Source organism: Lacipirellula sp. (assembly GCF_965279485.1).
Taxonomy (GTDB): domain Bacteria; phylum Planctomycetota; class Planctomycetia; order Pirellulales; family Lacipirellulaceae; genus Lacipirellula.
In genome coordinates this window covers 917454-975124 of record NZ_CBDIIC010000002.1, presented here as the reverse complement: position 1 = coordinate 975124, position 57671 = coordinate 917454, and the positions used below count along the sequence as shown (strand labels likewise).

General features: G+C 60.7%; 42 protein-coding genes (2 of these 42 cut by a window edge). 24 read left to right on the top strand and 18 right to left on the bottom strand.

Annotated elements, in window-relative coordinates; all coding sequences use genetic code 11:
* The 3 genes from ACQY7R_RS11475 to ACQY7R_RS11465 form a co-directional block, all read right to left on the bottom strand.
* Positions 1-397: the 5' end (the start) of a DUF1501 domain-containing protein gene (locus ACQY7R_RS11475; RefSeq protein ID WP_428305738.1), read on the bottom strand. It extends 1040 nt beyond the left edge of the window; the window shows 397 of its 1437 coding nt (coding positions 1-397); its start codon is at positions 395-397; its stop codon lies beyond the left edge, outside the window.
* 107 nt (positions 398-504) lie between these two features.
* Positions 505-2982, bottom strand: a complete 2478-nt coding sequence (locus ACQY7R_RS11470; protein WP_428305737.1) for a DUF1549 domain-containing protein — start codon at positions 2980-2982, stop codon at positions 505-507.
* Complete coding sequence (locus ACQY7R_RS11465; protein ID WP_152100192.1) at positions 2979-4211, bottom strand: XylR family transcriptional regulator; 1233 nt, start codon at positions 4209-4211, stop codon at positions 2979-2981. Before ACQY7R_RS11465 ends, ACQY7R_RS11470 begins: the two co-directional genes overlap by 4 nt.
* Before the next feature lie 541 nt (positions 4212-4752).
* Between ACQY7R_RS11465 and ACQY7R_RS11460 the strand changes: the two genes are divergently transcribed.
* From ACQY7R_RS11460 to ACQY7R_RS11415, 10 genes are all read left to right on the top strand, one after another.
* Entirely contained in the window at positions 4753-6291 is a 1539-nt protein-coding gene (locus ACQY7R_RS11460; RefSeq protein ID WP_428305736.1) for a hypothetical protein, read from the top strand.
* Positions 6292-6498: 207 nt separating this feature from the next.
* Complete coding sequence (locus tag ACQY7R_RS11455) at positions 6499-8517, top strand: PQQ-dependent sugar dehydrogenase (protein WP_428305735.1); 2019 nt, start codon at positions 6499-6501, stop codon at positions 8515-8517.
* Between the two features lie 102 nt (positions 8518-8619).
* Positions 8620-10131: a LamG domain-containing protein gene (locus tag ACQY7R_RS11450; RefSeq protein WP_428305734.1), complete on the top strand. Its 1512-nt coding sequence runs from the start codon at positions 8620-8622 to the stop codon at positions 10129-10131.
* A 66-nt stretch (positions 10132-10197) separates the two neighbouring features.
* Complete coding sequence (locus ACQY7R_RS11445; RefSeq protein WP_428305733.1) at positions 10198-11670, top strand: LamG domain-containing protein; 1473 nt, start codon at positions 10198-10200, stop codon at positions 11668-11670.
* A 339-nt stretch (positions 11671-12009) separates the two neighbouring features.
* Positions 12010-13047, top strand: coding sequence for a DUF1559 domain-containing protein (locus ACQY7R_RS11440; protein WP_428305732.1), 1038 nt, complete (start codon positions 12010-12012; stop codon positions 13045-13047).
* A 47-nt stretch (positions 13048-13094) separates the two neighbouring features.
* Positions 13095-13532 carry a hypothetical protein gene (locus tag ACQY7R_RS11435; protein ID WP_428305731.1) on the top strand — a complete coding sequence of 146 codons (438 nt, stop codon included), beginning with the start codon at positions 13095-13097 and terminating at the stop codon, positions 13530-13532.
* Between the two features lie 180 nt (positions 13533-13712).
* Positions 13713-14156: a hypothetical protein gene (locus ACQY7R_RS11430; RefSeq protein ID WP_428305730.1), complete on the top strand. Its 444-nt coding sequence runs from the start codon at positions 13713-13715 to the stop codon at positions 14154-14156.
* Positions 14157-14528: 372 nt separating this feature from the next.
* On the top strand, positions 14529-15515 hold the full coding sequence (locus ACQY7R_RS11425; RefSeq protein WP_428305729.1) for a hypothetical protein: 987 nt from the start codon (positions 14529-14531) through the stop codon (positions 15513-15515).
* 88 nt (positions 15516-15603) lie between these two features.
* The gene (locus tag ACQY7R_RS11420; protein WP_428305728.1) at positions 15604-16668 is read left to right on the top strand and encodes a DUF1559 domain-containing protein; all 1065 of its coding nucleotides are present in this window, start codon (positions 15604-15606) and stop codon (positions 16666-16668) included.
* A 52-nt stretch (positions 16669-16720) separates the two neighbouring features.
* Positions 16721-18064, top strand: a complete 1344-nt coding sequence (locus ACQY7R_RS11415) for a PhoPQ-activated pathogenicity-related family protein (protein WP_428305727.1) — start codon at positions 16721-16723, stop codon at positions 18062-18064.
* A 42-nt stretch (positions 18065-18106) separates the two neighbouring features.
* On the opposite strand, the gene ACQY7R_RS11410 is transcribed toward ACQY7R_RS11415, so the two are convergent.
* The 3 genes from ACQY7R_RS11410 to ACQY7R_RS11400 form a co-directional block, all read right to left on the bottom strand.
* The gene (locus ACQY7R_RS11410; protein ID WP_428305726.1) at positions 18107-19549 is read right to left on the bottom strand and encodes a PhoPQ-activated pathogenicity-related family protein; all 1443 of its coding nucleotides are present in this window, start codon (positions 19547-19549) and stop codon (positions 18107-18109) included.
* 151 nt (positions 19550-19700) lie between these two features.
* Positions 19701-21404 carry an AMP-dependent synthetase/ligase gene (locus ACQY7R_RS11405; protein WP_428305725.1) on the bottom strand — a complete coding sequence of 568 codons (1704 nt, stop codon included), beginning with the start codon at positions 21402-21404 and terminating at the stop codon, positions 19701-19703.
* A gap of 234 nt (positions 21405-21638) precedes the next feature.
* Entirely contained in the window at positions 21639-22409 is a 771-nt protein-coding gene (locus ACQY7R_RS11400; RefSeq protein ID WP_428305724.1) for a hypothetical protein, read from the bottom strand.
* A gap of 310 nt (positions 22410-22719) precedes the next feature.
* Between ACQY7R_RS11400 and ACQY7R_RS11395 the strand changes: the two genes are divergently transcribed.
* The 6 genes from ACQY7R_RS11395 (at position 22720) to ACQY7R_RS11370 (ending at position 32149) form a co-directional block, all read left to right on the top strand.
* Complete coding sequence (locus ACQY7R_RS11395; protein ID WP_428305723.1) at positions 22720-24450, top strand: DcaP family trimeric outer membrane transporter; 1731 nt, start codon at positions 22720-22722, stop codon at positions 24448-24450.
* Positions 24451-24641: 191 nt separating this feature from the next.
* Entirely contained in the window at positions 24642-26459 is a 1818-nt protein-coding gene (locus ACQY7R_RS11390; RefSeq protein ID WP_428305722.1) for an SLC13 family permease, read from the top strand.
* Between the two features lie 73 nt (positions 26460-26532).
* Positions 26533-28149: an AbgT family transporter gene (locus tag ACQY7R_RS11385; protein ID WP_428305721.1), complete on the top strand. Its 1617-nt coding sequence runs from the start codon at positions 26533-26535 to the stop codon at positions 28147-28149.
* Between the two features lie 83 nt (positions 28150-28232).
* Positions 28233-29435: a M20/M25/M40 family metallo-hydrolase gene (locus ACQY7R_RS11380; protein ID WP_428305720.1), complete on the top strand. Its 1203-nt coding sequence runs from the start codon at positions 28233-28235 to the stop codon at positions 29433-29435.
* Between the two features lie 34 nt (positions 29436-29469).
* Entirely contained in the window at positions 29470-30474 is a 1005-nt protein-coding gene (glsA, locus tag ACQY7R_RS11375) for a glutaminase A (RefSeq protein WP_428305719.1), read from the top strand.
* Positions 30475-30520: 46 nt separating this feature from the next.
* The gene (locus ACQY7R_RS11370; RefSeq protein WP_428305718.1) at positions 30521-32149 is read left to right on the top strand and encodes an MFS transporter; all 1629 of its coding nucleotides are present in this window, start codon (positions 30521-30523) and stop codon (positions 32147-32149) included.
* Between the two features lie 49 nt (positions 32150-32198).
* Here ACQY7R_RS11370 and ACQY7R_RS11365 read toward each other — a convergent pair whose 3' ends face one another.
* The 5 genes from ACQY7R_RS11365 to ACQY7R_RS11345 form a co-directional block, all read right to left on the bottom strand.
* The gene (locus tag ACQY7R_RS11365; RefSeq protein ID WP_428305717.1) at positions 32199-33290 is read right to left on the bottom strand and encodes a PfkB family carbohydrate kinase; all 1092 of its coding nucleotides are present in this window, start codon (positions 33288-33290) and stop codon (positions 32199-32201) included.
* 55 nt (positions 33291-33345) lie between these two features.
* Positions 33346-33540: a hypothetical protein gene (locus tag ACQY7R_RS11360; protein WP_428305716.1), complete on the bottom strand. Its 195-nt coding sequence runs from the start codon at positions 33538-33540 to the stop codon at positions 33346-33348.
* Positions 33541-33631: 91 nt separating this feature from the next.
* Positions 33632-36112: a family 16 glycoside hydrolase gene (locus tag ACQY7R_RS11355; protein WP_428305715.1), complete on the bottom strand. Its 2481-nt coding sequence runs from the start codon at positions 36110-36112 to the stop codon at positions 33632-33634.
* Positions 36113-36285: 173 nt separating this feature from the next.
* On the bottom strand, positions 36286-38835 hold the full coding sequence (locus tag ACQY7R_RS11350) for a sodium:solute symporter family transporter (protein WP_428305714.1): 2550 nt from the start codon (positions 38833-38835) through the stop codon (positions 36286-36288).
* A 192-nt stretch (positions 38836-39027) separates the two neighbouring features.
* Entirely contained in the window at positions 39028-39999 is a 972-nt protein-coding gene (locus ACQY7R_RS11345) for a dihydrodipicolinate synthase family protein (protein WP_428305713.1), read from the bottom strand.
* 356 nt (positions 40000-40355) lie between these two features.
* Here ACQY7R_RS11345 and ACQY7R_RS11340 point away from each other — a divergent pair, with 356 nt between their 5' ends.
* The 8 genes from ACQY7R_RS11340 to ACQY7R_RS11305 all read left to right on the top strand — a co-directional run bounded on the left by ACQY7R_RS11340 (position 40356) and on the right by ACQY7R_RS11305 (position 52078).
* Positions 40356-41465, top strand: coding sequence for a substrate-binding domain-containing protein (locus ACQY7R_RS11340; RefSeq protein ID WP_428305712.1), 1110 nt, complete (start codon positions 40356-40358; stop codon positions 41463-41465).
* 89 nt (positions 41466-41554) lie between these two features.
* Positions 41555-43063 (top strand): exo-alpha-sialidase, encoded by a 1509-nt coding sequence (locus ACQY7R_RS11335; RefSeq protein WP_428305711.1) that lies wholly within the window; start codon positions 41555-41557, stop codon positions 43061-43063.
* A 135-nt stretch (positions 43064-43198) separates the two neighbouring features.
* Positions 43199-47308: a LamG-like jellyroll fold domain-containing protein gene (locus ACQY7R_RS11330; protein WP_428305710.1), complete on the top strand. Its 4110-nt coding sequence runs from the start codon at positions 43199-43201 to the stop codon at positions 47306-47308.
* Positions 47309-47371: 63 nt separating this feature from the next.
* Positions 47372-48493 carry a DUF1559 domain-containing protein gene (locus ACQY7R_RS11325; protein ID WP_428305709.1) on the top strand — a complete coding sequence of 374 codons (1122 nt, stop codon included), beginning with the start codon at positions 47372-47374 and terminating at the stop codon, positions 48491-48493.
* A 52-nt stretch (positions 48494-48545) separates the two neighbouring features.
* Positions 48546-48986, top strand: coding sequence for a hypothetical protein (locus tag ACQY7R_RS11320; protein WP_428305708.1), 441 nt, complete (start codon positions 48546-48548; stop codon positions 48984-48986).
* A 56-nt stretch (positions 48987-49042) separates the two neighbouring features.
* Positions 49043-49843 (top strand): hypothetical protein, encoded by an 801-nt coding sequence (locus tag ACQY7R_RS11315; protein WP_428305707.1) that lies wholly within the window; start codon positions 49043-49045, stop codon positions 49841-49843.
* 5 nt (positions 49844-49848) lie between these two features.
* Positions 49849-50808, top strand: coding sequence for a dihydrodipicolinate synthase family protein (locus ACQY7R_RS11310; RefSeq protein ID WP_428305706.1), 960 nt, complete (start codon positions 49849-49851; stop codon positions 50806-50808).
* 34 nt (positions 50809-50842) lie between these two features.
* On the top strand, positions 50843-52078 hold the full coding sequence (locus ACQY7R_RS11305; RefSeq protein ID WP_428305705.1) for a sialidase family protein: 1236 nt from the start codon (positions 50843-50845) through the stop codon (positions 52076-52078).
* Positions 52079-52121: 43 nt separating this feature from the next.
* On the opposite strand, the gene ACQY7R_RS11300 is transcribed toward ACQY7R_RS11305, so the two are convergent.
* The 7 genes from ACQY7R_RS11300 to ACQY7R_RS11270 form a co-directional block, all read right to left on the bottom strand.
* A complete protein-coding gene (locus ACQY7R_RS11300; protein ID WP_428305704.1) occupies positions 52122-53150 on the bottom strand; it encodes an arabinan endo-1,5-alpha-L-arabinosidase in 1029 nt (342 codons plus the stop codon).
* A 179-nt stretch (positions 53151-53329) separates the two neighbouring features.
* Entirely contained in the window at positions 53330-54070 is a 741-nt protein-coding gene (locus tag ACQY7R_RS11295; protein ID WP_428305703.1) for a methyltransferase family protein, read from the bottom strand.
* Positions 54071-54121: 51 nt separating this feature from the next.
* Positions 54122-54691 (bottom strand): methyltransferase family protein, encoded by a 570-nt coding sequence (locus tag ACQY7R_RS11290; protein WP_428305702.1) that lies wholly within the window; start codon positions 54689-54691, stop codon positions 54122-54124.
* Positions 54692-54797: 106 nt separating this feature from the next.
* Positions 54798-55406 (bottom strand): glycosyltransferase family 2 protein, encoded by a 609-nt coding sequence (locus ACQY7R_RS11285; protein ID WP_428305701.1) that lies wholly within the window; start codon positions 55404-55406, stop codon positions 54798-54800.
* A 103-nt stretch (positions 55407-55509) separates the two neighbouring features.
* Positions 55510-56604: a M56 family metallopeptidase gene (locus ACQY7R_RS11280; RefSeq protein ID WP_428305700.1), complete on the bottom strand. Its 1095-nt coding sequence runs from the start codon at positions 56602-56604 to the stop codon at positions 55510-55512.
* A complete protein-coding gene (locus tag ACQY7R_RS11275; protein ID WP_428305699.1) occupies positions 56601-56987 on the bottom strand; it encodes a BlaI/MecI/CopY family transcriptional regulator in 387 nt (128 codons plus the stop codon). Before ACQY7R_RS11275 ends, ACQY7R_RS11280 begins: the two co-directional genes overlap by 4 nt.
* An 11-nt stretch (positions 56988-56998) precedes the next feature.
* Positions 56999-57671, bottom strand: partial view of a DUF1559 domain-containing protein gene (locus ACQY7R_RS11270; protein WP_428305698.1) — the 3' portion only. It continues 251 nt past the right edge of the window; only the last 673 of its 924 coding nucleotides appear in the window; the start codon falls outside the window, past its right edge; its stop codon occupies positions 56999-57001.

Sequence of the window (57671 nt, the reverse complement as noted above, 5' to 3'; positions counted from 1 at the left end):
CCGAGTGGGCGAGGTTCGGGAAGAGATCGCTCACCCACTTGCCCGATTGGCCGTACTGCTTGAACTTCCAGCGCGGTTCGACGATGCGGCCTTCGTTCTTGTGCCCGCCGCGACCGTGGGTTTTCACGGCGATCGTCTTGCCATCCATACCGACCATCGTCGGTTTGTAGTCGAACGTGTCGATGTGGCTGGGGCCGCCGTACATGAACAAGAAGATGACGCTCTTGGCTTTGGCGGAGCCAGGCGCAGGCTTGGGCGCGAGCGGGTTGGCCGCGGCGCCGAGCGCTCCGTCGGCCGACAGCAGCGACGCTAGCGCCGCCGCGCCGAACCCGCAGCCGCTCTCCCACAAAAACTCCCGCCGCGTTCGACCGCAGAAGTTGTGCATGTGATTGGTCATCGTCTGGCTCTTTGATTCTTCCTCTGCGCCTTTGCGCCTCTGCGAGAGATCTTTCCGAAGTAGTTTCTCGCAGAGGCGCGGAGACGCAGAGGGAAGATGGAGTGTTTTTAGTCGAGGTAGAGGAATTCGTTTTGGTTGAGCGCGACTAGGCACCAGTAGCGCAGTGCTTCTTGGGGGTCGCGGTTGTGGTCTTTCGTTAGTTGATTTAATAGGTCGAGGCCGTCGGTGATTTCTTCCTTCGTCGCTTCGCGGCCGAGGGTGATTTCGATCGCGCGGGCGACTTGGTCTTTCGGATCGTCGCCCGCTTCGGTACGGACGCGGTCGGCGAGATAGCCCGCTTGTTCGTTGGCGAATTGGCCGTTGAGCATTGACAGCGCTTGGCCCGGCTGCGTTGTGTTGAACCGCGCTTCGCAGCTCGCGTCGACGTCGGGGAAGTCGAACGCCGTGAGCAGCGGCGTTAGCAGCGAGCGTTTCACGTAGATGTAAACGCTGCGGCGGGACTGTTCCTTGGCCGACGACTTGCCCCAGCCTTGGCCTGGCATCGACTGCGTGGCGAGGACTTCGGGCGACATCTCGGGGTAGAAGCTTGGGCCGTACATGTCGAGGTTGAGCTTGCCGCTGGCAGCGAGCGTCGCGTCGCGGAGCTCTTCGGCGCCGAGCCGACGGAGGTCGAATCGCCACAGGTTGTCGTTCAGCGGATCGGCGGCGAGCGCGGCCGCGTCGGCCTGGCTCGACATCTGGTAGGCGCTACTGGTCATGATCAAGCGGTGGAGCGGCTTCAGCTTCCACTCGTGCTCGGTGAGCCAGATCGCCAGCCAGTCGAGCAGTTCCGGATGCGTCGGCACGTCGCCGAGTTCGCCAAAGTTGTTCGCCGAGCGGACGAGGCCGCGGCCAAAATGGTGCTGCCAGACACGGTTGGCGATCACCCGTGACGTGAGCATGTTGTCGTCGGACGCGATCCAGTCGGCGAGCACCTTGCGACGCCCGGCTGAACGAGCGCCCTCGGGCGCTGCGGGAATCGTCGGCTGTTCGACGCCGAAGAGCTGCGGGAAGCGAGGTTCGACCACGTCGCCCGGGACGTGAGGGTTGCCGCGAACATTGAGGTGCGTCGGCTCCGGGTGCGCGTTGCAGCGGGCGAGCGCGAGAGCCGACTCCGGCTCGCCGAGCTCGCGCAATTCGGCGTGCGCCGCGTCGAGCCGCTGCCGTGTCGCTTGGTACTGCTCCCACTCCGACGCGTTGAGGTACTTTTTTAGCTTGCGTTTTAGCAGCCGCTCGCGATCGTGCGTTTCGCTGCGGCGTTGGTCGGGGGCCTCCATCCGTTTGACGCCGACCTCTTCCATCGAGACCACTTCGCGATTCACCAAGTCGGCCTGCTCGCGCAGCTCACGACGGCGAGCCGCCGTTTCTGGCGGGCTCAGATCCCACTGATTGCATGAGGTCTGATCGCCGCGATCGCCGTAGGAGGTGACGTCGCCGAAGAACGCCGCCATCCCGTAGTAATCCTTCTGCGGGATCGGATCGATCTTGTGATCATGGCAGCGGGCGCAACCGACGGTCAGGCCGAGAAAGGCTTGGCTCGTCGTCGCGATGAGGTCGTCCATTTCATCCGAGCGCGACTGCACGGCGTCGGCCGGCTCGTCGTCCCAGATACCGAGCCGATAGTAGCCGGTGGCGATGATCGAATCGCGCGTCACCTCGTCGAGTTCATCGCCCGCGAGCTGTTCTTTGACGAACTGGTCATACGGCTTGTCATCATTAAAGCTGCGGATGACATAGTCGCGGTACTTCCAGGCGTTTGGTTTCTCGCCGTCCCGCTCGAAGCTATTGGTCTCGGCAAAGCGGACGAGGTCGAGCCAATGGCGGCCCCAACGCTCGCCATAGTGAGGCGAGGCGAGCAGCTTGTCGACCAACCGCTCCCAAGCATCGGGCGATTCGTCCGCAAGAAACTTTTCGAGCTGCTGTTCGGTCGGCGGCAAGCCCGTGAGGTCGTAGTAAGCGCGCCGGCAGAGGGTGCGTTTGTCCGCCTGCGGCGCCGGCTGCAGGTTGTTGGCTTCGAGCTGCGCGAGAATGAAGGCGTCGATCGGCGTTTGCACCCACGACTTGTGGGGGCTTGCTTCGAGCGCCGGCGGTTCGTGCTTCACTGGAGCGACGAACGCCCAGTGCTTCTGGTATTCCGCCCCCTCGCCAATCCAGCGGCGGAGCACGTCGATTTCGTGCTCTGTGAGCGGCTTCCCTTCCGGCGGCATGCGGGTGAACTCATCCTCCGACGTGACCCGCGTCAGCAACTCGCTCGAATCAACGTCCTTCGGCACGATCGCCAGTAGGCCCGAATCAAGCTCCGCGAGGGCATGCTCGCGGCTGTCGAGCCGCAGGCCCCCTTCGCCGGAATCGGGGCCGTGGCACGCGAAGCAACGGCGGGCCAAGATCGGTTTTACTTCACGAGAGAAGTTCACCGGCGCCGCGTGGGACGACTCGACGCCGCCGACCAACAACCCGACGAGCGCAATCGCCGACAGTAGACGTGCAGCGGTCGCGGCACGTCGCGGCGTTCTCGGCAAGGCGGCAGTGGTCTGCTCGTCACTCATATCATCATGCCATTTCGCTTCTTTACGTCGATCGCGTTCGCCGCGCTGATCGAGTTTCCTCCCGCCGCGGCAGCGCCGACAGGGGCCGATCCGTTGCTGCGATACTGTCCGGGGGTGCGGCCGGTTTCGCGTTTGAACACCACGCTCATGTATTCAGGATGCTCAAATCCGGCGAGGCCGGCAATCTTTTCGAGCGAGAGGTTCGTCGTCCGCAAGAGTTCCTTGCACCGCTTAATCTGCACCATGCGAATCTCAGCCTGCGGCGAGCGATTGAGCAGCTTGCGGAAGTTGCGTTCGAGCCAGCTACGCGACACCGACAAGTGATTCAGCAGATCGGTGACCGTGGCGCCGTCGCAGGCCCGTTCACGAATGAAGCGGAGCGCCGCGGCGAGCGTCGGATCGGAAACGGCGAACACGTCCGAAGATTGCCGCACGGCGATGCCAAGCGGCGGGATTTCGATGTCGAGCGCGGCCGGCGTTTCGCCTTGCATCATCCGATCGAGCCAGCCGGCCGCTTCGTAACCGATGCGTTCCGGATTGGGGATAATGCTCGACAGCGCGGGGTTGCAGAGATTGCAGACAAGATCATCGTTATCAACGCCGATCACCGCCACCTGTTCGGGGACGGCGAGGTCGAGGCGAGCACAGGCGTCGAGAATGTGTTGCCCGCGCATGTCGTTAGTCGCGAAGACGCCGACGGGGCGCGGCAGCGAATTGATCCACTCGACGAGTCGCTGCTGATCGCGTTTCCAAACTTGCAAGCCGGCGCTCGGCGACTCGTAGACGCTCGTTTGGAAGCCGGCGTGGCCGATCTCGGCGATGAAGCCGTCGCGGCGACGCTGCGACCAATGCTCGCCTTCGAACCCGCAGCAGGCGAAATGCTCGAAGCCGCGCTCCAGCAGATGCTCAGCCGCCATCCGCCCGATCGTGACCTGGGCGGAGCCAATCCGCAGCAAACCAAGATGGGGATGGATGTCGCCGAGATCGATGGCGGCAAGGTGACGCCGCTTAAGGAGCTTGATCGACTCGGGGCTCGCTTGGCGGGTAATGATGCCGTCGCCGTTCCAGCGTTTAAGGAAACCAGGCAGGTCGCTGCCGAGTTCGTGCTGCTCGATGTAGATCGACCAGGGGCGGTTGGCGCGGAGATAGCGCGAGACTCCTTCCAGGAGCCGTCGTCCGTAAACGAGGGACGTTTCAATGTCGAGGGCGACGCGTAGGCGCTCGGACATAGGCCAATATTCCGCAAGGTACACTGGCCTCGCCAGCACAGAGCTTGGCGGCCAGAAACAAGTTTCTCAATAAGGAGCGACAAGATTGGTGCAGGACGGATGAAAAGAGGGCCGCCATCCGTCCGAGGCTCGCGGGCGGTCCGTGCCATGAAGGGCTGGAAACGGCTGCGATCTTCGGTAAATTCTAGTCCGGAACGTGAGCGGAACCAAGAGAAGCGGGGTCGGAATATATCTCAATTTGAATAAGCAATATATCTCAATGACGTAGACGCTCCATCTCATTGTTGGAAATTTCGGTTCCAAGCAGAATGGAAACACTGTCGAGCAGGTAGAGACATTAAGGAACCGCGCTCGCGCGGCCGGCAAGGACGTCTCGCTTTTCATGGATGCGGCGTTGGCTGCAACGCTCGACGGGCGGCACTACTACTTCCAGGCAATTCGCAAACTACTTTTCCCACGCTGGTAGACAGCGGCGCGGCATGATCGTTTTGGTCATGGCGGCTCTCATCTGTCATTTCCAGCCGGCAGCTTTTGAGTTCTTATGGCTCGGCAACTTTCTCGCCGCGATGCGGTGAAGTCGTTGGTCGTTGGCGCGACCGCGGCAACGCTGGCGAGTGCGCGCAACGCGCATGCCGCGGCTGAGAAAGGATCGCTGCTGCAGGTCGATCTGACGCCGCGCTTCGAGTTGTCTCCTTATCTCTATATGCAGTTTATGGAGCCGTTGGGCGTCACCGACAGTTCCGTCGAAGCCTCGTGGGACCATGTGCAAGATCGTTGGCGGCCAGATGTGATCGCCGCTACGCAAGATTTGGCGCCGACGATGATGCGTTGGGGCGGGATCTTCACCGATTTCTACCGCTGGCGCGAGGGGGTTGGGCCGCGGGGAAAACGTCCCACGATGGTCAACCTCATGTGGGGCGGATTGGAATCAAATCAGATCGGAACAGCCGAGTTCATCGACTTCTGCCGGCAGGTAAAGTCTGAACCGCTGATGTGCGTCAATTTCGCTGGCGACGGTCGCAAGCAATATCGCGAAGCGAAGGGGAGCATGCGGTGGGGCGATGCCCAGGAAGCGGCCGACTGGGTCGCTTACTGCAATGATCCCGATAACGCCGAACGCCGGGGCCACGGATTCGCCGACCCGCTGCCGATTCGCTACTGGCAGCTGGGGAATGAAACCTCGTACGACAACGGCGGATTTAACAAGAGCGAGGCGATTGCCAAGACCATCGAGTTTTCGAAGGCGATGCGAAAGGTCGATCCGTCGATCCAACTGATCGCGTGGGGTGATTCGGGTTGGGCGGCCGACATGCACGAGCAAGCCGGCGAGCACGTCGACATGCTGGCGTTCCACCAAATGTTCAACCCGGATAGCGATGAGCGACCAGTCCTGCGGGGCGAACTTTACCGTCGCGATCCGGCGGCGACGTGGGATTGCCTGATGAACGCTTGGCAGATCAACGACCGCAAGATTCGGGAGACGCGCGACGGGCTGAAGGGCCGCGACGTGCCGCTGGCGATGACGGAGTGCCACTTTGCGATTCCAGGGCGCGATCGCTGCGATGTTCTTTCCACCTGGGCGACGGGGGTTTCCTACGGGCGGATTTTGAACAACCACCAGCGGCACGGCGACGTGCTGAAGATCGCCACCGCGGCCGACTTTTGCGGCACGCGGTGGCAGGTGAATGCGGTGATGATTCCGGTGCCGCACGGCAAGTCGTATCTGATGCCGGTGGCGCGGGTGATGAAGCTCTACCGACGTCATATCGGCGAGCAGGCGGTGGAAGTGACTGATGTACCAGATGGCTTGGACGTTGTCGCAAGCCGGACGGGCGACAAACTTTTCTTGCACGTCGTGAACACGAATCGCGATCGGGCGGCGTCTGCGGAGCTCAGCCTCGCGGGGGCGACGATCAGGAGTGCGACGGCGTTTGAAATCGCGGACGACCCGATGGTAGAGGTCTCCGATTTGAACAGCGACGACGTGATGCAGATCGCCGAACGGACGCTCTCGAACGACGGGAAGTGGGAATTCCCGGCGGCCTCGGTGAGCGCGGTGGAGATTGAGCTCACGGGATAGCGAAGCATTGGGGCCGCTGTCGATCCGCAGCCTGCCTGCCTGGGGGGCAGCCAGGAAGGTGCGGTCGACAGCGGCGCCCATTAAATCGAAGGCTCAAGCAACCGAGCCGACAACGACATTAAGAACGCGTGAAACTAGAACTGCAGAACGAAACGTATCAAGCCTAGCGAACCGAACTGCGATCCAGTTCTTATCTACGGCAACAACATGCATCAACGATTGCTGATAACCGCCTTGCTCGTTGCCTGCTGGCTAGTCGCCGGCTGGGGCGAGTCGGCGCGCGCCGCCTATACGGTGGAACGCGTCGTCGGCGGGCTGAATCAGCCTGTCGGCATGGTACAGGCGCCCGGTGACAACAATTCTCTCTACATCGTCGAACGGAGCGATACAGGCAACCAGCTTGGTCGCATTCGTAAGTTCGATATGCAGACTCAAACATTCAGCACTTTTCTCGACGTTGCCGGATCGATCAATTCCGATGGCGGACTTCTCGGCCTGACTTTTAACCCCGACTACCAAACCAACGGCCTCTTTTACACAACCAGCAACAACAACGGTACGAACGCCCTCGACGAATATAAAGTTGTCTCGGGCGCGCCTGTCCTCCAGCGGCGGCTTCTTCAGTATCAGAACCTCAACAACGTCTTCCACACGATCAACCAGGTCCATTTCCGTCCCAACGGCAACAACAACGAGTTGTTCGTCACGATGGGCGACGGCGGCACCCAGGCCGATGAAGCGGGATTCAACCCCGCACTTATCGAAAGCCCATCGTCGGTTTATGGAAAGATGCTGCGGTTCGATCTGACTGCTAGCTTCCCCACCCCGGCTACTGACGCGACGCATGCCGGCGTCAGCGTTGCGTTGACGGGGCTTCGCAATCCGTTCCGCTCGGGCTTCGATCGCCAAACCGGCGACTTCTACATCGGCGACGTCGGATTTAACACCGCCGAAGAGGTGAACTACGTCCCCAGCAGTTTCTTCGCCAATCCTGCGAACCCGCCCCTCAACTTCGGTTGGACGTCGCGCGAAGGAACCATCGCGACGACTCAACCCGGCGTTGGGGGCCCCGGCTCGCCCGGCGATCTCAATCCCATCTTCGACTACGCCCATTACAGCAACCCCCTGCCCCACCCGACGCAACTCATTGGCAGCTCGATTACCGGCGGCTACGTGTACCGCGGCCCTGTCGCAGAACTTCAAGGCCGCTACTTCTTCTCAGATTTCTCCAACGGCAACGTTTACTCGGGCAATTTTGACACCTCGACTCCCACGGCCAACTACAACGGGACGAATCTCACTGGCCTGACGAACCACACGACGGCATTCGAAACCGCTATCGGCGGCGGAGCAAACATTCAGTTCGTGACGTCGTTCGGCGAAGACAATGCCGGCAATCTGTACATCGTGAAGTTCGGCAACGCCTTCTTCCCGGCGCTGGGGCAAGGCGAGATTTTCCGCATCGTGCCGGCGGCAGCCATCAACGTGACGGTCAATCGCGATACGGGCGCGATCACGTTGACGAACAATACGACGGCAGCCGTCAATCTCACGTCCCTTACCATCAACTCGCCGTTCGGAGCGATCAATCCAACGGCTCTGACGCCGATCACCGGCCACTACGACTCGACCGGCAACGGTTCGGTCGATGGCAACAACCCCTGGCAGATCACATCAGCCGCCGGGAATAACCTGACGTTCACCGAAGTCACCACTGGCGACGCCGGCACGCTTGGCGTCGGGCAGCAGATCGTCCTGTCAGCCGGCGGCGGCTGGTTGAAATCGCCGATGCAAGACTTGGCGATCAGCCTGGTGGTGAACGGTTCGCCGCTGGCGACCACGGTCGCCTACGCGGGCAACGGTGGTCACGCCTTTAACCGCAGCGATCTCAACTTCAACGGCACGCTGACTGCAGCCGATTGGGCCGTCTTCCTCACCGGGGCCTACACCAATCTTTCGGGACTCAGCAAAGCCGAGTCGTACGCCTTCGGCGATTTGGATGGCGACGGGGACAGCGATTTCGTCGATTTCCGGTTATTCAAGCAAGACTACGATGCCGTCAACGGCGTTGGTGCTTTCGTCGTCATGTCGGGCATCGTGCCCGAACCGAGTGCGACGGTTTTGATTTGCGTCGCCTGTATGGCGGCCACGCTTTTCGTTCGATCCTCTCACACTTCCGCAACGCAGCGATGGGTAACCGTCGCTGCCACTCGTCAACTCTGTTAGGACGCATCTCCTTTGAAAGGAACCTTCATGAGCCCTCGCGGCCCGCAGCAGTCAACATCCGCTTCTCGCAGCCTCTCCCGAACTCTCTTTGGAGGACGTTTGATGAACACCGTGGGACATTCAAAGAAATCGGCGGCCCGCCGGCTTTTGCTAGCCGCTGGGACGCTCGCCGTGTTCGCAGCGTCGGCTGAAGCCGGGCTGGTGCACAAGTACACCTTCAACAACGGCAATGCCAACGACTCGGTTGGCACCGCGAACGGCGAGGTCATCGATCGGACGGGTATCTCCAGCTACACCGGCGGTGCGCTCGACCTGACGCGTAACAACAACGCCAACTCGAACCAGGACTTCTCGTTGCCGACGACGGTCGGGGCCTACGTTGATTTGCCGAATGGCGTGTTTTCGTCGGCGATGACCTCCGGCGCTGGCGCGGCCACCCTAGAAATTTGGGCCACACCGCAAGAGAACCGCAACTGGGCGCGCCTCGTCGACTTCGGCACCAGCAATGGCGGCGAGAATACTTCCGGTGGCGCTGGCGCGTCAGCCTACGTGCTGATGACCGCCCAGCAGAGCATTAACGGCCAAGCGTCGGCGTCAGTCCACTCGTCCGGCGGCGTCGAGAACTTCGCCCACAGCGGAGCGCCGCTTGCCACGGGCGTGAAAAGCCACATGGTCGCAGTGTTCGACCATACGAACATCACTGCGGGGCCGAACGGGACGCTGACGTTGTACGTCAACAACGGCACCCCAGTCACCGCGGCGATTCCCACAGGAATTGACCTCACTCAGTTGAATGACAACAACAACTGGCTGGGCCGCGCTCAGTGGCCTGATCCGTTGTTCGATGGACTCATCGACGAGTTCCGGATTTACGATAACGCGCTGACAGCCGCGCAAGTGGCCGCTTCTTTCGCCGCCGGGCCTGAACCCGCGCCGGTGCCGGTGCTCACCGTGAACCGGTCGACAGGCGTGATCTCGTTGAGCAACCAGTCTGGCGGCGGCATCAACGTGACAGGCTACTCGATTGGCTCCGTCGGCGGCGGTTTGAACCCCGCGACTTGGACGTCGATCGACGCCGGCAACACGTTCGACCCGAACGGAACGTGGACGAGCAGCTCCTCCACGAATTTGAGCATTGCCGAATCGGTCACCGGCGGAACGCTCGATGGCGGAACGATCGCTGGCAACGGATCAGCCTCGATCGGCGCCGCTTGGAAGAAGACTCCGATTGAAGATCTGACCTTCACCTACACGATGAATGGCGGCGCTACCGGAGCGGGGCAAATCGTCTACACCGGCACGGCTGCGAAGCGCAGCGATTTGAATGGCGATGGGTTGGTGAACGCCGCCGATTGGGCGGTATTCGTCCCGAATTCCTCGACCGCGTTCGCTGCAGACCCCGCGGTCACCGCCTACCTCAAGGGGGACCTGGACGGCGATAAGGATAACGATTACGCCGACTTCAAGCTTTTCAAGGCCGATTTCATCGCCGCCAATGGCGAGGCTGCCTTTGCCGCACTCGGCGCTGCTGTGCCCGAGCCGGCGACGCTTGGTCTCGCTGGGCTTGCCTCCGTCGCGCTCGTCGCCGCTCGGCGCCGCGCCGCCGGAAAGTAAGCGGCTAGGTCTAACCCAAACACTTCTCTCAACGATCAAAACTTGACTTCAATCTGGAGTTTCAACATGCAACGGCGACAACTCATCCCTGGGGCCATGCTCCTCTTGACGGGCGCCATGTCGGCCGCCAGTCTCCAAGAGGCCGGCGCAGCCATTACTAACCGCTATAGTTTCACGACCAACGCCAACGATTCGGTCGGCACAGCTAACGGCACGGTGGTCGACGCCGGCGTTCCGACCGCCGTTTTTGCCGGCGGTCAGTTGGATCTTTCGGCCAACACCGGGCAAGGATCGAACAGCGGCATTTCAGAAGATGCCTACGTCGATTTTCCGAACGGCATCATCTCGGCTGCGGCCAATGGCGGCACGCCTGGGCAACTGACGATCGAAACCTGGGCCACCTCCTCGACGAATCGGGGCTGGGCTGCCTTATTCTCGGCCGGTACGAGCAACGGTGGCGAAGGCGTTTCTGACGGCGGCAACGCCGCCGACTACATTCAGATTATCCCGCAGAATGGCGCCACCAACGTCATCCGCACAACGACGCATACGAAGAACGTCAACGACGAAGGGTTCGTCGACTTCAACGTTCCGATGTCGACGACCGATCAGACGCACTTGGTGACGGTCTACGATCAGAGCGGAGGGCTGCCGGGGACGATTACCTTGTACGTCAACGGCAAGCTCGCTGGCTCCAACCCCATGGCCGCTGGATTTAATCTGTCGACTCTCCTCGATAACAACATCTGGCTTGGCCGGTCGCAATGGCCCGACTCGATCTTCGACGGGAAGGTCAATGAGCTGCGCGTCTACAACACCGCCATGACGGCGAGCGATGCGCTGTCGCATGCGGTTTTCGGTCCAGACGTGCTGAATCCGGGCGGCAACGTGGTCCTCGAGGTCAACAAGAATTCGGGAGCGGTAAACCTCAAGAATACCGCCTCGGCTCCGTTGGCTATCGACTTCCTGCGGATCAGCAGCGTTGGCGGCGCGCTCAGCACCGCCAATTGGAATAGCCTCGATACGCAGAACTTCGGCGCGGTCGACGGTCCGGATGCCGGCTCGGTTGCCGGCGACTCCGCTGGCGAAGGCTGGGACAAGGCTACCGCCGGCTCGAACGCCAACCAACTCGTTGAGCAATTCCTGGGCGCTGCGGGTTCAACGCTCGCGGCTAACTCTTCGATCAGCCTGGGCAATGCGTTCAACACGTCGATCTTCGGCAGCGGCGTCGACGGCGACCTAGTGTTGGAGTTCGGTCTAAACGGCGGCGCGCTGATCACCAGCACGGTTTCCTACGTTGGCGTCGCGGGCCTGCCCGGCGATTTCAACAACAGCGGCAAGGTCGATGGAGCCGACTTCCTGTTGTGGCAACGCAACTTTGGTCAACCAGGCTACGACGCCGCGTCGCTGGCAACGTGGAAGGCCAACTTTGGCGCGGGCGCCGCGGAAGCCGCTGCGGCGGCAGTTCCTGAGCCAGCCGCGCTCGGTCTGATCGTGATGGCGGGAGTCGCGCTCGCCGCGACGCGCCGCCAGCGGTAAATCGCAATCGACTACGGCAGACCGAAGCGGCATGACGTTGCTTCGGTCTGCCCATGTCGTCGACTGCTCGGGCAGGGTGTGGGCGGCACACCGAAGCCGTGCTGACGACGCGAGATCGTTGCGGTTTTGAGTGACTTAGACATCCGTAGACGAACAACCAGCAAGAACGCATGGCTGCCGTAAACGCTCAAATGTCTCTTGAGACCACTTAGCGATGTGCGGCGGCAAATCGCAGAAAAATGACAATCCGCTAGCGACCAGCACTGGACGCCTCGCCCTGCTAATTAGCCGGGCCTAGAATGCAAAAGTTAGTTCTTCTCGGAAAGGAATGAGCTTGTCATGAAACGTCTTTGCCCCCCCAGGCGTGTTTCCGGATTTACCCTTGTTGAACTGTTGGTCGTCATCGCGATTATCGGCGTGCTGGTTGCGCTGTTGTTGCCGGCCGTACAAGCGGCGCGCGAAGCGGCACGGCGTACTTCGTGCCTGAACAACTTAAAAAACCTTTCGTTGGGCGCGATGAACCATGAGGCGTCAAAAAAGATGCTTCCGCCTGGCCGTAAATTCGACCGGTGGGACACCTATACTTGGACGCAGTTCGTTCTCCCTTATATCGAACAGCAGGCGGTCTATCAGGCTTACTGGACGATCACCGATCCTGTGTACTCCGGCACTATTCCTGGTTCGAATGGTCCGATTGGCAACGATGTGCGTTTGCGGCAAGCAAGGCATTCACAGATTCCGCTCTTCTATTGCCCCAGCGACATTACTCCTGCGGCTAACGAGATGGATACTCTGGAGTATGGCTTCTGGCGCGGCTCGTATCGTGGCTGTGTCGGAGCAGGCGATATGTATGGAAACAAAATGGCTTTTGCCGATGGGACAGTCCCTGAATTTGGATGGAAAGGGGCAATGGGCGTCGTGTCAACGCCCGGCTCCAATGTGACTTTGAATCCCGGAGTCCGTTTGAAGGGAATTTCCGACGGCACTTCTCGCACGATCCTTTTCTCCGAAGGAATTGTTCCCGTCACCTCAGGTTGGGGCGGCGCAATGGGAGAGACGATCTATGGAAACATGGGTGGCGCATTGTTTTCCAACTACAAGACTCCCAATTCGTCTGACAAAGATGAAATTTTCGGCGCATGCCCTCCCGCTGATGCCGGTTACTTGCCGCCATGTGACTGTGGAAGTAGGTGTGGTTCCCAGGGGGGGAGCCAAGGCGGGGCAGTGGCTCACGCCGCTGCACGCGGCGTTCATCCGGGCGGCGTTAACACGTCCATGGTCGATGGTTCCATTAAATTTGTCAGTGATGGAGTTGAGCCTTTGGTTTGGCGCGCCGCGGGCACGATCAGCTTCGATGAATCACTCGATCTCCCGTAGCGGTTTACGGCAATTTCCATTGCAGCACGGCTCATAAGAGCCTTGTCTTGTTTGTTTCGCGAGAATTTGAAATGTTGCACATTGGTCGTCTCGGCTGGCTGCTTTCACTGATGTCTTTCGCGCTAGTTGGATGCGGTGGAGATGGAGCGAATTCAGCCTTAACCGGCAGCGTCACCTACAACGGAACACCCGTTGAGTCAGGTTTCGTGAGTTTTAGACCGCAGGGAACACAACCTTCATTTGGCGGCAAGATTGTCGCGGGTGCTTATACCGCGGAGAAAGCTAAGCCTGGCAAGTACACCGCTCTAATCACCGCCGACGCCGGTAGCGCTGCTCCTCGCACTCGGGAGGAGGCGGAACAGTGGAAAAGCACTAAATCGCCGAACTACATTGCTGAAAAGGCGGAAGGCAATTCGCAGAGCGTTGACGTGACCGGCGGGGGACAGGTGCTCGATTTCGCGATTAAAGGACCGCCGCGGCCTTAGGCAATAAATTCAGTAGCAAGTACCGCTGGATGAATTGAGCGGCGTCGGTTCTTAGAACCGACGCCGCTTTTTTTTGCCAGCCATGCGAAGGCGGCCCCATGCAGAGGGCGGGCTACCAGCGTAGCTTCCAGATTGGTTACATTCACTCTCCTCAACAGTAGCCAATTGTCGAGGCAATGAATGAACAAAGCTTTCGTCCGCGAGCCGGAATCCGACGGCCGCGCGTTCTGCCCCCGTTGCGGGGCGCTCGGTTCGCCGGTCGAGCACCAGGTGCTCAATCGCTACGTCCGGCCTGAATCGCGCAGCATGCTGGGTGACACGGCATGGTTCTGCGCGTTCCCCCGTTGCGACGTGGCGTACTTCAACCTCTTCGACGCCGTCGTGAGTGCCGCTGAATTGACCGCGCCTGTTTACCCCAAAGATCTCGACGCGCCGATTTGCGCCTGCTTCGGTTTGAACTACGACGACGTCGCGGCCGACGTGGCCGACGGCGTCCCGACGCGGTTGCGGGCGAACATGGATCGCGCGAAAACCGCAGCACGTTGCGAACAACTCGCGGCCGATGGCCGCAGCTGCGCAGGCGCCTTGCAAGAGCTCTATCTGCGGCTGCGTGGCGCGCGCTGATTGACGCTGGCGCTAGCAGAACCTGCGCAAAGTTGACATAAATCTGTCAGTTCGCTATTTTGCCGAACATCCAGCCCCTCATTTGGGGGCGAGCCTCTTTCTTTGACCACTTTTCCGTGAGTCGACAAGTCTCGACGGTGCGGTGACGCCTGCGGGTACGTCATCGCCCGAATGGTTCCGATTGCTTCTCTCCTGGGGCCGTGAGCGCTTAACCACTAATCAAAGCAGCCGACGTGGCGTGTATCGACGCCACGGCTGTCGTTTGCTTGCGCGCTTCGGCGGAGATTCATCTGACTGCGCGGTGGCGTAGCAAGCGACATGATGTGCACTTTTCTAAACGCCGTAGCTGGAGTTCAACGAATGCGAAACAGCATGAGTCGACGGATTGTTCCTGCCTTCTTCCTGGGCGTTGCCGCGCTGACAGCGACGGCGAATCACGTCGCCGCTCAGGTCATCGATAACTTCTCCGATCTGAACGACACGGCCAATCCCGCCTGGACGCATCTGAGCGGATTGGTTGGATCCACAGGACAAACTTGGGACGCCTCCACGGGAAAGTACCATCTCATCGCGCCCAACAACGGCTTGCAAATCAATGCCAACGGGCAACTCGGTTACGTTGCTAGCTACGTGCCGACCAGCTTTACTGATGTCATCGTTTCGGCGGACTTTGTGCAGAACACGACTGGCGCGGCGTACGGAGTCACGGCCCGCATCGATGGCGCAGAGGGCATTAATCTGCTGAAAGGTTATGCGTACGCCTACGAGCCCTTTGCCGGCGTCGCGGGCGAGATGACGCTCTTTCGAATCACGGGAGCCAACCTGACCGATCTCGGGAACACTCCGATCACGCTCGATTTGGTCAACAAGGACTACACGTTCTCGCTGGAAATCGTTGGCGATCAACTGCATGGACGCGTTTACGAGATCGGCGGCGGGCTGGTGACGGAGAAGACCGCCACTGATGCAACCTACACGAGCGGGTTCTCGGGACTTTTTGGTTATAGCGCGGTGGCTACTGGGGTTCAGACGGACTTCACCATCGATAATTTCAGTGCGACCGTGCCGAGCTCGAATGCAATTCCTGGCGACTTCGACAGCGACGACGATGTCGATGGCGACGACTTGGCAATTTGGAAGACCCAGTACGGCGCGGTCAGCAATGGCGCAGACGCCAATGGAGACGGCGTCACCGATGGCGCCGATTTTCTGATTTGGCAACGACAATACACCGGCAGCCTGGGACCAGCGGCGCCAGTGGCGTCCGCCGTGCCAGAGCCTGCGACGTTGCTGGCGACTTCGCCAGCCGTCGTTTTCTTGATGGCGTGCGCGACCCGCCGCCGCCGTGCACAGCGTTGAGTTTGACCACCTTTGTCGCACATTGTGACCAGTTAAGTCGAGGCAGGCGACCGTTCCCAACGGTCGCCTGCACCGCTTGGAGAATGAAATGGCTGCCGAACGGAAGAGAAGGCGCGGCTTTACCCTCGTTGAATTGTTGGTCGTGATCGCCATCATTGGAGTGCTGGTGGCGCTATTGTTGCCGGCCGTTCAGGCGGCGCGTGAGGCGGGACGCAGATCGCAATGCATCAATAATTTGAAGCAATATGGACTGGGGCTTCAAAACTATCACTCGGCGAAGAATGCGTTCCCTCAAGGGTCGAAGATGACCGGCGGACTGATCAACTTCTACGCCAATGCGAACTGCGAGCTCTTGCCGTATTTTGAGCAGGCGTCCCTACATCAACTCTACGATCAGAAACTGCAGTGGGAGAAGCAAACTCCCGAAACGCTTGCTGCCAACATAAGTGCTTTCAAGTGCCCCTCTTCGGGATCGCCGAACCCCATTACCGATCCTCTGTTCGAACCAGTGATACATAGAACAGTGCTAGGCGTTGGCGAATATGCATTTTGCATGGGCTACACCGATGCCTTTTGTCTCCAGAATGGAGGTAAGCCGGGTACTATTCCTGCTAGCCAACAGGGAATTTTCAATGTGGGTTGGGGAGCCTCTATCCGCCAGATTACTGACGGGACCAGCAATACGATCGCGATGGGGGAAGCGAGTGGCGACGAACGCTGGAAGGTTTGTCATGGAGCCAATTGCACGGAGGCAAGTCTCGCTCCGATGCCAGATGGCCAAATTCCGACAGCAGTTACCGGATGGATAATTGGAGAGCCGAACAGTGCCGAACATTTCTCCAAGCTAGGCGCTAGAGCCAGCACTTACGGAAGTACAGTCGAGCGCATCAATAAATATCCCGTGACAGACACATTTGTGGATGTTAACCAGTACTTCACAGATGCATTTCAAATGACATCGAATTCGAGTCACTATTGCAAGCCAAGTTTCGAAGGCGGTGCCCATTCAGCCAGCAATTTCCGTAGTGATCACCCGGGTGGGTGTATTTTCTTGATGGCTGATGCCTCGGCAAGATTGATCAATGAAGATATCGACATGACCGCATATCGTGCTCGGTCAACAATCTCTGGAGACGAAGTTGCTTCCGAGTGATTGGCAAGTGACGGTGTTGGTGCGCGATATACTACTTCGAAAGAGTGTCCAAATGCGTTTTTGTTGGCTGTTGGCGTTCGTTGTCGCGGTGACTTTTCTATCGTCCGATTTTTGCAGCGCGAAGGAGGTCGCCGTTGCGGATCAACCTGCCGCGACCGAAGCGATCCCCACGGCGCTCAAGGACTATGTCGCCGCCCCCGACGATAGCTATGGCTACAAGGTCGTCGGCTCCGAGAAAGTCGACGGCTCCACCGTCCACAAACTGGAGCTTACCTCCCAAACGTGGCACGAGATCCCCTGGAAGCACGCCCTCTACATCTATGTCCCAGACAACGTGCAGCATAAGCAGATGGTGCTCCTCTTCATCACCGGCGGCCGGATTGGCGGCACGCCGAGCATGGAAGACATGAAACTGGGGGCCAGCCTCGCAAAAGCGGCGGCGATGCCGGTCGCCTATCTCCACCAGGTGCCGAACCAGCCGCTGCTCGGCGACAAGGTCGAAGACGATCTCATCTCGGAAACATTCCTCCGCTACGTCGACAGCCGCGACCCCACTTGGCCCCTGCTCTTCCCGATGGTGAAGAGCGCGACGGCGGCAATGACGGCGATTCAAGATTTCGGCAAGAAGCAATATGACGTCGACGTGGAACAGTTCGTCGTCACTGGCGGTTCGAAACGAGGCTGGACGAGCTGGCTCACCGCCGCGGCCGATGATCGCGTCGCCGGCGTTGCGCCGATCGTCATCGACACGCTTAATCTTCCCGCGCAGATGAAGTATCAGCTCGAAACATGGGGCGAGTACAGCGATCAGATCGCCGACTACACGAGCAAGGGGCTCGTGGACGTTATGCAGAACCGTCCCGATATCCCGCTTTGGCAATGGGTCGATCCCTATACGTATCGAAGTGAATTGAAGCTCCCGAAACTGCTGATCAACGCCACGAACGATCCCTACTGGACGGTCGACGCCCTCAACCAGTACTGGGACGGCCTCATCGGCGAGAAGCATATTCGTTACGTGCCGAACGCGGGGCATGGCCTCGATGGCGGCCGCGAGGCGGCGTTGATGACGCTGGCGGCGTTCGCGCAGCATGTGGCCGAAGGCGAGCCGCTACCGCAACTCAAGTGGGAGCACGCTGGCGACGACGGCGAACTGCGGCTGAAGATTAGTTCAGCGCCTGAGCCGGAATCGGTGCGGTTGTGGGTCGCCCGCTCCGATACGAAAGACTTCCGCAACGCCAAGTGGGAAGCGACCGAACTGACAGCCGACGATGGTAAGGAGTATGTCGGCGTCGTGGAGCGCCCGGAGAAGGGGCACATCGCCCTCTTCGGCGAAGCGACTTACAAGCAGGGCGCCCTCCCCTACAACCTCTCAACGACGCTCCGCCGCGAGTAACTAGGCGTTACGGAGAGCCCGCGTCGCAAGTAGTGAGACGCTTTACTTGCCGCCTTTTTGCAGTATCGGTTCGTAAGGAACGTCGTCGAGGTTAATCCCTTCGAACGGTCGGGTCTCCGGCAGGACGCGCACGCTCGTCGTTACTTTGAACGGGAACGAGCCTCCTGAGTCGTACTCCAGCTCCACAAACGACGCGATCCACCCCTTCTTCGGCGTGGCAATCTTCGCCACGTACGACCCGTCGGTCTGGGGCTGAAGGTCGGTGCTTTGGTACGCCTTGCCGATCGTCTCGACGCGGAAGTCGCGGGCGTCGGGATTGACCGCCTGCCACAGCTTCACGGCCCGCGGCTTCTGGTCGGTGGTGACGCGAATGTTGCCGCCGGCTTCAAACGTCCACTTGGTTTCCGGGCGCGGACGATCGGCGAGCAACATTTGGTAGAACGCCACGATGCTCGTGACCGCGTCGATGCTGCCGTCGACCGAGTGATCGGCGTTCGGCACGTACCGCAAATGCTTCTCCCCCTTGAGGTCGTCGAAGTAGAACTGCGACGAATCGGGGCAGAAGAACTGATCGCCGCTGGCGTTGACGATGTACTTCGGCATCGTCAGCCGGTCGAGATAGAAGTAGGGGTCTTCGATCGTGTAGAGCTCGTGCATCCGCGGATGCGTCGAGCGTTGCAGGATCTTGTGCTGATAATAGTTGCCGACCGACGTGGCCCAAAAGCCGTAGACCGCGGCGTGGTGCCGCATCGTCTGCTCGCAGTTCACGACGTCGATGACGATCGGCACGATCGCTTCGACGCGCGGATCGACGGCGCCAATCATCCAAGTCGTCCAACCTCGCTTCGACGCGCCGGCGACGACGAACTTTTCAATCGGCGCACCCTCCCCTTTCGACCACTCCTGCAAGCAATCCATCGCGGCGGCGACGCTCTTCACCATTGGCAGCCGCGGCAGCCACTTCGCGTCGCCCGTTTCGAGGAACTGGGCCCAGCCGTAGCCGATCAGATCGTCTTCCTTCCGCGGCGTGCCGTCGCCGTGAAAGATGAGCGGCTGGTTCGGCACCATTTTCAACTCCGCGACGATGCTACCGGTCGCTTCGGCGATCATCCGCACCGCCATGTTGGCGTCGTCGGGCGCCGGCCGATCGTTGCCGCCGCCGGCCACGATGAGAAACGCTTTGTTCGTCGTGAGTTTTGCCGGCTTCACGACGACGAGGTAATGCTCCCAAACCGTTCGGTCGACTTCATCAGGGCTGCGCCAGCCCTGCGAGGTCAGCTTAATGACCGTCGTTTCGCTCGGATTTCCCTCGATTTTCTTCGCGACTTCCCACTTAAAGTTGGGATCGGCCTGCTGAACGTATTCAATCAGTGGCGATGTTGCGGCAGCCGTCGCGGCTGGCGGGGCCTCCTTTGCTGCACAAAACGGCTGGAGGCAGAAGGACAGAGCAACGCAGGCGAGCAGGCACGTCAACTTGAAACGCATCGAGAGGCTCCGAAGTGAACGCTAATTCGCGGAATAGCTCAGATAATGAATTAAACCCGAAGTGATGAAAGCCGCCGGCTCCGCCGGTGGACGCAGCGAGAGCGACGTAAATTCGCACTTCGTCCACCGGCCGAGCCGGTGGCTTTTACCGTCAGTGCCGGTCGCAGTACTCTACCGCAACGCCTCCGCCAGCATAGAGCGCGGCGACGGCCGGCTGATGCTTCCGTAAAATCATCTCGCGGCGCAAACTCAGTTTGGGCGTGATCAGTCCTTCGGCGACGGTGAACGGTTCGTACAGCAAGCGAAACCGTTTCACCCGCTCGTGCGGTGGTAATCCTTCAAGTTGCTTGCGCACTAGGTCGCAGTAGAGGGCGACGATCACCGGCTCTTCGATCATCTCCGCCGGCGACGAGACGCCGACGCCGTGCGCGGCCGCCCACTGCGCAAGCAAATCGAAATCAGGGACGATCACGGCTGCCAAATAAGGCTGATTGTCGCCGACGACCATCGCCTGAAAAATCAGCGGCTCGCGTCCCAGCACTCCTTCGACATGCGGCGGTACGACTTTCTTACCGGTTGAGAGGGCGATCAACTCTTTCTTCCGGCCTGTGATCGAAATAAATCCGTCTGCGTCGATGGCGCCGAGATCGCCGGTGTAGAGCCAGCCATCACGAATCGTCTGCCGAGTCAGTTCCGGATCTTTCCAATACTCCAGCATCACATGTGGCCCGCGAGTGAGCAGTTCGCCGTCGTCCGCGATGCGAACGTCAACGCCCGGGATTGCGCGGCCGACGCTGCCGCGGCGATATTCTTCGGGCGACGACATCGAGATCACCGGCGAAGACTCGGTGAGTCCGTAGCCCGGCAACAGCAGCAAGCCGCGCTCGTGGTAAAAGTCGAACGTCGCGACCGGCAGCGCCGCCCCGCCGCAAATGCAGGCCCGCAAATTGCCGCCGAACAGTTGCCGCAGCGTCACGGCCGCTCCGCTCTCTTCGGCAGCGGCGACCTTCTGCCCCACGCGTTGGTAGAAGTACGGCACGCCGTTGATCAGCGTCGGTTGCGTCCGCGCACAATCGGCGATGACCGAGTCGCGACTCGCCGCCAGGACAATCTGCGACCCGCCGATGAGCCAAGCGTAGAGATCGCACGTCCGCGCATAGATGTGGCTGAACGGCAGAAAGTTCATCCGCCGTTCGGTTCGAGGCTCCGTCAGCCCGACGATAACGGCGTACGCGTTGGAACTGAGGTTGGCGTGCGTCAGCGCGACCGCCTTTGGCTCGCCGCTCGTCCCCGACGAATAGAGAATCGTGGCGACGGTGGCGGGGTCGAAGATCGCCAGCCGGCTCTCGATGAGTTGCCGGCCATCATCAACCGAGAACTGTTGCAAGCGATCGAGCAGCGCCGGCGCGCCATCGGCTGCATCGATCAGTTCAATGGAATCATGAGCGACAAGCCCCGGCGAATGCTTTTCCAGTTCGCCGGCAAGCGTCGCCGTCGCGATCAACGCCAGCCGCGGTTCGGCGTGCGCGATCTGCGCCGCAGCCGCCGGAGCCGGCAACGACCCATGCAGCGGGATGTTGATCGCGCCGACAAGTTGCATCGCCAAGTCGATGACAATCCACTCATAGCGATTGTCACCCCACAGAATGAGCCGATCGCCCACGCCGATCCCGCGCTGCTGCAGCAGGACGCACATCCGCGCGACGTCGTCGCCAAGTTGTTGCCAGCTGATCTCGCGAACATCGCCCGCGCCGGGCAGCAGAATCGCCGTCACGTCCGGCGTCGTGTCGAGGTGATCAAGCAGCGCGGCCGCTAACGGCCGTTCGGTCACGGGAGCCGATAAGAGCGTCGCCATGCAGGTCTCCTGAAGCTCGCTGCCAGCCAAATTGAAAAGAGAAGCAGAAGAGTCGTCGCCAGCGGGGTTGAGCGAAGGCGGTCTCAGTGTAACACGAAGCGGGAAATTTGCAGCCTGTTGACGCAATTTCAGCGACATCTGGGTGACGTCTGGAGATGGCGTCGTTGCTCAGCCAAGCGTTTAGGAGCGAGATAAATGGAGCGGCTTTCGCTCGATGCCGCTGCGGCCCGGTGTTTAGCGCACGGTCGCGGCTGCGTCTTCGACGACGCGCACAACGAGCGTGAATCCAAACTCTTCTCGCGGAACCGCTCGGAATGTTTTCAGCCCGTCTGCCCAGAACGGATCAAGCTGTGGAGCGGGATCAAAATCGGCGACCGCATACTGCCGGTGCCATACCCCCTTGCCTTGGTTCGCCGAGACGTCGAAGTTGGCAGTTAGTCGATAGCAACCTGCCGCCGCCGCGGCTTCGCAAGGACCGCACTGGTTGTTGATTGCCAGCTTCTGCCCGCAGGCCACGCCCGACGCCGGCACGTCGACGGAGAGCAGCGCATTTTCGCCCGACCACAACGTCGCGGAGGCGGGGCCTTGGTTGGCTCTCCCTTGGGCGTGCTGCCACTTCTCGGCGTTCGTGACGGTGAGCGTGCCGATCAATCTCCCCATCATGCCAATGCGAGGCGGCCGTAAACCCTCGCGCGTGGGGGTGATCTCAAGCTCTTGGTTAAGTGCGAAGTTGATGGCAGCTGTTGAGCAATGAAACGTTGAGCCAGCCGCCGCGGAGCCGCCCATATGGATGACGACGGTATCGGCCGAGGGTTGGTCGATGACGATCGAACCGCCGCCAGTTTGCGATGTTTTCGACTTAACGGGAGTTGCTTGGCTCTCGCGCGAACGCACGACAATTCGATAGGCCGGGCTACCAGCCTCTGCGCCCGACGCCGTCGTTCCGCCCACCGGCGCGAAGCCGGCAGCCAGGAGCAGGTGTGCGAACCAAATGCGAAGCCACACGAGGGCGACTCCTTGCAGGTGAGTGGGCGCAGCGATCGGCGTCTTGCCGAGGCGTGCCGTATGGGTGGTGTCGACAACGTTGAACTGCCGGGTTGCGTATCTTCCGCATCCCCCGCGATTGCTAGCTGACCGCGCTAGGCCGTTCCACTGGCAAACCATGCGCAGACAGTAGTACTTCTCATCCCGGTGTTAAACCTTTCCGATAACGTTGAGTGGAGCGTTGCGCACCTATCGCTCGAGTCATCTTTACGTGCCTATGCCCTAACTTGTCAGCCTCATTCACTGCGGGTTGCAGTCACTCTATTTTCTCGTGCTCCCACTAACAACAACGAGCGTTGCACGCCTACTGAAGCTAGCAGTGCTGGCCTGGGCGGCGTCGTTGAGTTGGGGGACGGAGCAACTCGCATTCGCCCAATCTTCGCTCGCGCTGCAGGAACTTCCGCCGCCTCAACCGCTTCCGGCCGTCGAGGAACTCGTGCCAGGCACTGAAGCACCTGCATCGCTGGTATTCCCGAACGGTTTCCCGACGCAGGAGATCGCCAACTCTACTCCGTCGAGCGAGTATTCGCTCGAATCGTTTGCCAACAACGAAGCGCTGGCGCCACGCGATAGTATTTATCCGCAGTTGAGCGACGATCCCGAGACGGTGGAGCGGGAAATGGGGCTGGGCGAGTTCTTCGCCGATTACCTCTCCTCAGCCCGTCAACTGCCTGCGTACTACTACAACCCTTCGTACTACAACACCAGCGGCATCGGGGCGCGGCCTCTGGCAGATTATGCCCCGCCTGGCTACGAAGCGCGCGAGTTTCAGGACGCGCCAGGTGCTCCCGAGTTTACGCCGCTGGCTCCGCCACTGCCTCCGTCGGTAACGGGACCAACGCCAGGCGTCGTCCGCGGAATGATGCCCGGCTCGTTCCTCGTGCCTGGCGCAAGCACCTCGTTTCGACTGCGTGGTTTCGTTCGTCTTGGCGGCATGTTCGACTTCGACCCCATCGGCAGTCGCGACGATTTTGTGACGAATACGATTCCTGTTCCGCAGGATTCGGGGCAGAACTTCAACATGAGCGCGCGGTACAGTCGTATCGCCGTCGAAACCTGGACGCCGACTGCTTTCAAAGAGTGGAACGTCCATACGTTCATCGAAGGCGATTTCTTCAATGGGACCGCGCAGGCTGCCGGCGCAGGCGGCAATCCTTTTCGTTTGCGATTTGCGTTTGTTGACTTCGGCTACTTCCGTTTAGGCCAACAGAACACGGTCTTCATGGATGGCAACTCTTGGCCGAGCACGGCTGACTTTGCCGGACCGCGCGGCTTGACGAATCAGCGGCGGCCCGGCGCGCGTGTCACGTTGCCGATTGCTGACAAGCTGTACTGGGCCGCTGGCGTCGAGCAGCCATTTTCCGACATCACCACGAACGGCCTCGGCACAAACGTGCAGGACACGCCTGACCTAGCGAGCCACTTCCGCTACGAAGGCGATCTCGGCCACGTGCAACTCTCAGGCCTCGGGCGAGCGATCGGTTATGAATCGAACGCGGGCGACCTCACGCGTCGCGGCGGCTGGGGCGGCAGCGCCTCCACGGTCTTCCATCCATGGGCGGCGTTGATCGGCAGTGATGCGACTCACAAAGCCAACCCGACCGGCCTCGAGCGTTCGCGGATCCTCGCCCAGTACACCGCGGGGCACGGCATTGCTCGTTACATTCAAGACACCGCTGGACTCGGACTCGACGGGCAGGTCGATCCCATAACCGGCGCGTTCGATTTACCGTTTGCAGTCGGTTGGGCAGCCAGTTACGAGCACTGGTATAACGAGCAGTGGCTGAGCAACTTCACCTACTCTGAAGTGAGCGTCGACAACACTGCAGGGCAAGCGGGAACGACTTACGCAGGGGCTCGCTACATCGCCACGAGCTTGTGGTGGATTCCCGTGCGCAACATGTCGATTGCCGTCGAGTTCCTGCATGGCGTTCGAGAAGACTTAAACGGGCAGAGTGCCGACGCCAATCGCATCCAGACGTTGTTTCAATACAATTTCTAAACGCTGCTCGGGGCGGGGCTCGTGGCTGCCGTCGAGGTGGAGCTGCCCGCAAAACCTGTTATATTGACCACGTCTGGCGTGGTGATTGTGCGCTCAGCGCGGCCCTCGCCGGTTTGACTGATTTCGATGATGCCTCACTTTGGAATTGACGTCGATCGCGGCGTCGCGCATCGCTGTCTGGGAGGCAATCGATGAATACGCAGCTGATTGTTGTCGTCGCCCTGCTTGTGGCGGCGATCGTGATGTTCGCGATCAATCGTCCCCGCATGGACGCCGTCGCGCTGATCATGCTGGCTCTGTTGCCGTTCACTCGCGTGGTGACCGTCGGCGAGACGCTCGCTGGCTTTGCCGACCCAAACATCGTCCTTATCGCCGTGCTGTTCGTTCTCGGCGACGGGTTGGTGCGAACCGGGGTGGCGCGACGACTTGGCGACTGGCTCGCGGCAAAGTCGGGAGGGAGCGAAACTCGTTTACTCGTGCTGCTGATGGTCGTGGTTTGCGGGTTGGGATCAACGATGAGTTCCACCGCAGTAACGGCGATCTTCATTCCGGTGGTCCTTCGCATCGCGCAGAGCATGCAGATTTCGCCGAGCCGCTTGATGATGCCGCTCAGCGTGGCCGCGCTGATCAGCGGGATGATGACCCTGATCGCCACGGCGCCGAATCTGGTCGTCAACAGCGAACTGATCCGCATGGGAGAGACAGGATTCCAGTTCTTCAGCTTCACGCCCTTCGGCGTTCCGGTGCTGGTGCTGGCCATTCTCTACATGAAGTTCGCCAGCCGGTGGCTCTCCTCAGAGGCGGACGCTGATTCAACGAGCCTTGGGCGGCCGCGGATGGCCGACTGGATCGAGCAGTACAAACTCGCCGACCGCGAGCATCGCGTCCGCGTGCGGCCAGGGTCGTCGCTGGCCGGTGAAACGGTGGCCGAGGCGCGGTTGCGCGACGTTTCCGGCGCGAATCTCGTCGCGATCGAACGGACGGGAACGCTGATCCAGCCCGAGGGATCGACGACGCTGCAGGTCGGCGACGTCCTGTTGGTCGATCTCTTCGCTCCCGAACACGACGTGGCAGAGCTGCGCCGGCGTTTCGGACTTGATGAGCTTCCGCTCACCGGAGCGTACTTCTCGGACATGTCCCAGCAAATTGGGATGGCGGAGGTGATCGTCCCCGCCACATCGCCGCTGGTTGGCAAATCGCTCGCGGAGGCGTCATTCCGCGAACGATTCCGACTCAACGTGATTGGCTTGCGTCGAAGTGCGGAGGCGTTCGAGGGCGTTTTGCGGCACGAGAATCTGAAAGTCGGCGATACGCTGCTCGTCATCGGACCGTGGAAAGCAATCGGCAACTTGCATCAGGCGACGTCCAAGCTAGTCGCCTTCAATCTTCCTGCGGAGCTTGACGAGGTGTTGCCCGTACAAGGTAAGGCGATTCAAGCAGTCGCCTGTCTGGTGATTGCCGTTGGACTCATGATTAGCGGTGTTATTCCCAACGTGCAAGCCGCGCTCCTTGGCGCACTGTTGATGGGCGCGCTCGGCTGCGTGAATCTCAACAGCGCCTACCGCTCGATCGATTGGAAGACTATTGTGTTGATCGTCGGGATGTTGCCGTTCTCGATCGCATTGGAACGGACCGGGGGCGTACGGCTGGCGGCTGATCTCTTGATGGATGCGGTGGGCGGTTCCGGAATTCGCGTGGTGCTGGCGGCGTTGTTCGCCATCACGGCTCTCTTGGGGATGTTCATCTCGAACACCGCGACGGCGGTACTCATGGCGCCGGTGGCGATCACGATCGCTGAGGAATTGGGGCTTTCCGCTCAACCATTCGCAATGATCGTCGCGCTCGCCGCCTCAACTGCGTTCATGACTCCCGTATCGTCGCCGGTCAACACGTTGGTCGTGACGCCGGGGCGCTACACGTTCGGCGATTTCGTTCGGGTTGGCGTGCCGTTCAGCATCATCGTGATGGCGCTTAGCGTCGCGTTGGTCCCTTGGCTGCTGCCGCCGTGACCTGCGAGCGTCTTCGCGACGATCTGGCGGGGCGGCCATCGACACCTAATCCACTTCTCGGCAGGCGTACCAAATGAACGAATCTTCCGCAGCTTCGAAGACGCGTATGCAGAAGGTTCTCGACGTCGTCGAACGCGTGGGAAATCGGGTTCCTCATCCCGCGGTCATTTTTCTCATCCTGATTGCGATCGTCATCGGCCTGTCGCATGTGATGTTCGTCACCGGGACGAGCGTGTCGTACGAAGCCATCGTGCCGAAGATCGCAGAGGCTCAATCGGACGCCGCGAAACTCCTTGACGATGGCGGCTTAACCGTAGAATATCGCGCGATCGATGCGAAGGACTACAAGATCGAGCGACGCGAGGTGGCCGCGCGGAGTCTGCTGACCAGAGAGGGCGTCCGGTTCATTTACGCATCGCTCATTCCTAACTTCATGGGCTTCACGGCAGTTGGGCTGATGATCGTCGCGATGGTCGGGGCCGGCGTCGCGGAAGAATCAGGCCTCGTCAAAGCGCTTATTCGTAAGTTGGTGATCGTCTCGCCGCGCGGAGCACTGACTTACATCCTGGCGTTCGTGGGGATTGTCTCGAGCATTGGCGCAGATGCAGGCTACCTAGTGCTGATTCCGTTAGGTGGCGCCGCCTTCCTTAGTCTGGGGCGCCACCCGCTTGCCGGTTTGGCGCTCGGCTTCGCCGCCGTGGCCGGCGCGTTTACGGTCAATATGCTGATCAAACCGCTCGACGCGGTGCTGGTCGAGTTCACGAACGATGCCGTCGCGATGGTCGATCCCGGCAAGTCGATTGGGCTCACGGCGAATCTCTGGTTCTCGATCGCCTCGGTCGTTGTGCTGACGTTCCTCATTGGCTTCGTCACCGAACGGATGATCGAGCCGCGGCTCGGCGTCTACGAGGGCGAAAAGCCGGAAGAGGGAGGTGCAACCCTTTCCGCAGACGAGTCGCGCGGGCTGCGGTACGCCGCCGTCGGCATGGTCGCGTTGCTCGCGATCTTCGCGCTGCTGACGTTGCCAGCCGGAGCGCCCTTGCGAAACCCTGACACTGGCGAGCTCATCGGCAACTCGCCGTTTATGAACGGCTTGATCGCTCTAATCATGGCGGCGTTCCTCGTGACGGGGACCGCATTCGGCGTCGGGGCGCGCACGATCACTAGCCTCACGGGGGTGATCAAAGCGATCGAGAAGGCTATCTCCGGCCTCGGCGGCCTCATCTTCTTGCTGCTGATCATCAGCCAGTTTGTCGCGTACTTCAATTACACCAACATGGGGACCATCATGGCCCTCAAGCTGTCCGACATGCTCAAAGCGTCGAACATCGGGCCGCTGCCGCTGCTCATCGGTTTCATCGTCGTCGTGGCGATCATCGACCTGTTGATCACCGGCGCGATCGCTAAGTGGGCCATCTTTGCGCCGATCTTCGTGCCGCTGCTGGTGCGATTGGGGGTTGATCCAGAAGCCGTGCTCGCGGCGTATCGAATTGGCGATTCGCCCATGAACGCAATTACTCCACTCAATGCGTACTTTGCGTTGGTCGTTGGCTTCGCCCAGAAGTACGATAAGCAAGCCGGCGTCGGTACCGTCGTTTCGCTGATGCTGCCTTATGTCGGCTGGCTCTTCATTGTCTGGACGACGCTGTTTGTCGGCTGGTACTTGCTCGGCTTGCCATGGGGGCTCTAGGGCGGCGCATTGAGAAGCGTCGCCGGCGATTGTTGAAGTAAATTAGCGGAGCAAAGGCTCTCACACGATAGGAACAACTTGCGATGAGCACTCACGTTTCATTTCTCGACGTCGCTGCTGCCGAAGCGAGGCTCATGCGGTACCTGGCCGTTGAGGGCGTTACCGGTCATGAAGCGGCGATTGCGTCAGCGATCATCGACGACCTGAAATCGCTCGGCGTGCCAGCCTCGGCCATCAAGTTCGATGATGCGAACCAACGCATTCCGTTGCCGACCGAAACCGGAAATCTTCTCGTTACCTTGCCGGGCACGATCGCTGGCGAGCGAATTGCCTTCTCGACTCACCTCGACACGGTGCCGCTGTGTGCCGGCGCCAAGCCGATCCGCGAAGGCGATCGGATTCGCACGGATGGTTCGACCGCGCTCGGCGGCGACAATCGCACGGGCTGCGCGGTACTGGTGACGTTGGTCGAGACGCTGCTAAAGCACAACATCCCGCATCCGCCGCTTACGCTGCTCTTTACCGTTCGCGAAGAAAGCGGCCTTCACGGTGCCCGCGAACTCGATCCCGTTGAACTAGGCGGCTCGGTGATGTGCTTCAACTTCGACGGCAAGCTGGCGTCTGACCTGATTATCGGCGCCGTGGCTCAGGAGAACTGGCAAGCTGAGATTATTGGTAAGGCGGCCCATGCCGGCGTCGCGCCGGAAAAAGGAATCTCGGCGACTCTCGTCGGCGCTATCGCACTTACCGAAGCGAAACGGGGCGGTTGGTTCGGCAAAGTGGCCAAGCCCGATGGCTACGGCACTAGCAACATCGGCATCTTCGGCGGCAAGCCAGGGCAACCGGCTGGCGACGCCACGAACGTCGTCACTGACTACGTCAAGATGATCGGCGAAGCCCGTAGCCCCGAGGCGAGCTTTGCCGCGTCGATCACCGCGGCCTATCGTGCGGCGTTCGAGACGGCGCGGCAAGAAGTGACTGACGTTGACGGCGAGTCGGCCGAAGTGAAGTTCGTCAACAAACCGTCGTATCCCTCGTTCAAGCTCGCTGAAGATTCCGCGGCAGTCGCTCGAGCCAAGCGTGCCGTTGAGTCGCTCGGTTTAACGCCGAACACAAAATTCTCGAACGGCGGCCTCGATGCGAATTGGTTAGTGAATCACGACATGCCCACGGTCACGTTCGGCGCCGGGCAGTACGAAATTCACACGGTGAAAGAGTACGTCGATCTGCCGGAGTTCGCGCAGGGGTGCCGCTTGGCCATCGCGTTGGCGACCCTCAACGCCTGATCTCACGACTTGATCGACATTCAGGAGTAAACGCATGCCGCCAGCTGTTTCCAAGCAGATTGAGGCTTTCGAGTCGTTCGTCTCAACCGGCAAACTTCCGCCGCGCGATCGCGTCGTCGAACTAGTAACGAAAGCGTACGATCGCTACCGCACCAATGGCGAAGGGAAGAATTCGCAGGTCTACCCCGCCCTGGCCCGCGTGCCGAGCGAACTGTTCGGCATCTGCGTCGTTGGCGCAAACGGCGAGGTGATCTCCATCGGCGATGCGGACTACGAGTTTACGATCATGAGCGTTTCGAAACCGTTCATTTTCGCGCTCGTCTGCCAAGTGTTGGGCCCCCAAGCCGTGCGCGAGAAGATCGGCGTCAATGCGACGGGGCGAGCATTCAATTCGCTGGCGGCGGTCGAGGGGGGAGATGACGGCCGTACGAATCCGATGGTCAATGCCGGAGCGATTGCGACGACGAGCCTCGTGCCGGGTGAGTCGATTGCCGAGCAATGGCACTTCATTCACAAAGGGCTCTCGCGATTCGCCGGCCGCGAGTTGCCGCTCAACGACGAAGTCTACGCTTCGGCGACGGAGACGAACTTTCGCAATCAGGCGCTTTCGCGACTGCTGCAGAGCTTCAGCCGCATTTACATGGATCCGGCGACTGCGACTGATCTGTACACGAAGCAATGTTCGCTCAACGTGTCGGCGAAGGACCTGGCCGTTATGGGCGCCACGCTTGCCGACGGAGGCGTGAATCCGATCACTAAAGAGCGCGTCGTCGACCCAGAAGTCTGCCACTACGCCCTGGCCGTGATGGCGACCGCCGGGTTGTACGAAACATCCGGCGACTGGCTCTACGAGATCGGGTTGCCGGGCAAAAGCGGCATCGGTGGCGGTATCGTCACCGTCTCTCCTGGAAAAGGAGGACTAGGGACGTTCGCCCCGCCGCTCGACGCTGCCGGCAACAGCGTCAAAGGACAACTTGTCGCCAAATACCTGTCGCAAAGTCTTGGACTAGACTTGTTTGTATCGCGGCCCGAGGTCTAGTGCTTCGCTGGCCGCTTCAAAACCATCGTTCTCCGGAGTCGCTTCTATGTCTGTCACCGCTCCGCTCGACGATAACGATGCCCGCGACTCGTGGCTGCCGATGCTCGTCATCGCCATGGGCCAGATGCTCATGTCGTTCAACGTGGCCGCTCTGCCCGTATCCATGAGCGGGATGGTGGCGAGCTTCGACACGCAACCGACCACCGTCGGCACGGCGATCGTTCTCTATTCGCTCGGCGTTTCCGGATTCATTCTGCTGGGCGCCAAGCTGAGCCAACGATTCGGCGCCAAGCTATTCTTCCAGATCGCCGTCGGCATGTTGGCCGTGGCCATGCTTCTGATGGTCGTTAGCCCTACGACGCAAATCATGCTCGCCGCTCAGGCTCTCGCCGGCATGGGCGCTGCAGGATTAGTGCCGACGCTCGTCGTGTTAATTGCCAATCACTATCGCGGCAAGCAGCAGGCCGAGGCCGTCGGCTGGCTTGGTTCGGCCCGTGCGATCGCCGGCGTGCTGGCGTTCGTGATCGTTGGTTTCGTCGCCATGATTAACTGGCGGCTGGCATTCGCATTGCTGATCGTACACAGCGTCGCGATCTTGGTACTCAGCCGAAAGCTGAAGGACTCAGCCCCGAATCTTAAGGTGAAGATCGACGTCGTAGGCGTCATCCTTGCCGCGACCGCAATTATTTTCATCACGTTTGGCTTCAACAACGTCCGCAACTGGGGATTGCTACTCGCGAGGCCGGCGGCGCCGACTGATCTGCTGGGAGTCTCCCCTGCCCCGATCCTGATCATTGTGGGCATTGTCATCGGCACAGCATTTTTCGTCTGGACGCACCGCCGCGTCGCTCGCGCTCAGACGCCGCTGCTGGCGCTTCAAGTGGTTGATTCGCCGCGAGAATGGGCGACGGTGATTGCGCTGTTCGCCATCGTTGGCGTCGAGGCGGCGATTAACTTTTCCGTGCCGCTCTACATCCAGATCGTGCAGGGACGTAGCAGTATGGCGACTTCGATTGCCATGATGCCCTTTATGCTGACCGTCTTTTTCACGGCGATTCTGATCGTGCGGCTCTACAATCGCTTTTCGCCGCGAACAATCGCGCGTCTGGCATTCGGGCTAGTGGTCGTCGGGACCATTTGGCTTGCGTTCGTCGCAAAGAACGATTGGAGCGTTCTGCCCGTCATCGTCGGGTTGGTTACGGTTGGACTCGGCCAAGGCGCGTTGGTAACGCTGCTCTTTAATGTGCTCGTCACGGCCGCTCCGAAGGAACTCGCCGGCGACGTCGGCTCGTTGCGCGGCGTCACTCAAAATTTGGCCGCGGCCGTCGGAACGGCGCTGATGGGGGCTCTGTTGGTCGGCGTTCTCGGCTCGCTGGTCCATGCGAAACTGACGGATAATCCAAAGTTTCCCAGCGAATTCAAACAAGGCGAACTCGCGGCGGAACTCAATCTCGATAGCGTCAACTTTATCAGCAACGAGAACCTCAAGGTTCGCCTCGAATCGACTTCAGCGTCGCTCGAACAGGTGGAGGAAGCGGTCCGCATCAACGCAGAGTCGCGCTTGCGGGCGCTGAAGACGGGCTTCCTCGTCCTTTCGGGTATTGCGCTGCTTGCGCTCGTACCATGCAGTTGGCTGCCAGCCTATCGTCCCGGCGATTTGAACTCGACCAACTGATGCAGAGCGCGTTAGGCGTCGCAGGGGTGGCGTCGAGGGATCGCACGTGCTATCTCACCACGCGCGCGTTACCGCCGGCGGCAAGTTTCGTGACTTCCGCAAGCGACGCCATCGAGTTGTCGCCCGGGGTCGTCATCGCCAAGGCGCCATGAGCGGCGCCAAGATTTACGGCAGCCTGCGGCGATTGGCCGCTCAGGAGACCGTAAATCAGGCCAGATGCAAAACTATCGCCGCCGCCGACGCGGTCGAAGATTTCCAATGCCGGATATTTGTTCGAACGGTAGATCGCCCCGTCGTACCAGCAGATCGCCGACCAATCGTTCACCGTCGCTGACTTCACCGAGCGAAGCGTCGTCCCTACAAGTTTGAAGTTCGGAAATTCCGCAGTGGCGGCGTCGACCATCCGGGCGAAGTCTCCGTCGCCTTCAAGTAGTTCCGAAGCGCCGCCGACCTCGATGCCGAGTCCCACGGAGAAGTCTTCTTCGTTGCCGATCATCACGTCGACCAGCGGCGCAAGTTGCCGGTTCACTTCGCGCGCACGATCAATGCCGCCGCGATCTTTCCAGAGGCTCGGACGATAGTTGAGATCGTAGGAGACGATGGCGCCATTGGCGCTCGCCTTCTTGCAGGCTTCGATGGCAACTTCAGCCGTCGAGTCGGAGAGCGAGGCGAAAATACCGCCGGTATGGAACCAGCGAGTCTTTCGAAGGCCGAACAGCGAATCCCAGTCGACGGACCCGACGGTGAGTTGACTCACGGCAGTGTGCCCGCGGTCAGAAACGCCCAGCGCGCCGCGAACGCCAAACCCGCGTTCGGTGAAATTCAAGCCATTTCTAACGCGTCGCCCGATGCCGTCGTCGGCTTGCCATTGCAAGTAGCTCAGATCGACGCCGCCCTGCAGCATCAGATCTTCCACCAACCTGCCGACTTCGTTGTCGACGAGCGAGGTGACGACAGCGGTTCGCAAGCCGAAGCAACGACGCAGCCCGCGGGCGACGTTGTACTCCCCTCCCCCTTCCCAAGCCTCGAAGCTGCGCGTGCGGCGAATGCGTCCCTCGCCCGGATCGAGCCGCAGCATCACCTCGCCGAGCGCGACGCAATCGAAATGGCATTGATCAGGGGCGAGGAGGTTGAGAGACACCGATGCGATTCCTTGTCTGGAGATGAGTGGGAAACCGTAGACTATACATTAAGTATTACAATTTGGAATCTTCCGATTTGCGCGTCAGGGCATCGGCGGTCGATGCGGCGATCCAGGCCGCTTGCTGAGGAAATATCTCGTAGGATTTGAGTTCGGCCAGCAGCGGATCGTCAGGCTCAATACCGGCCGTTTGGGCCATTGCATCGTCTTGCAGCGATTCGGCAAAGACTTCCCAGCGGGATTGCCACACGCGTAGGCCGCAAAGGCGTCTCCGGGGGGCATTGTTGGCCACGCACCGGTAGCGGCGTCAGCGGGAAGCGCCGAGCGCTACAAGCGCACCGCTAATTGAACTCGATCGTCGTGACAGAACGGGGCTCCAAGCGGAACTCCGCGCCTTTCGACAAATCGCCAAACTTCCACTCCCGCCGCTGTGGCGTGATTCGCTCTGGCTGCTCGGCAGTGTTCGTCTCGGCGAGCGGCCCCGCCAGACTGGTTGCGACAACTTGTCCGCTCGTGGGTTGATAGCCTTCGATGACCAGCGACGCGGCGACGGCTTCCGCTCCCGAATTGACGATGCTGCAAGTGAGCGACTTGCCGTCGTCGCTCAGCTTCGCATTCGCATCGAGCGACGCGACGCCGGCGACCTCGCAGGCGACGAGCCGCGGCTGGGCCGCTTGCGAATACATCTGCGTGACGTAGCCCGGCGGCTGCAGCCAGACTTGCGAGGGGTTGAGAAAGAGCAGTCCCTGGTCCCAGCCATTGTCGTTCTGGCCGTCGGGTTGCAGAGCGTTCGCCGACAGGGCGATCGGAATGCGGCCGTCGCGTTCCACCGAATGGAGCGCGAGCGCATTGCCGATTGCACGCCGCTGATCGTGGTTGTTCGCGTTGAATTCGAAGACAACAACCTTGAAGTCGGCGCCAGTCTCTAAATTTTCTAGCGAGTCGATGAATGAAAACATTCCTTGCAGCGTTTGATGGCGATCTGGTCCGTCGGTCCAGACGTGGACATCGAACCAGACTTCATGCCCCGCCGCTTTCGCGAACTTCAGGATGCTCTGCTGACCATCAAGCGTCGTGATCCCGGAAGCGGAGCCAGTAATCCGTTGCGGATCAGCAATCGGATTCTCGTAGACGAAGTCGCCAACGATCAATTGAATGTCCGGGTCGAATTTCCAGATCGCTTCGGCACGCTCCTTGAAGCGGGCCGCATAGTCGAGATCAACCCGCTCTTCGTTGCCCAATTGCAGGTACTTCAGTCGGTACGGCTTCGGGTGGCCATCGCGGGCTCGCTTGGCGCCCCACTCGTTATCCGCCGGCGCCTTGGCGTACATGACGAACTGAGCCATGCTCTCCGGCGTTTCCCCCATGCTGAAGGTGGGCACGTACTCGAAGCCGGCCGCCTCGCAGAAGTTCATGAAGTCGATGATCCCCCAGCTGTTGGTCGAGTAGTCGTACCAGTGACCATCGTACGGCGGCCGCGTGGCGCGGGGGCCGATCATTTTCTGCCAGCGATACTCGTCGTTGTTGACCATCGTGCCGCCGTAGCGAAGCAGCCGGATCCCCTGGCGTTGTAGGAGTTCCGCCACGTCACGGCGAACTGGCAAGTCTTTGAACCGCCCCCAACCGCCCGATTGCAGGAACGCGTAGCCTACGGCAACCGCACTAGGCCGACGGAGCTTGAGCGCGAATCGGCCATCGCGAACGGTCGCGGAGGGGATGAGTTGGAAGTCAAGCTTCGTCCAATCGTCCGCCGCGACGTGTAGTTCTTGCTCGGCGAGGACCTGCGAACCATCGCTGTTTTCCAGCGCAACGTGCAGATCGCATGGCTCGTCGGCGCGAACATACAGCTCGCCGTCGTACGGCTTTCCTGCTTCGAAATGCATGCCCCAGCCATTGAGGCCGCGGTTGGCGACGCCTGCCTCGCCGGTTCCGCCGCTGAACTTGATTTGCTGGCTCTGCACGCCGACGAATGGGTTGGCGCGCGAGAGCTCGAACGCTGCCTGTGCATCGCCAGTTCGAATCGGCTGCCACATGCGGCTCACGGCTTGGCCGTTCGCTTTCGCGGGCGTGAAGGGAATTGCCCGCGTCTGCCCGGTGACGCCCGCTTGCAGGTTTCGGTAGCGTGCCGCGCGATGGAACTGCCGCAGGCCAACAGCCCCGTTCTCGATGGCATGCGAATCGGCGTCGTCGAAGGTAAGAACACTTTGGCCGTTCACAAAGATTTCCAATTGCGAGCCTTTAGCCACGACGCGGAGCGTCACCCACTGTTGGGTCGGCACGTCGCACGCCACGTCTTGCAGCAACTTAAAATCGCGGCGATGGCGGCCTAGTCGCACGACTTGCCGTTCTGGATCGAGCGCGATCTCATAGCCCCAGAAGCGGTCGGCCCCAATGCCCGGCTGCGACGTGCGGATGATCAGGCCGGCGTTCCCCGCGGCGTTGTCGTCGAACCAAACATCGACGCTCGCTTCGCCGTCGGCAAACGCTGCGTCCTCGGCGACGATCTTATTCCCTTCCCCCGCGGGACTTTGTAGGATTTCGCCGGCGACTTTCCAATCGCCCCCATAAGCGGCCATGCCCTCGATCGGAGAGGCGAGGGCCGGCTCCTGGAAACTCTCGCCAAAGATCATCTGGCTGTAGAGGCCGCCGTAGATCTCGTGGTTGACGTCTTCAATGCATGCGCCGGCGAGCAATGGCGACAGGCGATGGATTCCCTGCGCTGCGTCGATGTGGATTTTGGCCTGTTGCGCTTGCGACGAACCTTGAGGCAGCAGGAGATAACTTGCGCAGCAAATCGCGAGGAGGCTGTTGCGTGATGCCATTGAAGAGTTTCGCAGGGGTGAGGAGACTCTTCAAATTTTCACCCGGGCAGACTCCTGGAACTAGGAGAATGCTGGTCAGGCGACTGAGAGTGGTTGTCACGCTGCCGTGCGTCGCCTGCTCAAGTTTTTCGGCGCTGCGGGGCGACACGCCAATAAGCACGTCTGGCGGTAGGCTAGGAGTGCGCGGCCAGCGCAGCCAGCGACGTCGGAGCGGGCGAGGAACTAAGCGATCGCTGCGTATGAATTGTCAGCCCCTCCAGTTGCTTCGTCGCGCCGGGGAGCAGCAAGCTAAAGAGATAACCAGCGCCGAAGCTGACGACGACCGCCAAGCAGCCGTACATCATGGCGTGAACATCTCCGTATTCAGACACCGCCCACATCGCCGCAATGCACGCCGCAACGCCGAGGAGTGCGCCCGTTCCGTGGGCGCGCTTCGTGAGGATGCCGAGTGAGAAGAGGCCGGCGAGGATGCCGGTGGTCAGGCCGAGCACGTTGAGGAACAATTCCCAGAGCGATTCGACCGGGAACTGCTCCATCGTCAGCGCAACCGCCATGCCGGCTAGCCCCGTGATGATCGTCGACGCGCGGCCGACGCGGACGCGGCTCTTCGGGCTCGCTTCGGGCCGCAAGCGCTGATAGAAGTCGGTGACCACCGCCGTCGCAACACTGTTGAGGCTACTCGTCGGTTGCGCTGCAGCAAAAATGCCGGCCACCACGAAACCCGCTAATCCGGGCGGAAGTTCGTGAACCATGAAGAATGGGTAGATCGCATCATTCCGCGCGAGTCCCGGATCGAGGCGTTCAGGAAACTGCTGATAAAAGAGATAGAGAGCCGTCCCTACGGCAAAGAACAGCATCCCCGAGGGGAGCGACAGCCAGGCATTCACCCAAATGGCGCGGGCGGCTTGCTTTTCATCGCTGGTGGTCATGAATCGCTGCACGACTTCTTGGTTCGACGTGTAGGAAATCAGCGTGGCGAAGAAGGTTCCCAGTACCAATACCCACACCGACTCGATGGCAAAATCTGGCGACACGGGAATCGCCGGAAAGAACTTGCCCTCGTTCGCCGCAGTGCGGAACAAATCGATCGTCGAGCCATCGAGTTGCCAGGCAATCACGGCCAGCGACAGCGCCGCTGCGGCCAGCAGGATGATCGACTGCGCGACGTCGGTCCAAATCACCGCTTCCATTCCCCCGAAGTAAGTGACGACGATGGTGAGCAGCGTCATTCCCGCGATGCAGGTGGTGGTGTCGATGCTGCTCACCGTCGAGAGGGCGAGCGCCGGCAGGTAGAGGACGATGCCGGTGCGAGCGATCTGGAATGCGATGAAGGAAGCGCTGCCAAACCAGCGGACCGCCAGGTTGAAGCGATGCTCCAAATACTCGTACGCGCTCGTGAGATTGAGCTGCCGAAAGAACGGCAAGTAGACGGCGATGATCACCGGCGCCAGAACGATGACTGATATCTGGCTGAAGATAAACCACCAATTGCTGAAGAAGGCCTTGGCCGGAATCGCCATGAACGTGATCGAACTGAGCATCGTCGCGTAGATGCTTAGTCCGGCGGCCCACCACGGGATTTGCTGCCCGCCGCGGAAGAACCCTTCGGCGTCTTTCGATCGTCGCGAACACCAGACGCCGATGCCGAGCATGATCAGCGGGTAGACGCCGAGCACCGAAAGATTGAGAAGTCCGAACTCCGCGCGCTGCGGGGTGAGCGTCCCCCGCCACACTTCATTGGTGCGTACGCCGGGACGAGTTTCGCCGCCCGGAATGATGACGCTCGCGCCATCGCGGATCGTCGGCGTGGTGGCGAGCGAGAAGGGAAGTTTGTCGGCCAGGATCCAGCGGTCGGTGACGGTGTGATAAGCCAAGCTCGCGCGAGAGAAACCAGGATGCGCGTCCTTAAGTTCCGCCACTCGCGCAGCATTCTCACCGTCATCGCCCCCAACAATCAAAAGGTGCGAAGTTCCCACCGCTGGCGCCGGAGTCGGCGCCGCGGCGACTGGTCGCGGCATGTCGGCGACCTGGCGCCACCCTTGCTGCGGCTGGTAACGGTAGCCGTCTTTCAAGTAGCGCCGCTGAATCGTGCCGGCCGCGTCGTCGGCGAGCTCAACGCCGCCGAAGAGGTAAAACGCTCCCTCCTGGACGCCGGCCGTCGCCAGCATTCGCGGCGCGCCGGGCCATGTATCGAGTTCGACCCACACACGCTTGTCGGCAGGTTGCGAGAGATCGATCGAGAGAAAGCACGACTCGACCTTGTTGGCATCCGCCGCTGACTGTCCGCCGGCTATATAGAGCGTCGCGCCGATCATTGCTCCCGCTGCGTTTACGAGCGGTAGCGGTAGCGGCGGCAACTGTTCGGTGGTTAAGCGATCGTCGTCGACTCGCAGCAAAAAGGCGTCGCGATAAACTCCGTCTGCGTGATTGCCGCCAACCACGGCGATGCCGTACGGCGTCGTCGCTGAAACTGCGTAACCCAGCGGCCGCGGTAGGCGGTCTGCGAGTTCTTCCCACTCCTTCGCGTTGGGACGAAGAACAAAAACGCGATCATGCCAAGTTTTCGTCGCTCCGTCCCAGGGGCGCCCTTGCGGGAAGTTCGCGCCGCCCGCCACCAGCAGCGTGCCGCGATCAAGCCCTGCGACGGAACCTGCGAATCCGACCGCGTCGGGCAGCGGAGCAAGTTGCTCCCAACGAACGGGCGCTTGCGTCAAGTTTGGCAACTCAGCTCCTGCGGCGGAGTGTGGGGATGCAAGGCAGACGATTGCCGCCCAGCACAGTGCGGCCGCACAATGACGCAGCCGCGCGACAGCAATGGTGACTAATGGGGCCATCGTGACACTGCCTGGAAGAGAAGAGCTAGAAGAGAGGTGCGGGCGCGACCAGCGGTGATCGCGCCCGCCCGAGTTCGACGCCTACTCGCGCGCCGCCACGCCGTTGGAGGCGGCGTGCTTCGATTTCGTGGCGGCAGCTTCGCCCGGCCGCAGCCATTCCCAGCAGCCCGATTCCTCTAGATCAATCGCCAACTGCGCCTTCTGGGCCTTGCTAAGCGAGGCCAGCGGTTCGCGGCATGGCCCCGCTTCGAGGCCGTACAGTTCGAGGACCACCTTCGTCGCAGCATGGAAGGGATACTTGTTGAGCAGCCGCACGAGCGCGACTGAACGCATTTGAAGTTCTTGCGCAGTTTCCATATCTTGGCGATCGTACGCGTCGATGATGCCGCGGTAGAGCGGCGCGGCAATGTTGTAGGTGCTACCGATCGCTCCGCGAGCGCCCACTCCCAGCCCGCTCAGCAGCATCTCGTCGGCGCCCCACACGACGTCGAAGCGGCCATTGTTCAGCTCACGGCACGCCTGGAATTCGAAAACTTTGTGGGCCGTGTATTTGAGACCGACAAGATTTGGAATCCGCAATCCCGCCGCGGACATGAAGTCGACCATGTCGACCGAAGTCCCGGTGAACGCCGGGATGTGGTAGTAGTAGAACGGCAGCTCCGGCGCGCCGGCAGCGATCTGCGCGGCGCAATCGACGAGCATCTGCATCGTCTCGATTTTGTAGTAGAAGGGCGGAATTGCCGAGAAGGCGTCGGCTCCACATCGTTGGGCGTGACTCGCCAGTTGCCGGGCCTCGGCAATCGAATTGTGCCCGACTTGCACGATCGTCCTCAAACGCCCTTTGGCCGCACTGATGTACGCCTCGGCGACGTCGCACCGCTCAACGCCGGTGAGCGAGACCCCTTCGCCCGTGCTGCCGCAAATGTAAATGCCGCGGACGCCGGAGCGCTCTAGGTAGTCGACCATCGCAGGGACGGCGTCGAGATTGAGCGAGCCATCCTCGTGCATGGGGGTGTAGGTAGCGGCGATTAATCCCGTGAGGGGTTGAGTCATGTCCGATCGAGCTCCGATGCAAAAACCACGGCCGGCTGCCGGGAAAACTCCCGAAATTGCCGTGGTGTGTTGGTTTCAAGGGTAGTTGAACTGGCCAGCGAAAACGCCTGAACTTTCGTGGCAGGCTCCTGCGGCGGGTATTTTTCACCGTCCAGTGCGAGTGGAAACCCGACGCTGCAGGCCCGTAAAGCCCCATTTTCCGGCCGAAATCTAACTTAAACTAAAAATTCCCAATAATCCAGTAATATTCCATCGACAATCATACTGAGCGCAAGTAAGCTTTCAAAAGTGGGGATTTAAAATGCCCCCGGTCCACTTTTGTTTCCGGTTCAGTCCCTCCAACGACGCCGCTCAAGATGGCTGAAGTCGCCACTACAACGCCGAAAATCGTCGACCTGGCGGACCAGTTGGTGGCCGATATCCACCAGCGGAAGCTCCAGCCTGGCGACCGTTATCTGACGACGGCCGACGCGTCGAAAATGCTCGGCGTCGGCAATGGCGTGGCGAATCGGGCTCTGCAGTTGCTGGAACGCCGCCAAGTGATCACGCGGCAGCAACGGCGCGGGGCTTTCGTGTCGGGTCCCGTTCAGCAGAGTTCCCCTGCCCCATTGCGGCGGGTTCACTTTCTCGTTCACCAGAACTACCTCACCTCCGAAGGCATCGGCAACGACTTGGTGCTCCTCGGGATTCAAGAAGAACTCCCCGGCGTCCATGTGCAGATCAGTTTTCTGCCGACAATGAACGCGAAGGAATTTGTTGCCGAGTTGATCGACGATTCGCTCACGGCGAAGACCCGTGACGGATTCATCTTGGTCCGCACGCCGCACGATGTGCAGCAACTGGTCTGCGATCGCGGCGTTCCGGGAGTCGTCTACGGCGCCCGCTACCCCGGCATCACGCGATTGACGCGGTTCGACCGCGATATGTCGGCGATCGGCGAATTGGCGGCGAACTATCTACTCGATCGCGGCCATCGCCAGATTGGTTACCTCTCACGCCAGCAAGTCTTGCCGGGCGATCATGACACCATGGACGCCTTTCGCCGCTGCGTCGGCGAGCGCGGTCTCCTGGCTCACCAACTTATCGAAAGGTTCCTCCCCTCGTCGACGGACGTCTGCGAAGCCGAGGTCCGCCAACTACTAGCACGCGCTGATCGGCCTACTGGATTTATCTGCCGCTCGCGGTTGATGGCCGACGCCGTCGCAAATGTCGTGGCGGAGCAGGGGTTGGAACTTTACCGCGACGTTGACGTCGTGGTCTGCGACTATTACCTGTTACCAAATCAACAGCCTGCCTACGTGTTTCCGCGTCCGATTTATTCGGCCGAGGAGCAAGGCAAGCGGATGGCCCGCTTGCTGGCGGCGCAGTCGCGCGGCGAGGCTGCCGGCGACCAGATTATTCCCGTTGAGCTCGATGCAATGGCAGCAGCGAGCGACGACAGCGCAGGATCGAACCGGTCGGTCTAGCACGAACTTTTCCCAACGGCCAAGCGGACCGTTGAAATGTCGGCATGGGGTCGACCCGGCTGGGCAGCAAGCGCCGAAGCGCTGCTTGCATGACGAAGGAACTGTTGAGCGTGGAACTACACGTCTGCAAAGTTGTCTGCCGAAAGCTAGCCGTCGCTGCGAGCGTGGTCGCTGCATGCTACGCGCCGGCTCCACAGGTCACCGCCGGCGTCTTCAAAGTTCCGGTCTACCAATCGGGAACCGAAGGCTACAACATCTACCGCATCCCCACGATGGTGAAAGCGGCCAACGGCGACCTCCTCGCCTTCGCCGAAGCTCGTGCTGGGGGTGACGCGAGCGAAATCGACATTGTCGTCAAACGCTCGACGAACGCCGGCAGAACGTGGAGCCCGCTTGAAGTCGTGCAAGACAACGCCGACTTCCGCCAATACTTCCCCGCCGGCCAAACACCGCCGATTACCGTCGGGAATCAATCGCCGGTGGTCGACATGCTCGATCCAGCCGACCCCGGCCGGATCTGGTTGCCGTTCACGCTGGAGAATGATCGCGTTTTCATCTCCTACAGCGACGATCACGGCGTCACTTGGTCGAACCATGTCGAAATCACCTCGGCTGCCAAGAATCCGACGTGGGACTGGTACGCGACGGGCCCAGTACAGGGAATTCAACTGACACGCGGCGATCACGCGGGCAGACTAATTATCCCCTCCGATCACGGTGCTCCGAACGCGGCTCAAGGCGCTCACGTTCTCTACAGCGACGATCACGGCCAAACGTGGCAGATTGGCGCCGTCGACACGAACGTCCGCAGCCAGTCCGATTCGTCGCCGAACGAAAACTTCGCCGTCGAGCTCGTCGATGGCCGCGTCTACTTCAACGCCCGCGACGGACATGCCGACAATCCTGGCAATCGCGTCTTCGCCTACAGCAGCGACGGTGGTCTAACGTACGATCAACCGCAGTTCGTCCACGACCCGCGGATCACGACGCCGGTCGTGCAAAACTCGGGCCTGCGGTTCCGCGCCGTCGACGAAGGCGATGCGGAGAACGTCATTCTCTACTCGGGCGCCGGAAATGCATCGGCTCGCCGCGATCTCACGATTCGCGTCAGCAACGACGAAACGGCATCGTGGGCCAAGTCGACCGTCATCCACCAAGGTCCCGCGGCCTACTCCGATCTGGTGAAGCTCAACGACGAGCGGTTCGGCGTCTTGTTCGAGGCGGGCGATTCGCTCTACGACGAAATTCTGTTTGCCTACATGGATTACGACGATCTCGATCCCGCGCCGTGGAACGGAGTTCACGGCGACGTCGATCAAGACGGCGTCTTCAATCAGCAAGACGTGTCGGCGTTCATCGCCGCCTGGACTCCGCTATCGGGCGAGTACTTTTTGGGCGGCGTCGACAGCTACGCGAATGGCGATCTTAATTTCGACGGCCGCCTGAGCTTGGCCGACGTGTTCGAACTTCGTCAGCAACTTATCGCGAGCGGGCTTTCAGCCAAGGGGCTGGCTCAACTCACGCAAGTCCCTGAAGCCAGTTCCCTGCAGTTGTTCGTGATCGGTCTGATCACCTGCGCCCTGCGCGGCACGCCTTGACCGGCTAGCAATCGGACGAGGCGGCGTCACGCAGCGCGGAAATACTTCGACAAGAAAAAGTGCGGCCTGTGCGGCGTGCGCTGACGGCAAGTCGGCGACCGCCCACTGCTTTTCGACTTATCAAGGATCCTTTCGATGACTCGCATACCAAGATTATCGTTCACGGCGGCGATTCTTAGTTCGATGGCGCTGTTCTGCGTTAGCAACGCGTCGGCTGAAGTCGTCTTTTCGTACGACTCCGCGCTCGGCACGCTGCCGACGGCTCAGGGGTGGGCGGCGTTCGAAGTTGACACGACCGGGCCGCTGACGGCCGCGAACGTTGCCGGCACGGCGGCGGCGAACGCCAATGCGGTGATCGAAACCGTCGGCGGCGTGCCGACGCTCCATATGCGCGATACGCTTAGCGACACCGGCTTCGACTTGCCGAGCTATCTCTACGCTTGGACGACGCAGCAGCAGGAGACGCTGCTGCAAAAAGGGGTGAAGTTCACCATGGTGTGGCAGGGCCTCACCGCAGGAGCGAGCAATGGCAACGTTCGCTTTGGTTTTAACAACACGCAGTTCGAAGCCCAAAACAGCAACATCCCGGCTGATCGTACGATCGAGGTAACCAACTTCAGCTCAACGCTCGCGCCGCTCGATGGCCAGTTCCACACGCTGACGATCTACGGGCGCAAAGTTGGCACGGAGTTCATCTTTAGCTCCAGCGTCGATGGCGCCGCAGAAGTTTCGCGCAGCATTATCGTCAACCCGGCGCCGACGCAACTCGAATCAGCCGTCTACTTTGGCGGCAACTCTAGCGCGAGCCTCGGCACCGACATTCTCGTCCGGACCGTTACGATGGAAACGCTGCCGCTGACGGCGACGATTGATCGCAACGCCGGCCCGCGCGGCACGCTGAAGATTATCAACAACTCGACGCCGCTGAACATCGTGGGTTACTCGATCGCTTCCGCAGGCGGCGGCCTCGATCCGACGGGTTGGACCTCGATCACCGACGCCTACGACGCCGGCGGCAATCAGTCAGTCGATCCCAACGATCAATGGGCCAAGCTGAGCGGCGCCTCGGTGCGTAACAACCTTGCCGAATTCGAGCCCGACGGCGACGGCGCGAACTTCGCCACCGGGCAAACCATCAACCTCGGGAATGTCTGGGTGCAGAGCCCGACGGAAGACCTAGCCGTCGAGTTGTTGCTCGCCGACGGATCGGTCGTCCCGGTCCACATCGGGTACTACGGCAACGGCAATCAACGCTTTAAGTTCGGTGATCTCGACTTCGACGGCGATTTCGACGTCGCCGATTTCCAAACAAAGTTCCGGCCTAGTTTCGGCACGAATACGCTCGCCAAATCGGAAGCCGAACGCTATCAGGCGGGCGATTTCAACTCCGATGGCACCGTCGACGAGTTCGACTTCCTACAGCTGAACAGCGCGTACCTAGCGGCCAATCCGGGGGCAGCGCCGCTATCGTTCGCAGTGCCTGAGCCTGCCAGCGCGGGTTTGCTGGCCTTGGGGGCGACGCTCCTCGCCTGCGGCCGTCGCGCACGGGGGCGTGCCCGGCGCGCCGGAGCGGCAACGATCGCGGCCGCAGTCGTCGTCAGCGGCAGCGCCGGTGCGGAGGCTGCGGATCTCATCGCACACTGGAAGTTCGACGAAGCGGCCGGCGCCACGACCGCGGTCGACGCGATCGGCGGCGTTCACAACGCCACGAAGGCGGGCAACGCCAACTCAGGTGCGGCAGGCATCATCGGCAACGCCTGGCAGTTCGGCGGAACCACGGCCGACCATCTGGCGGTCGCCACTTCTGCCAGCAACGACGCGTTGCTGACGCTCGGGGAGAACTTCTCCGTTTCCGGTTGGGTGAAGACCTCCGCGACCACGCTCGGCACGATGTTCAGCATCTCCGACAACAGCGTTGCGAACGAAGAGGTGATGTTCCGGGCCGTCAGCGATCAGGGCCCGCTCGGCATTGCGTCGGGGAGTGCCGACTTCTCGGGCCGGCCTACCGTCGGTACCGGCGAAGCAGTCACGGTTAGCAAGGTAAATAATGGCCAGTGGCGGTTTCTCACGTACGCTCAGAACACCACCGGCTGGGGTTTGTACGTCGACGGCGTTCTGGAGGATAGCGGCGTCGCTGCGGATGGCCTGGCCAGTCCCGCGGCGATCGGCGCCAACATCGTCACGATCGGCGCCCACAACCGGATGGGAACGACCACGCCGGGATACACCTGGGCGCTCAACGGCGCCATCGACGATCTCGCCGTATGGAATGGCCGCCTTACCGACGGCGAAGTGCAGAACCGCTACCTCGCCGGCCTCAATGGCGTCAACGCGGCGACTCCCTTCACGGCCAAGTTGGCGCTCAAGGTGAACGAGACGACGGGCGCTGTGTCGCTCGTGAATACGTCGGGCGCCGCGTTTGACATTGACTTGTATCGCATTCGCAGCGCCGGCAACTCGCTCGCTCCCGGACAGTGGCTCAGTCTCGACGATTCGAGCTTTGACTTCAACGTCTGGAGCGAACTCGCGGCGACGGCCGGCAAGGTGTCGGAAGGCGCCTTCGGCGAGTCGACGCTGCTGGCGACTGGCATATCCGACGTTAGCCTCGGCACGCTCTACAACAAGACGATCAATGCCAAGGATCTCGTTTTCGAGTACCACGTCGCTGGAACCCCTGACACCATCCTCTACGCCGGCGCCGTTTCGTACGTGACTGGCGGGGCGTCAGGGGCCGATTTCGACGCCAATGGCATCGTCGATGGTGCCGACTTCCTCCGTTGGCAGCGCAACTTCGGCATCAGCAACGGGTCGGCCACGAAGGCTCAAGGCGACGCGAACGGCGACGGCAATGTCAACGCCGCCGACCTCACGGTGTGGAAAACTCAGTTCGGCACGCCCGGCAGCGCCACGAGCGCCGTCGCCACGGTGCCTGAACCGACGACGTTCGCCCTCGCAGCATTGACGCTGGCGGCGATTCTAGTCGTGCACCACCGCCCCAAACGCTTGGCGGCGGTTCGCTCGGTCGCCTGCGGAACCGCAGTGTTCTTTGCCCTGTCGGCAACGACGGCCACGGCGGCTGTCACCGTCGACCGCAACTATCGCCTCGGCGACGACGGAGCCGAAGGCGCCTCGATTGGCGCGGTGCTCGGTTCGGGGAATGCGTTTAGTTCAACCTTCGACAGCGCGGGCACGAGCGGCGCCGGCGATCTCCAGGATCTCAATATCGCGGGCGGGCCGACTTACATCAGCGTCAGCGATCGCCCCGGCGCCGGCAGCACCCGCGGTGCGTCGTTCGACGGCGTCGACGACTACCTGTGGACGCCGATCCATCTTGCTGTCCCGAGCGACGTCTGGGACAGCACAACGCTCTTCCCCTCAACGCCTTTCCCTCACAACTACGAGGGAATTCGCGGCCAGATGATGCAGCTGTGGGTGAAGCCGAACAGCGCCCAGCAAAATGTTCGCCAGGAACTTATCAACAACACCGGCGAGCATGGCGTCGTCATTACTGAAGACAACAAGTGGGGGCTCCTGTCCGACGCCGAGCCGGTGATTAACTCCGGCGTCGCCGTCGGTTTCAACCAGTGGTCCCACGTGCAAATGATCAGCGGGTTCAGCGACCGCGTGAACGGCCGGTCCAACGTCGGCGGCGCCCTGCTAATTAACGGCGTCGCTGTGGCCGCAAGAAATGACGCGGTCGAGTTCAACGTCAACCAACTTCTCACGGTCGGCGGCTCGCGCGTAACGCAGGACCTATCGGTGACCAATCCGTTCCGCGGCGTCATCGACGACGTGAAGATCTCGGTCTGGGGAACGAGCTCAGCCAATGCCACGAACTACGGCACGCTGAACCTCGCCACCGACAACGAGTGGATCGCGACGCAACTGGCCGGCAAGCCGCTCGCCGACGTTAATCTTGACGGCGTCGTTTCCGGAACCGGGACGGGGCCCGCCGCGACCGACGACGTCACGAAGATGCTCCAAGGCTGGGGGACGACGAAGCTAGTCAACGGCGTCCAGTTCGGCGACTGGACCACGCGGCAGCAAGGCGATCTCAACTTCGACGGCGAAGTCGATCTCTATGATGCCTTCATGTTGCGACAGGCGTTTAAGGGGCTTGGGCTTCAACTCAACATGGAAGTGTTCGCCGTCGGCGTTCCCGAGCCAACGTCGCTAGGACTGGCAGCTATGGGAATGTTCGCCGTCGCTTACGCACGCCGTCGCAAAGAAACTTCCAACCAGTAACTCTTACTCCCAATTCGATCTCGCGTCGCACGGACGCCTTGTTTCGACATGAAGAGGTCTTAAATGCAGTCGCAATCACTCGGCCGCAAACGCTTCGTTTGTCCAGCCGCCGGCTTCACGCTGGTGGAGTTATTGGTCGTCATCGCGATCATCGGCGTGCTGGTCGCGCTCCTCCTCCCAGCGGTGCAGGCTGCCCGCGAAGCGGCGCGTCGCTCCACCTGTCAAAGCAACTTCAAGCAAGTCGGCGTCGCGCTGCAAAACTACCACAGCGCTAACGGCGCGTTCCCGGACGGCACGCGTTATACGACGGCCGACACGGCGGGCGTGTACAACTTTACGCCGACAAAAGACATTCCGGCCGGCGCCAACGCGAACAGTTATCCCGGCATGGGTTGGGGAGCGTACGTCCTCCCCTACATGGAACAGCAGCAAGTCTTCAGCATGATTGACTTCAAAAATGCTCAAGGAAACTTTGCACCGCGATCGTGGGAGGCGGCGGCGGTGCTCATCCCCAGCTTCATCTGCCCGAGCGAGCGGAATCAGGAGGCGTGGATCGACTGCTGCACCGACAAAGACCACTCGGGCGTCGCCGCCTGGGACTGGCGGATGACGAACATGGCCGGCGTCGCCGACAGTCGGAAGGCGTTTAGTCGCAAGCCGGCCGGTCGCGACGACGACGTCAATCACCCCTTCGTGCCGACGCCGTACGGCAAAGGCATTCTCTACAACTTTAGCGCCGTCGAAGCTCGCCACGTGACGGATGGCTTGAGCAATACGTTTATCATTGGTGAAATGGTATCTGCCGCGGGAATCGACGCCGCTGGGCAGAAAGTCTGGGTGGCTCACGGCTGGATCACGCGGAACGTCTCCGACCTCAGCCAGGGCGTGAACGGCCCGCAGTCGGTGCCGGGCGGTCGCGACGACACGATCGATCCGTTCGATGGCGACGGCGGCAACCGCCACGACGAATTCCACCGCGAGCATGGCTTCGCGAGTTGGCATCCGGGGGGAGCGCATTTCGCGTTCGCCGACGGCAGCGTTCAGTTCTTCGGCGAAAACACCGACGCACTCGTTCTCTGGGCTCACGCCACGAAGTCGGACGACGACATTGTCAGCGGCGGGTCGGCGAGCGGCGTCGTCACCGGCAGCGACGGCGTCGGCGGCGGTACCCCCCCGCCGCGTTAAGCCTGCGTTCCTGAATCTGCACTAACTTATTTCGCCACGCCTCCCAATCGCCATGAAGTCATCAGTTCTAGAAATCCGTGCGACAGCGGCGTCGCTGAGCGTCGCCGCATCGTTGTCTATTTTCGCACTCGGATGCGGAAACTCTTCCGACATGGACAAGGTCGTCGTCAGTGGCGTCGTCACGCTGGATGGTCAGCCAATCTCCAATGGCGAGATCCGCTTCATCCCAACTTCGGGGACGATCGGCCCAGTTTCAGGCGGGGCGATCAAGGATGGAGCTTACACCGCTCAGGCCAAAGGAGGCGTCCCTATCGGCACTCACCAGGTCGAGATCAAGGCCTACCGCGCCAATCCGAAGAGCAAAGCGGCGGCTGGCGCCGAAGGTGGAGCCGCCGAGCAATACCTCGATGCCCGCTACAACTCGCAAACGACGCTGACGGCCACGATCGAGCCTGACACTGAAACGAAAGACTTCGCACTCACCAGCAAGTAACGAACCGCGATTCACCCCTTCTGCTCTGCAGCACTGAGAACTACCGCGAGGGACTAATGATGACCACCCGTGTCACGCTTCTCCACAGCACGCTGTGCGCGCTGTTCTTGGGAGCGTTCGTCGCTCCGCCGGCATCTGCCGCGGTTCTTTTTTCCTACGATGCCTCGACCGGCCAACTCCCGACTGAACAAGGCTGGCTCGCCTACGAAGTCGACGTCGATGGGCCGCTCACCGCTGCGAACGGTAGCGGCACGACCGCGAACAATGCAAACGTGGCGATGGAGACGCTCACCGGCGGCCCGGCGCTTCATCTTCGCGACACGCTCACCGACGCGGCGGTCGATCTTCCCAACTACTACTACGCCTGGACGCCCGCCCAACAGCAAACGCTGCTGACGCAAGGCCTGAAGTTCACGATGGTCTGGCAAGGCCTGGCGACGACAAGCTCCGGCAAAGGTAACTTGCGGTTCGGCTTCAACGGCACCGAGTTCGAAACGCAAGCCGCCAACATTGGCGCCGATCAGACGGTTGAAGTCCTCGGCTTCAGTTCCACGCTCGCCCCCATTGACGGCGCCTTCCACACGCTGGTAGTCACCGGGCAAATGAACGCCGGCAGTTTCGAATTCTCGTATACTGTCGACGGCGGTGCGAGCGTTCCCCTGGCGATCATCGCCAACCCGTCGCCGACGCAGATTGAATCCGCCCTCTATTTCGGAGCCCAATCGGGAGCTAACCGCGGCGCCGATTTCTATGTGCGGTCGGTAGTCGTGGAAACCCTCAACGTTCCGGAGCCAGCGACCGCGTCGTTGTGCGTTATCGGTTTGCTGACGTTTGCCTTGTATCGGAAGAACGGTTAGCTCGCATGAAAGTGATCAACGTCGCGGATGACGTGAGAGGATTGTGGGCCGCCATTCCGATGCCGTGGGACGCCGCCGGCCGGCTCGACGAAGCGATCTTCGCACGCAACGTCGATCGGCTGGCGGAGGCCCGCGTCGACGGTATTTACACCACCGACGCCGACGGCGAGTTTTACGCGGTTGAACTCGACGAGTTCCGCCAAGTCATCGCCCAGTTCGCGCGAGCGATGCAACGCGTCGATTGCCGAGCGCAAGTTGGCGTCACATGGACGAACACGCAGGGCATCATCGACCGCATGCGGGTTTGCCTCGACCACGGCATCAACACGTTCCACATCTGCTACCCGTATTTCATGCCGCTTAACGCGGGCGATGTGCGGCGGTTTTGGAACGAACTCGCCGAGGCGGACCCGGCGGCGCGTTGGATCCATTACAACACGCCGCGCGGGCATGTGCGTATGCTGGGGGCCGAGTACCGCGCTCTAGCCGCGGAGTTCCCTGAGCAGTTCATCGGCACGAAACTCGGCACGCAGAACTATCTCGAACTTTCCGACATCATCGGCGCCACGCCGCAGCTATCGCACATCCTCACTGACTTCACGGCCGTTCCCGGGATGCTGCTGGGGGGCCGCGGCACCTACAGCTTCTGGGTGAACTCGCTTCCCGCGTGGCAGCGACGGCTCGTCGACCTTTGCCAACGGGGCGAGTGGGACGCTGCGTCGGCGATGCAGCGCAAGTTCAACCTTTGGGAAACTTCGTGCGTCGAGCAGTATGTGCGCCGCGGTTACCTCCACGGCATAATCGGCAAGGCCCGCGCGGCGGCGAGCGGCTTTCTGGAGGACAGCGGCAGGACGCGCTCGCCCTACCAGCCGCTCCCTGTCGTCGATGTGGAGCGGCTAGCCGTCGACTTCCGTGATTGGTGGTCGGAGGAACTCGCCGCCGAGCGTTTTTCCGGCAGCCGTTAGTTGCTAGTACAACACGCTGATTGAGACAATGACGATGCTTCGCCAATTTGATCCAACGTTCGCTTTGTTAGCCGCGACGTGCTGCCTGCCACTTGCCTGCTTCGCGCCAGCGCGGCTCATCGCTGCCGAGAAGAAGGCTGCAACAACTGCAGCCGAGCCCTACTTCCACACGCAGCCCCTCTTTGAAGCCGGTCGCGACGGTTATCGCTGCTACCGCATCCCCGCAATCGCGGTCGCGCCGAAAGGGGCGGTCCTCGCCGCCGCTGCCGGTCGCTTCAACGGCCACGGCGACTGGTCGAATACCGACCTCATGCTCCGCCGCAGTACCGACGGCGGCCAGACGTGGGACGAGCAGCAAGTCCTCGTGAACGACGGCGTCAACACGGTCGATAACCCGTGCTTCATCGTTGATGCGAAAAACGGCGAAGTCCACTTGATGTATCAGGTCGCCTACCAGCGCGCCTATTTGAAGACGAGCCGCGACGACGGCGCCACGTGGTCTGCGCCGCACGAGATCACGGCCGCCTTCGACGAGTTCCGCACCCGCGACGGCTACGAGTGGCAAGTGATTGCGATGGGCCCTGGCCACGGCATCACGCTCAAAAACGGTCGGCTCGTCGTGCCGGTGTGGCTCGCGACCGACAAACGCCATCGCCCGTCGATTTCGACGACTGTCTACAGCGACGATCAAGGCGAGACGTGGCACGCCGGCGACGTGATCGTCGCCACCACCGACGAGACGCCGAACCCGAGCGAGACGGAACTCGTCGAACTCTCCGACGGTCGCGTTCTCGCCAACGTTCGCAACGAATCGAAACGCCACCGCCGGCTCTTCGCAACCAGCGCCGACGGCGCCACCGGATGGACGAAGCCGGAGTTTCAAGAATCGCTCTACGAGCCGATTTGCATGGGCGGCAACGCGACGCTCGCCGACGACGCCGGCAAGACGACCGCCTTGCTCTACTCCTACCCGAATAGCGGTCCCGGCAGCGGCCCCACTGGCAAGGAGGGGAGCCGCGAGCGCCGCAATCTCACCGTCCGCCTCAGCGACGACGACGGCAAGCATTGGCAAACTTCTCGAGTCGTCGACGTCGGACCGAGCGGCTACAGCGATATGGCCGTCGCGTCGGACGGAACCGTCTACCTACTGTACGAAGCCGAGAGCCTCGAACCCAAAGGGCCGTTTATTCCTGCGAAGCTTGAGTTGGTTCGCTTCAATCGTGCGTGGCTAGAGCAGCAAGAGCCGCAATCGGCCGACGCCGGGAAGTAGATGCAAGGCGTTGCTCTGACGCCAATCGACCAAGTGAATTCGTTCAAGGCGTCGCCAGCGGCTCGCCGACTTGCGGCCAGCCTTCCTTGGTCCAGGTCATCGGCCGCACCTGCAGAATTCGCTGCGCGTCGAGATGCTGCATATCGTACGTGTGGTGCACCATCCATTGCCCGCCTGCGGTGGTGATCACGCCGTTGTGGCCAGGCCCGCGCCATCGTTCGCTGTTTTCGAGCACGATGGTTCCTCCTCCTTCGAGCATCGGTTGGCCGATGACGTCGACGTACGGTCCAAGGGCATCGCGGCTGCGGCCGACAACGACTTTGTAGGTGCTGTCGGCGCCGTCGCAGCAACCATCCCATGATGCGAACAAGTAGTAGTAACCTTGATGGTAGATCACAAACGGCGCTTCAATCGCATGCGACTTCGTATCCGGACGGCCCGCCACGGCTACGATCTTGGCGTCAGGCTTCGGTTTGCCGGTGGCTGAATCGACTTCAACCGCTTTCAACCCTCCCCAATGCGATCCCCAGAACAGCAGCCATCGCCCATCTTCATCGACGAACATCGCGGGATCGATGGCATTAAAGTCGTCTTTCGCGGGCATCGACTCGATGACCTTCCCGCGGTCTTCCCAACGATAGTCCTTGCTGTTCGGATCCAATGACTTGTTGACCGCCAAGCCGATGACCGATCGTTGGCTGCCGAAAGTCGAAACGCTGTAGTACAAATAGTACAACCCGTCGTGGTAGCTAAGGTCAGGCGCCCAGATGCCGTGCGTTCCCGGTATCTCTTCGCCAGCCCAATCCGGCACAGGCTCCTTGAACACGTTGCCGGCGAGTTCCCAGTGCTTGAGATCGTCGCTGCGCAGGAGTTGCACGCCGCGACCGGTGGCGGCGACATAGTACGCCGTCGCGTCCGCGGTATCGACTGCGACGCCCGTCGGATCTGGTGCGCCATGAAGCAAGGCGTCCCGGGGTTGCGCTGGATCGGCGTAGGCGGCGTTCGTAAGCAAGCTAGCGATTATCGCTGTGACTAGTGCGTGCAGCGTCGCGCGGAAGAGGGAGTTGTTCATTGTGCTGGTCCTCAGCTGTTGCAGTCGATAGTTCTCAGCAACGCATGTTGCCTGAACCATCATCGGATCGCCTTGCGTGGCGATCAAGAGGTTTAGCGGTTACCGTTGATGCGCCCCGGCTTCCGCGATTTCTCTCCCTGAGAGACGCAACTGTGAACATACCCCCCTAATGCCTGCGATTAACGACCAGAGACGTTGAGCAACCTCGAGTATTTCTTCAGCCCTCTGAGGGTAAAGTAGCAAGCTGCGCCAGCAAGCAAGAGAAATGCCCACTTCGCCTCAAGCACGTAGCGATGCTCAACTACCGCATGCCCTGCTATTTCAAGTGCGGAATGGCTGGCGATGATCACGAACAGTGCTGTATATTCTCGTCGCATCGCGCTGCGAACTGAGAAGCCAAGCGAAGGGGCGTTCCACCGTGCAAAGTTGGGCAGAAACGCAGGCGTGACTTCAGCCCATGTGCTGAATCGAACGCCGAATTGCTTGCGCAGGAATGCTTCCTCCGCGAACATAATTCGTTCGTAGTAAGCGACAAAACTGATCGAATAGATCACCGGCAGCCACCAGACGCTTGGAGTCATCATTGCTCCAAGGCCGATCAGGTAATTTCCCAAGTAGAGGGGATGTCGCGTTAGCGAATAGAGGCCCGTCGTATTCAGCGACGCGGCGCATTGTCCTTTGGTGTTTCGTCCGGATGTTCCGGCCGGCACGCACCCTGCCACGAAGACGCGGATAGCGAGGCCTAGTAAAGATACGGTGAGGCAAGCATATTCCCAAATGGTGTGCAGCCTGGCGCTCCCGAAAGGCCAATGCATGTCGGCCACTGCCAGGACAATCAGCGGGGTGAATAAGAACGGCAGCACGCTTCGCCAGCGAAACAGCCACTGTCCCTGCGCCTCAAACTCTCGATGCAATCCCATCGCTACATCTCCATTCCTTGCGGTTTAGACCCTACCTCGCGAACTTCCGACTTAGAATGCATCCCACACGATGATCGCACTTAACCCCGCCATCGTCGCCAAGACCGCCTGGTACTCTCGATTGCGAACCCATTCCTGTAGCGTCCAGGTACTGTTCCTTGGCATGAGCCTCCGTGGAACGAATCTCGGCGTGGCGCGGGTGTAGTGAAGCCAAGCGTTGCCAAAATGGGTGGATAAAATGCGTTCTTCGTGCAGTACCGCACAAATACACATGGCTAGGCACGCCCCCGCTGCACCCCACACGACTGCTGACGCGTTGGCGAGAAGGGCGAACCCGCCGACCATCATGAATGTGCCAACGTAGAGCGGATTTCGAATAATCGAATAAGGTCCGGTCGTCGTTAGCCCTTGGTGCTTGCGTAGCGTTCCCGCAGACCATGTGCGCAGCGCGAGTCCGCATACGACTAGAAGCAGCCCGATACCCAAGTGTTGGGATTCGTGGCGAGCGCTTTCGCGTGGGACGGCGGGTGAAGCAAATTTCCAGACGATCAGCAAGATGACGATAATGGTCGTGGCGCGTATCCGGTGTCTCGCAACGAATGCGATCCAGTCTTGAGCCATGTGTCTATTCCCTGTTCTAAGTGACTGTAAAAGCGCATCCCGAGACGCAAACGCCTGTCGACCTTTCGTTTGGGAGCGTTGAAACCAGCAGAAACAAGCGAGGCAACTAGCCTGAGACGCGAGAGAGCGGCGTCGCGCCCAGCGACTGAGCACGCTTCGTGGCAATCGGCGTGAGATTCAAGAGCGATTCGCGGTGAAACATTCTCAAACCGCCGTCGACGTCCCGGATGTTCGTCCGACTCAGCGCTTGTGTAAGATTCTCGAACAAGTCTGAGTACACCGAACTGAGAGGCGGCTCTTTATGGATCGTGCGATAGCCGCGCACGATCTCGAAGGCGCGGGAGACGATTGAGAAACGGTCTAGCTGAGAGACGTCGAACTGGCGGGCGATGTCCGTGAAGACGACAAGGTTGCAGGTTGCAGCCATGAAGCCGGACCTAAGTGCGAGACCGTAGCCTCGGTTGGGTTCATGCGACACCAACCGCACAGCGGGATGGGTGATGCTGATTGAATGGGTGGTCGCTGCCGTCCAGTCACGTCCGCCGTCGTCGATAACGAGAATCTCGTAGATGTCGACAAGATCAGCGATCGCAGTCTTTGCGTCGATGATCGTGCGACCTATCGTGGCGGATTCATTCCACGTGGGGATCAGCAATGAAAGGCTGATGAGCGGCGCCTCATTCTCATTTTTCTGATGTGTGATCTGCTGAGCCATTCTTCGCGTCCATGCGTGATGGTTGGTGAGTCGAGTCGGAACGCCGGTAGCTCTTTCGCATCTACTAATAAATTAGGAGTTCGAGCGAAATTTTTTTACGCTGCTACCCAGGTGTTGGGCTGCCTTGCTTCTCCAAGTCGTGGAGCTGCAGGCGGGAATCAAACTGATCGAAGTCTCTGACCGGAATGTCAAAGGCATGCAGCACTGCAGCCGTCCAGTGAGGCCATGGCGAGTACCACGACTTTGACGAAGCGAGCGGGTTGGTTGGTATCCACAACTGGGTCGCGGTGAGCGTCACAAGCAGCATCAGCGCCGGTGCAAACCGCATCAATTGACTGTCGCTGCTTCCATCGGAATTGGCCAACCGATGAGCTCGCACATTGAGCTCATGCGGGGAACGAACAGCATTCAAGACGGCGGCGTCTTGCGCGTTCTCGCATCGGGCGTAGCGAAGCAGCATTCTCAAATACCTGGCGGCTGACTCGCCGCCGTCAACTGACGCTTCGTCGCATACGAACTCTCTGGCCAGCCGTGCCAGGCGGCCCGCCACCCAGACTGGCGGCACAAACCACAACAGCGTTTGGACTAGCCGTTGTACAAAGACCTGAACGGGATGCTGTGTTTCCAGGTGCGTTAACTCATGTTGCAGGATTTGCCGCAGGTCGTCGGCGTCGCCAGTAACGACGGCTCGTGGTAGCAGCACCAGTGGCCGGTGTAGCTGATAGCAGAACGGCGCAATCGAGTCAGGAAGGATGCGAAACTCAGCCGAACGCCCGCCAAGATTGCGAAGCGAGGCCGGAATCGCGGTGTTGATGGCAGTCAGCTCATCGGCGGTTGCACATCTGCATTTGCTGATAAAAAGGCTCAGTTGACGAGAGCCATAGGCCCAACGGATTGCGAGCCAAACGACGCCGAGCAGCCACGCGGACGCTAGTAGCGCCACGGCGGCGTTTTCAATATGGACGATGCGAATCAGATGGTGGTCGGTCAGAAGCTGCCACGGGTTGGTCCAGTGAATGTGAGGAAGCAGCAGGCCCGCGGCAAGCAAACCGATAATGCACAGGTAGTAAGACGTCCACAGGCGAGTCTTGGTCGTCGCGTTCTTGCAGCGTCGTTCAATTCGGCAAGCAAGCATCGTGACGATCACCGCCTGAATGGCGAATGAAATCAGGAATTGAAACCAGTGCAATGCGCTCATTTTCGTGCTTCCAGCTTTTCAATGGCGCGTTTGACTTCCGCCAAGTCGGCAGCGCTGATCGCTTCGTCTTGGACGACGTTGAGTACCAGAGACTTCAGCGAGCCTCCAAACAGCCGATTGGCGACTTCCAAGGACATCGTTCCTTGCGCTACGTCGCGTTCAATGGCCGGGCGGTAGAGAAAGGCTCGTCCTCGCTTGCCGCATTGCGTGAGAAAACCTTTGCTTTCCAGGATTCGCACGGTCGTCATGACTGTTGTGTAGGCGAGCTCGCGCGGAAGCCGCGGGACAATGTCGGCCACCGCAATCGGAGCGTCATCCCAGATGACGTTCATCACTTCAGCTTCCGCCGCCGTTAATACGAACGGTTCGTTTTGGTCTTTCATGCCATCCGCTCCTACTGGCTATCCCGCAGGGCCATTTGCTGGTAGGCCGCTGAGTCGACGTCATCGCTGACGAGCGATATATGGCCATCGGCCCAGGCGAACTGGGCGCCGCCGGCATGACGGCTGCCGAATTCGCATTCGTCGCAGGGCGTGCAGTTGGGATGGGTAATCGCAGAACCGACGAGTCGGCAGGTGGAATCTTCGCCCCTGAGGTCGACGCCCAGCCACGTTGAAGGCACCATCGCCATGACGCGTTCGCCAATGAGCAGCGTGTTGCTGAGGCCGCGCTCAAGATCAGAGAAGCGAACGCGGCGGTTGTGCACCACGCTACCCTCGCCGAAAGATGCGTCGGCCAGCGCGAATGGTTCGTACGCTTCGTCGGCCTCAGCGGTTCCAAATACGCCCTGGTAGCTCGACGAAGGGAGCTGCATGATCGGTTCCGCCGAATCGCCGTCGGAAGATGCTACAGACATCGTTGTCTGAGCTTCGTCGCCCTCAGATTCGCTCCATAGGTCGAAGACGGGCTCAAGGATGTCTGACGGGCAAATAAGCGATGGGTGGGTGGTTTCCTCTGTCGCTAGCGTCGGTCTGGAATCGAAATCGAAGCGCTTCGCGAGTGCGTCCTGTTCGAGATACGGCAACAAACGCGTCGCCCAGCCATAGGCAAAGCGCTTGTCAGAACTA

Excerpts from the sequence above, each read along its gene's own strand:
- ACQY7R_RS11470 (WP_428305737.1), bottom strand. The coding sequence starts at position 2,982 with ATGAGTGACGAGCAGACCACTGCCGCCTTGCCGAGAACGCCGCGACGT.
- ACQY7R_RS11465 (WP_152100192.1), bottom strand. The coding sequence starts at position 4,211 with ATGTCCGAGCGCCTACGCGTCGCCCTCGACATTGAAACGTCCCTCGTT.
- ACQY7R_RS11460 (WP_428305736.1), top strand. The coding sequence starts at position 4,753 with ATGGCTCGGCAACTTTCTCGCCGCGATGCGGTGAAGTCGTTGGTCGTT.
- ACQY7R_RS11455 (WP_428305735.1), top strand. The coding sequence starts at position 6,499 with ATGCATCAACGATTGCTGATAACCGCCTTGCTCGTTGCCTGCTGGCTA.
- ACQY7R_RS11450 (WP_428305734.1), top strand. The coding sequence starts at position 8,620 with ATGAACACCGTGGGACATTCAAAGAAATCGGCGGCCCGCCGGCTTTTG.
- ACQY7R_RS11445 (WP_428305733.1), top strand. The coding sequence starts at position 10,198 with ATGCAACGGCGACAACTCATCCCTGGGGCCATGCTCCTCTTGACGGGC.
- ACQY7R_RS11440 (WP_428305732.1), top strand. The coding sequence starts at position 12,010 with ATGAAACGTCTTTGCCCCCCCAGGCGTGTTTCCGGATTTACCCTTGTT.
- ACQY7R_RS11430 (WP_428305730.1), top strand. The coding sequence starts at position 13,713 with ATGAACAAAGCTTTCGTCCGCGAGCCGGAATCCGACGGCCGCGCGTTC.
- ACQY7R_RS11425 (WP_428305729.1), top strand. The coding sequence starts at position 14,529 with ATGAGTCGACGGATTGTTCCTGCCTTCTTCCTGGGCGTTGCCGCGCTG.
- ACQY7R_RS11420 (WP_428305728.1), top strand. The coding sequence starts at position 15,604 with ATGGCTGCCGAACGGAAGAGAAGGCGCGGCTTTACCCTCGTTGAATTG.
- ACQY7R_RS11415 (WP_428305727.1), top strand. The coding sequence starts at position 16,721 with ATGCGTTTTTGTTGGCTGTTGGCGTTCGTTGTCGCGGTGACTTTTCTA.
- ACQY7R_RS11410 (WP_428305726.1), bottom strand. The coding sequence starts at position 19,549 with ATGCGTTTCAAGTTGACGTGCCTGCTCGCCTGCGTTGCTCTGTCCTTC.
- ACQY7R_RS11405 (WP_428305725.1), bottom strand. The coding sequence starts at position 21,404 with ATGGCGACGCTCTTATCGGCTCCCGTGACCGAACGGCCGTTAGCGGCC.
- ACQY7R_RS11390 (WP_428305722.1), top strand. The coding sequence starts at position 24,642 with ATGAATACGCAGCTGATTGTTGTCGTCGCCCTGCTTGTGGCGGCGATC.
- ACQY7R_RS11385 (WP_428305721.1), top strand. The coding sequence starts at position 26,533 with ATGAACGAATCTTCCGCAGCTTCGAAGACGCGTATGCAGAAGGTTCTC.
- ACQY7R_RS11380 (WP_428305720.1), top strand. The coding sequence starts at position 28,233 with ATGAGCACTCACGTTTCATTTCTCGACGTCGCTGCTGCCGAAGCGAGG.
- glsA (WP_428305719.1), top strand. The coding sequence starts at position 29,470 with ATGCCGCCAGCTGTTTCCAAGCAGATTGAGGCTTTCGAGTCGTTCGTC.
- ACQY7R_RS11370 (WP_428305718.1), top strand. The coding sequence starts at position 30,521 with ATGTCTGTCACCGCTCCGCTCGACGATAACGATGCCCGCGACTCGTGG.
- ACQY7R_RS11355 (WP_428305715.1), bottom strand. The coding sequence starts at position 36,112 with ATGGCATCACGCAACAGCCTCCTCGCGATTTGCTGCGCAAGTTATCTC.
- ACQY7R_RS11345 (WP_428305713.1), bottom strand. The coding sequence starts at position 39,999 with ATGACTCAACCCCTCACGGGATTAATCGCCGCTACCTACACCCCCATG.
- ACQY7R_RS11340 (WP_428305712.1), top strand. The coding sequence starts at position 40,356 with ATGGCTGAAGTCGCCACTACAACGCCGAAAATCGTCGACCTGGCGGAC.
- ACQY7R_RS11335 (WP_428305711.1), top strand. The coding sequence starts at position 41,555 with ATGACGAAGGAACTGTTGAGCGTGGAACTACACGTCTGCAAAGTTGTC.
- ACQY7R_RS11330 (WP_428305710.1), top strand. The coding sequence starts at position 43,199 with ATGACTCGCATACCAAGATTATCGTTCACGGCGGCGATTCTTAGTTCG.
- ACQY7R_RS11325 (WP_428305709.1), top strand. The coding sequence starts at position 47,372 with ATGCAGTCGCAATCACTCGGCCGCAAACGCTTCGTTTGTCCAGCCGCC.
- ACQY7R_RS11320 (WP_428305708.1), top strand. The coding sequence starts at position 48,546 with ATGAAGTCATCAGTTCTAGAAATCCGTGCGACAGCGGCGTCGCTGAGC.
- ACQY7R_RS11315 (WP_428305707.1), top strand. The coding sequence starts at position 49,043 with ATGATGACCACCCGTGTCACGCTTCTCCACAGCACGCTGTGCGCGCTG.
- ACQY7R_RS11310 (WP_428305706.1), top strand. The coding sequence starts at position 49,849 with ATGAAAGTGATCAACGTCGCGGATGACGTGAGAGGATTGTGGGCCGCC.
- ACQY7R_RS11305 (WP_428305705.1), top strand. The coding sequence starts at position 50,843 with ATGCTTCGCCAATTTGATCCAACGTTCGCTTTGTTAGCCGCGACGTGC.
- ACQY7R_RS11300 (WP_428305704.1), bottom strand. The coding sequence starts at position 53,150 with ATGAACAACTCCCTCTTCCGCGCGACGCTGCACGCACTAGTCACAGCG.
- ACQY7R_RS11295 (WP_428305703.1), bottom strand. The coding sequence starts at position 54,070 with ATGGGATTGCATCGAGAGTTTGAGGCGCAGGGACAGTGGCTGTTTCGC.
- ACQY7R_RS11290 (WP_428305702.1), bottom strand. The coding sequence starts at position 54,691 with ATGGCTCAAGACTGGATCGCATTCGTTGCGAGACACCGGATACGCGCC.
- ACQY7R_RS11285 (WP_428305701.1), bottom strand. The coding sequence starts at position 55,406 with ATGGCTCAGCAGATCACACATCAGAAAAATGAGAATGAGGCGCCGCTC.
- ACQY7R_RS11280 (WP_428305700.1), bottom strand. The coding sequence starts at position 56,604 with ATGAGCGCATTGCACTGGTTTCAATTCCTGATTTCATTCGCCATTCAG.
- ACQY7R_RS11275 (WP_428305699.1), bottom strand. The coding sequence starts at position 56,987 with ATGAAAGACCAAAACGAACCGTTCGTATTAACGGCGGCGGAAGCTGAA.